Genomic DNA, 57,671 nt, shown 5'->3' on the forward strand with positions numbered 1-57,671 from the left:
GTCAGGAAGCTGGCCACGATCATGCGCACCCGGTTATGCATGTATCCTGTCGCGTTTAACTCCCGCATGCCGGCGTCTACGATCGGATATCCGGTCTTGCCCTGGCACCATTTTTCGAAGTCCGCCTCCTCCTGACGCCAGGGGATCTGGTCGTAGGCGGGCTTGAAGGCCTGATCCACTACTTTCGGGTTATGGGCTAAAATCATCATGTAAAACTCCCGCCAGATCAGCTCGTTCAGGTAGGTGTCATTCAGTTCCTGCGCTCTTTTTGCCAGCTGTCGAATCGAAATCGTCCCGAAGCGAAGGTGGATACCGATCCGCGTCGTCCCCTTTTTGGCCGGAAAATTTCGGACAGCACCGTATTTTTTGACGATGGCCTCATCTACTTCCATGGGAGGTATCCGGATGGAGCTGGGCTTAAAGTCCATGTCCTCCAGGCTGGGAAAAGGCAAGGGTTCGGTCTGAAAAAAGGCATCCTCCTCCAGCTTTTGCGCCTCCAGCTGCAGCTCCTCGAACTTAGCACGCCAGGCCTTGCTGTAAGGGGTGAAGACTTTATAAAACTCCCCAGAACCATTTAGCACCTCTCCCTCTTCGAGGATGACCTGATCCTTAAAAGTACGGAAGGGGATGTCCGCCTCCTCGAGTAGCTCTTCGATTTGGGCATCGCGGCTCCGCGCATAGGGCTCGTAGTCGCGGTTCGTATACACGGCCTCCACCCGGTAGCGCTTCAGCAGTTCGGGAAACACTTTTTCCGGATGGCCATAATGCACCTCCATACTACCGCCTTTGGCCTGGAAGGCCTCCCGCAGCGCCGCTACCTGCTCATGGATAAACTGTACGCGGGCATCGGAGCGCTCTTCCAGCTCGTCCAGGATGTGCCGGTCGAAGATAAAGAGGGGCAAAACATTTTTTTTCTCCCGGCAGGCTGCTGCTAGGCCGGTATTGTCTTCTAGTCGAAGGTCCCTACGGAACCAAAATAGCGTGATATTTTCCATAAACGTGCTCTTGTCATACAAATAGCCCTTAGGGGCAAATTGTTTGCGCCAGCGCAAAAGCTCCTTATCACCAGTCGATTAGTCTTTTGGGCGCGGCAGCTGCTGCAAGTCAATCGGAATCCAGCCTTCCTCCTCCGATCGGAACAGCAGGTCAGCATCAAAGGGGTTTGGGCGCTCCGGAGCAGTGGGGCCATCCTCGGTGATCCGGTTTCGTATCCGATTAAAGAGCTCCCGAAAGCTGTTGAAGGCCAGCGTCTGGGAAAGGGAAACACCATAGGTCGCCACATTTTGCGCCAGCGAAAGCGAGGTGAAGGTATTAAAATTATTCCGGTTATAGATTCGCATGCGGTAGCGCCCGTCCTGGGTGAGCAGGTATTCTGCCTGCCAGTCGCCGGCGATGCTGTTGATGTCGGCATTCCCCTGCAGGTCGGTGAAGCCTCCGTCCCGCGTGACGCGCAGGCGCCCGTCCAAGAACGTGTAGGCCACCCGCAGCTGAAAGGTTTCCAGGGCGGACTGGTCGATGGTGGCTAAGTCAATGTCCACCTCGAGGTTTTGATCCACTTGGGCGATGAAGCTGTTGAGCTGGGAGCTGAGCAGCTGGCTGAGGTTAGAAGAAGCCAAGTTGGTGACGCCGGAAAATTGCCCTTCGGGCGAAAAAGAGCGCATCATAATGACCGAAAACACCTGTCGGTTTTTTTCCTGTTCATCGTTTTGGATGCGGTTTTTAAAGGCGGAGATATAAGTTTGAATATTACCCTCAGGAAATTCGCTAAAGTCGAAATCAAAGTCGATGTCTGGCGAGAGGATATTGCCATTCAGGCGCATGAGCACGCGGAGAGGCCAGCGCCGGCGCAGCTGGGCATCTTCCGACTCTAGACCCTGGGCATTCGCCTGCAGGGAGAGCAGGGAGACACTTTCCTGGTAGAAGGCGCGCAGGTCCATCACCCCCTCATAAGGGTCCCCGAACCAAGAAATACGGCCGCCGGGCTCCACATTAAACTCGCGACGGATGACATTGTAAAGTGAAAAATTGTATTTGGCCTCAGTAATTTCATAGGTACCGTTCATGGTAAAATTCCCCAGGTTGTCGATGCCCAGATCCAGCACCCCACGTCCACGCCCTTGGATGAGCTCGCCCGTTCGTGGGTCAACTTGAATTTCGGCGTAGGCATCCGGGGTGATGTCGAGTGAAAAATTCAGCCGGTAGTTTTTACGTTCTCGGCGCTGATCGGCGGCATTTTCCCGCGAGAGGGTGTCGCCGACATCGAAAATACGAATAAAATCTTCCTGGGCCTGCACATTCGAGCTGCCTAAGGGGATGTATATGGCGGTATTCGGCTCTGATTTCAGCCGTGCATCGAAGACGATATCGCTAAGCGGCCCATCGATTCGAATATTGCCCGTGGCGAAGGCAGTCCCATAAAAGAGCTCATTATCGCGGACATCGGTATTCAGAAGCTGCACATTGCGCAGGTCCGCGTTCAGGTCGAGCTGCAGGTCGCTAAAAAAGCGGTGCCGGATGGCGCCAGTGATGCGGGCGTTCCGCCCAAAGCGATCGCGCAGGGTGAGCCCGCTGAGGTTAATGCTCGAGTCGGTAAAACGAAGGGTGCCATTTAGGGCATAGCGGGTCTGGATATAGTCCAGCAGAAAGCTGCCTTCTTCCAGTCGTGCTTCGCCGCGTACGAGAGGCTGCCCCAGACTGCCGCCCACGAGCAGATCTCCGCTTACAGTCCCGCCGATCTCACGCACATACTCGTCTAAAAAGGGTTCTAAAATATCCAGTCGAGCTCCCTGCAGACGTGCCCGAAGGTTCAAGAAATTTTCCTCCCCGGCGAGTGTGCCATTCAGTGCCAGCACCTCTTCTCCTTCACGGTAGTTTTCCAGCTGCACATTCAAGGTATTTTCAGCAAAGTAGGTCGCCAGCTCCACCTCTCCCAGCAGAAAATCATTGATGGTAATGCTATTCAGGCGCAAGTTGCCATTGATATCGTTTCTACCTTCACTGCGGTTCAGGGAGAAGATGCCATTCGCTGTTCCGGTGAAGGCCTTTAGGCTGAGGGTATTGAAAAAGTCTAGATTAAAGTTTTCGATCTGGAGCTCGAGCACCTCCTCAGAGTCGGAGCGCAGGGCTCCATTTAGGGCGATAAACTGCCGATCCTGCTGAAGCCGCACATTATCAAAGAAGATGCCTTCCGGCTGGATGATGATTTCGTTTTCTTCCTCGAAGCGCCAGACCCGTTCCATTACCTGAAAGGTAGAAGGGGCTAGTCGGAGGGAGCTGTAACGTGGAAAGAGCTGCAGGTCGGCGGAAAGATCGATGTAGCTGGAGGTACTTTCCTGCGCCTGCTGATAGCGGAGGTCGATGGTATCTCCCTGCCAGTCTGCCAGAAAAGCGGCATCTGTGAAGACCAGACCATTCGAGAGACGCTGTTCTTGGGAACGCAGCAGCAGGTGCGCCTCCACACGGTTATCGGCTAAAAGCTTGGTGGTGGTGAACTGTAAGTCGTTTTTAAGCAGTCGGTTTGCGCCATAGCGCAAGGTGTCGATGTCCGTTTTCAACTCAAACTGCCGGCTGCCGGCTTCTTGACGGAAGCGCCCTACGATAGAGGTATTCGGAGAGAGCCCCAGGTCTGGTACGAAGAGCTGCACGAGTGGGTTGATGTCGATTAAATTCACGGAAAGGTCGATGGCATAGGTTTCTGTTTCCCTTTCCTTGGAGAGATTGCGGAGTTTTTCTCGGTCGTTCGTCAGCTGCGCCCAGTAGTTTTGGCCCAGGGCCACCACATCCCGGGTCAGGCTTTCTACTTTAAAATTGCCATTTATGGCTGCCACCAAGAGGTCTGAATTCAGGCTGATGGTCCGTCCCTCTCCTGTGAAAAGAGATTGGAAGAAGAAGTTATCTACCTTGAGTTCGCGTCCCTCATAGCCGAGGCGAATATTTTTAAAGCGCGCGATGCCTTCGATGGCATCTAGGCTAAGTCCCTGCACGTCCACATCCACTTCACCGCTGAGGAAGCTTTCGTATTCGAGAAGATTTAGGCGGTCTAAGCGTGCGGTGTCGATGGTGGCAAATAGGTTCACAGAGTCGCGCCCATCACGGAGGTCGAGGGTGCCGGAAAAGGCAGCTTTCAGGTTTGGGTCATCGACCTGAAGCTCGCCGCTGAACAGGTCCAGGCCATAGGTGGCATTCGTGCGGATATTCGTGTAGGTGTACCCTTTTATGCCGAGCCGCTGAATGTCGGCATCCACGGACAGGAGTGCTTTTTCGATGCTGAGCCCCTCGCCACGTATGCGACCGTTAAAGCTGGTTTTTTGGAGCAGCGGATTTTCGAGAAGGCGCCCTAAGTCCAGGTCACGCACCTGAACACGCCCCTGGTACGTAGGGTCCGCGTCGCCATGGGTGTAACGGATGGAGCCACTGGCCTGCCCGATCCCGGTTCGAAACGTGCCATTCGCCTGAAAGTCTCGCGTATAGCCGCTGAAGAAGGTGTCAAAGCGGATGTCGCGGAGCTTGACCACCTCGGGGTAGGTACTTTCCTGTACGTAGGGGCGCAGGTCGGTACTGTACATGACCGAATTCCGAAGTGCGAGCTCGAAATAGGTCGTGGACAAGCTGGGGAGCCCACGGATGCTAAATTCACCGAATAGGGCACTACGCTCCCCGAAGCGGATAAGCAGCTGCTCGGAGCGTAGGTCTTCGATGGTGCCAGTAATTTCACCACTGAGCACCAGGCGATCTTCTATCGCCGGCAGCTGTTCGCTGAAGTAACCGAGGTCCCTGATGTCTAGGTTCGCTTCGCTGAGCTTCGCAAAAAGCTGCACCTCCCGGGTAAAGGAGGAAAGTGCGGAGAGCTTGGCATACTCGAAGCGCAGGTAGTCCCGAATTTCCGTGCGATTTGAGCGTAGGTACAGGGCATCCAGCTCGATGGCCGTAGGGGTGTAGGTGAAGTGGGTCTGCAGCTGCTGGATCGGAATGCCGGCCGTCGCCTCATGGCCACGGAGGTAGTTCAACTGGAAGCGCAGGGTGGAGCCTTCTAGGGAAATTTTTTCTGCCTCGGTAAGCAGCTCCCGGAAGCGTAGGCGGTTATAGTCGAAGCCGCGGGGCAAAGCATCCGAGGAATAGTTCAGGATGTCAACACTGCCCTCCTCGAAGTGCACCCTGCCGATGTAGAAGCGCTGAGGTTTCTGATCGGTTCGGTCCTTCTTAGGAGCGAAGAGGTCTTGGATGCGGAAGATAAAGTTCGCCAAATTTATGCCCTCCACTCCTGCATGCTGGAGCAGGCGCACCTGTCCGGATTTAAAGCGGATTTCGTCGATGCCGGGCTGCTCGGCGTCGAAGAGCACACGGGGGGAGAAGTCCAGGTAGATTTCGCGCATGTTCACCATCAGGCTATCCTGCGGGTCGTAAATGCTGACGCGCTCCAGTGTCACAGCATCCCACCAGCGGATCTTCACGCGCTCGATTTCTGTGCGGAAGCCAGTACGCGCTGAAAGTAGGGCCGTCAGCCGGTCACTGAGAAAGGTCTGCACCGTAGGTAGCTGCAGAGCCACTAGGACTAAGCTTAAAAATAGCAGCAGGTAGAGCGACCCCTTCAGAAGGAAGCGAAGGAAGGCATACAGGCCGTTCCATATTTTCTTCGTAACTTTCGCTTTATTTTCCAAGGAACTCTATTCAATGGCGATTAACATTCTGGCGATTGAGTCTAGCTGTGATGAAACTTCCGCTGCACTCATTTCTAATGGCAAAGTACTTAATAATATTATCGCGACACAATCTGTGCACGAAAAATATGGGGGAGTGGTGCCGGAGCTGGCTTCTCGGGCCCATCAGCAGCATCTGATTCCGACGGTGCGTGCTGCATTAGAGGGGCAGGGGCTCCGCCCAAAGGACTTGCATGCGATCGCCTTTACCAAGGGGCCGGGACTTCTCGGGAGTCTGCTCGTAGGCGTGTCCTTTGCGAAAGCGATGGCTTATGCGCTGGACCTGCCGCTCATCGAGGTAAACCACATGCAGGCACATATTTTGGCACACTTTATCGATGATCCGCGGCCAGCATTTCCCTTTCTCTGCCTGACCGTTAGTGGTGGTCATACGCAGCTGGTGCATGTGCGGGGCTATTTTGATATGGAGGTGATCGGTGAGACTCAAGATGATGCCGTAGGAGAAGCCTTCGATAAAACGGCCAAGCTGCTGGGCCTGCCCTACCCGGGAGGGCCGCTGATCGACCGGCAGGCTGCTTCTGGCGATCCGCATGCTTATGCCTTTCCGATAACGGAGATGCCGGGATATAATTTTAGCTTCTCGGGCATAAAAACAGCCGTCCTCTATTTTCTTCGGGATCAGATGCAGGCGGATGCTACCTTCATCGACCGGGAGTTAGCGAACATTTGCGCCAGCGTCCAGTATACTTTAGTAGAAATGCTGCTACGCAAAGTCCGCAAGGCAGCAGGCGAGCTGGGCTTGAAGCAAGTGGCCATCGCCGGGGGGGTGAGTGCGAACTCGGGCCTACGCAGGGCCTTAGCCGAGGAGGCAGAGAAGCGCGGCTGGAGCCTGTTTATCCCGAAGTTCGAATACTGTACCGATAATGCGGGAATGATCGCCATGGCAGCCCATTTCAAATACCTAGAAGGGGATTTCTGTGGCCTCGATGTGGTGCCGGAAGCACGCATGAAGTTTTAAATTTGAAGACGAAAAGAAATGATGAAGAAAGCCTCACGATTCGAGAAAATTATCAATATAAAGAATAAAAAAGCTCGCTTCGAATACGAGTTTATCGACACCTATGTGGCTGGCATCACCTTAAAAGGTACCGAAATCAAGTCTATCCGCGAAGGAAAGGTTTCGCTTACCGAGGCCTACTGCTATTTTAGGCGAAATGAATTGTACATCAAGCAGATGCATATCACCCCGTATAGCATGGCGACGGTCTACAACCATGAGGCTACGCGTGAACGAAAACTCTTGCTGAATCGTAAAGAATTAGATAAATTAGAGACCAAATTTGAGGAAAAGGGGCTTTCTATCGTACCGGTGCGCTTATTTGTAAATGATAAGGGGCTCGCTAAGGTAGAAATCGCCCTGGCAAGAGGTAAAAAACTGCATGACAAGCGGCAAGGGATTAAAGAACGTGATGTGAGGCGGGAGATGAGCCGGCTTTCCTACTAAACAAAATCCCAAAATCCCTTGTTTTTATGCTTAGTAAACACGTAAAGTATGGAAAAAAGGGTGCTGATTTTAAACTTAGACCATACGCCGATCGCGGTGGTTTCGGTCCAGAAAGCCCTGGTATTGGTATTTCTCAACAAGGCCACTTCGCTCTCTCACTATGAAGCTTTAGAAATCCGGACGGTAGATCGAAGCTTTCGCTACCCGGCAGTAGTCCGCTTAGATGCGTATAAAAATATCCCCTACAGAGGGGTTTTGCTCACACGCAATAATGTTTTTCGGCGCGATAAAGGGCAGTGTCAGTACTGCGGCTCTGTAAAAAACCTTACGGTAGATCACGTCATTCCACGCTCGAAAGGGGGCAAAACCTCGTGGACCAATCTCATCACTGCGTGTAACCGCTGCAACACCTACAAGGGGGATAAAAAGCCCGAGGATGTGGGGTTTCGCTTGCCTTATGCCCCCTATAAACCGACGCTCTCTCATTTTTTAGCCGACTATGCGGAGCGGCATGCGATGGAGTGGCTTCCCTTTCTAGAAGTCAAGCCGGTAGGCTGAGCTTGGCGAGGTTTTTGTCCTTTGCCAGTAGATAACAATGTGCATGCGCTCCTTTCGAGCCTGTTAATAGGATACATACGATGGCAAAAGATACGCAAAAACGAGAGCGCTTTAAGGTAGGCGCCAAGGTGATCCTAGGTTTTGTTTTGGCACTGATACTCGTGCTGGCGGTGGCCTCGGTGACCTACATCAGCATTCGAAACCTCTTAGATACCGTAGAAGATTTAAGCGAGCCGAACGAGAAGCTGCAGGAGTTAAATGGCCTGCTAGGCGATATTTACCTGATGGATATGTCTCGTCTGAATCGGACCTCGGATAAAGATTCCGTGCTTACGGCGGCCTTAGAAAGCATTAAGGACCGGCATAAACGGCTTATCGAGCAGGCGAATAATCCGGACGAAAAAGAAAAATACGAGCAGATTAATTTAGCTGTTCGCGAACTTTTAGTGGGCTACGCGGGCCTGGAAGAGGTGCGCTTTAACCTGACCAGCCGTAATTTTTCCGAAAAAGCCCTCAGCGACATAGAACGGCGCATTCGGAGACAGCAGGAACGTAAGGAGCTGGAGTTTCTAGGGCGCATCCGGGATAAGTCCAGCCTGGACAGCCTAAAGCGTGGCCGTATTTTTAGCGAAGAATCGAAAGAGCAGGAGGAAGAGTTGAAAAACTTCGTAGAAGAGCTCGAGAAGCTTTCTGCTGAGCAGGAGGGCAACCCCCGTGCTGATGCCGACGCCATATTAGGCAACATTAAAACCCTCATCGAGGATCTTTTTGAAGACGAGCAGAAATTGCGCGAGCAGTTCGTTGACATGGAAATGGATCTTAGCTTAAAAAATCAGGAGCTCTTCGCTACGATCCAGCAGCTGATCGCCAGTTTACAGGCCCAGGTGGTGCTGGAATACAGGGATCAGACGCGCTATGCGTACAATCTTACCAGTAATGTCAGTACGGTGCTGGCCCTACTGGTTTTCCTCGGGGTGATCGGCTCCCTGGGTTTTGTGTACACCATTTTAAAAGAAATACGTCGTGCGAATAAGTACCGCAATACCCTGGAGAGTGCGAAAGAGCGTTCGGACGAGCTGGCGCGCGCCAAGCAGGACTTTCTGGCGAACATGTCCCATGAAATTCGGAATCCGCTGCATGCGATCCAAGGCTACCAGAGTATGCTCGTGCAGGAGTCTTCGCTCAGCCCGGAGAACCGCGAGCAGGTAGAAATGATCGGTTTTGCTTCCGGCATGCTCATGGACATCGTGAATGACATATTAGATTTTTCCAAGTTAGAGGCAGGCAAGCTCCGTCTGGAGGAGGAACCCTTCGACCCAGCTAAGCTTTTCTTACAGATCAAGCATACCTATCGCCTGCGTGCCGATGAGAAGGGCTTGGACTACGCTTGGAAGTTGGATTTGCCCGAAGGGCAATGGCTCCTCGGAGATGAGCTGCGCATCAGTCAGATCGTTTCGAATCTCCTATCCAATGCGGTAAAGTTCACCGCTGAGGGTGCCGTGCGTGTGGAGGTACTTTATCGGGAAGGAAATGTGGAGTTGGAGGTACGCGATTCCGGGATGGGGATGCCCAAGGCGAAGCTGGCGGCACTTTTTGACGAGTTTAGTCAGGCGGATACCTCTATTTCTCGAAAGTATGGTGGTACCGGCTTGGGCTTAGCGATCGTAAAGCGGCTGGTGGATTTACAGGGGGGGACGATCCAGGTTTCCAGCACGGAGGGAGAAGGCACGCAGGTTCGGGTGCTGCTTCCCCTAGCCACATGTCCCGCTCCGGCAGTGGAGGAGACGGTGAACCAGGAGGCGATTTCGCTGCAGGGGCATCGCCTGTTGCTTGTGGATGACGATGCCTCCGGTTTAAAATTGCTGCGCATGTTATTAGAGCGCCGTGGTGCGGAGGTAGTGGCCTTTCCGGGCGGTCAGGCCCTTAGTCAAGAGTTGCCAGAAGAGTCCTTTTCTATGGCATTTTTAGATATTCAGATGCCGGAGGTAAACGGTCTCGAGGCGCGTGAGCTTTTAGCTGAGGCGGCGGAGCGCAGGGGAGAGCCCCTTTTTCCGGTGGTGGCCATGACGGCCAATGTCTTCGCGGAGGAGCAGCACAAGCTGTTGGCTTCGGGTTTTGATGCCTTACTTTTAAAGCCTTTTAAGGAGAAGGCCTTGATGGAAATGATCCAGCGCTATTTGGGCGAAGCCCGTTCGGAGGGCGGTGCGGCCCCTACTTCAGGGCAGAATGATTTGCCGCAGGCCAGCGCAGGAGAGAAGCGCGGTTCATCGGGTGAGGCCGAAGAGCTTGCTACGGAGGATAAAAAGAAAGAACAGGAACTGGATCTGCAGACCTTGCGGGAGTTTTGTATGGGGGATGAAGAGATGCTGGCGGAGACTTTAGCCGATTTCAGTGAAGTAACCGGTACAGATCGTGAGCGTTTGGCGGCGGCCTTTCAGGCCAAAGCCTACGGCAAAGTTCGGGAGATTGCGCATCAGTTGGCCAGTCGTTTCCGTCAGGTAGATTTTTATTTTGGGGAGGAGGCAAAGGCTTTGGAGCTCGCCTTAAAGGCGGGAGCTACGGAGGAAGAAGATGATCGGATAGCGGCCTTGATACGTGCCTGTGGCGAATTTCAGGAAACGGTCGATCGGTATCGGGAGGCGCTGATTTGAATTTTTAGATAAGGGTGCCTGCGCGGGCCGCATTTAGAGAAAAGGCAGCCGTAGGGGCTGCCCTTGCGGCCGCCCTATCGACACATATCCTTCCGAATATCCCCCCCCATAATACCGACCATCCCCATCCAAACATCAAATCAACAAAAAGAAACCAAAACACAGTTTAATAAACCATCCCAATACCCCCGTAGGGGCGGCCCTTGCGGCCGCCCTATCGATATTCCCCTGAGGATGCCCTAATTATTAGGATAGTTTTTAATTTATGATGAAATGTACAAAAGCCGGTTAAGTTTTCTTGGGTTTTAATTGCCAAATGAGCATGAAATCCCGCAGTCGCATCCTTGCAATTGGGAAAGAAGTGGACTTTCATCGAGAAAGCACATAGACGCTTCAAAACCTTGCTAATCTACTCAACACAAAGTCAAGAGGGTTTATAAATTACTTTGGTAAGATGGAAACAAGGAAAATAGAGAAGTTATTCCGATATTTAGACTATCGCATAGCAAAGTGGGCTAAGAAGAAGTTTAAGAAATTACAAAGCTACTAAAAAGCATTCCATTGGTTATGCGATATCAAGTTTAGCTACCCCAGTATGTTTGTACATTGGTCAATTAGTAAAATCTGAGATTGTATGTCAAGAGCCGTGTGAGTCGAGAGGTTCACCACGGTTCTGTGAGAGGCTTTAGCTTAAATGCTCCTGCCTACTTGACCCCGAAACCGTTATGGCCAAAAAAACCTATGAGACGCATTCTACTCTTTATACTATTACTGACTGATAACTTTCTTGTAGCTCAAGATCTGCCAAGGTTTGTTCAAGAAAGAATTGAATTCTGTAATTCTAACTTTTCAGAAAAATTGGAAACTCAACTTCAAATAGAACTTAATGAACTTGAAAAGTACTTTATTGATCAGGGCGTTTTAGTGGATGGGTCAGGAGCAAGCTATCGGGCTGTATACGAAGGAATCGCGAAAGAAAACGATCTGAACTTTACTATAGACAAGAACTTCGAAATTTTGGATACGCTCGATTTTGAATTATCAACAAACTGCTTTTACAAACTTTTGACAAAAGAACAACTTTCCCAGCTTACCTCGAGACACCAGAAAATTGCTGAACATATAAACTCTGCTTATGACGGCAACATATCTCCAGGAGTGGTGGCTCAAAGAATTATAGACAACTTGATTATTGAAGATTTCAACTTAGAATTTTATAGAATTTCATCTTTATTAACATTATATCGTATTTCACACCCTAAATCCAATCTAGATTTTGGTCTTCCTGATTGGGCGACTAATTCCGAAAAGGACTTGGATACTATTGAAATCTTTCTAAACGAAAACAATGAAATTGAAATAAACGGTGAATTATCAACTCTGGAAAAGGCAAAAGACACTATCTATAATTTCATTTACAAGCATCCTCAAAAAAGAGGTGTTGCGTTTTCTTCTTCAAGATTTGCTCTTTATGAATCTTACCTGGTTGTTAATGATATGATAGATTCAACCTATACTCAGCTAAAAGCTGAACTTGGTGAGATTCCCAAGAACATAATATTCAAAGAACCAAAATGAAAAGGCCATAACATCACCTAATAATTGGGGTATCCTCACTTACCGATTATGGCTCGCCTTTGGAAATTATCAAACGGTTTGGAAGCAAATCCAAATACTTGGTTGCAGTAAAAGAATTAGAACAAGAACTTTATAAAACAGGGGCTTGATATGTCGGAGATCATTATCTACTATACAGCCGATGGTAAAGCGAGTGTATCTTTATACGCACGTGATGGCGATGTATGGATGAACCAAAATCAATTAGCAGAACTTTTTGACACCTCTAAACAAAACATTGGTCAGCACATTAAAAATATACTGGAAGAGAAGGAGTTACTAGGGAATTCAGTTGTAAAGAATTACTTTACAACTGCCGCTGATGGCAAAAATTATGAGGTAACTTTTTATTCTCTTGCTATGATTTTAGCGATTGGTTTTCGGGTCAGAAGTAAGCGCGGCACCCAGTTCAGAATCTGGGCTAACCAAAATTTGCGTGAGTACATGATCAAGGGGTTTGTGATGGATGATGAACGTTTGAAAAATCCTGATGGCAGACCGGATTATTTTGATGAGCTCCTAGAACGCATCCGGGATATCAGGGCTTCCGAAAAGCGTTTTTATCAAAAAGTAAGAGATCTCTTTGCGCTAAGCGCTGATTATGACGTATCCGATAAGGCTACTCAAATGTTTTTTGCAGAAACGCAAAATAAACTGCTCTATGCCGTAACGGGTAAAACAGCGGCAGAAATCATTGTCTCTCGTGCCGATGCCAGTCAACCCAATATGGCCTTGATTTCCTGGAAAGGGAGTATCGTGAGAAAAGGGGATATCACCATTGTTAAAAATTACCTTTCGCATGATGAAATTGATACCCTCAATAGATTGATTGTCATATTTTTGGAAACAGCAGAGCTTCGCGCCAAAAATAGGCAACAACTTACCATGAACTTTTGGAAAGAGAATGTCAATCGGATTTTGGAAATGAACGATCAAAACATTCTCCAAGGAACAGGATCCATTAGTAATTAACAAATGGAAAGTCATGTGAAAGGTATTTATGAAGCGTTTGACCAAAAACGTAAACGCTTTGAAGCTGAGCAGACAGATTTGAAAGAACTGGATGAACTTGAAAAAACAATTAAACGCAAAAAGAAATAAATGGCAAACCTAAAAGGAATCATAGATAGCATCCGAAAAATCATGTGGCAAGACACCGGCCTGGACGGTGATGCACAGCGCATTGAACAGTTGGGAAGGGAGACTTGCACGCATGGTTCTGTGGGAAGTTGAGGGTGAAATTCCCTTGCCTGACCCGATTGTGGCACATCTTAAAAGCCCCCATTTAATAAGAAGCAACTTTTTAAAGATAGAAAAATCTTCTATGTTTGTGTCCAAATGAAGACAGGGTATTAAATGTATTTTATTGAGAAGACTGTTGAATTTGACAAATGGCTGAGAAAATTGAAGGATTTGAGAGCAAAGGAAATTTAGCAGAGGATAGAAAAGTAAAAAATGGAAACATCAAAATTTGATATAGCCGATTATTTGGATAGCAAAGAAATGATTGCTGAATATTTGAATTCTATTTTGGAGGAAGGGGATAATGATGATGTTGTTGTTGCACTTGGGCACATTGCAAAAGCAATTGGGATGTCTAAAATAGCGGAAGAAACTGGCATGAGTAGACCAAGTTTGTATAAAGCCTTATCAACAGGTTCAAAGCCTCAATTTGAAACAATAATGAAAGTATTAAAAGCTGTTGGTGGTCAATTAAGAATAAATCCTATATCGACGTAAAAAAACGATACCAGAACATCACCTTGGATACAGCGGGAGGTTCATGGTAAATAGGAAAATTCAGTATCTTTAAGAACTTAGGAGTAGGTTGAAAGAGAACGGCTCCGAATGCCCACCGTCTCTAAACTGAGTCACGCACGTCGGCAGTAAGCATACATAGAATCTCGAACAAAGTATTAATGAATTAAGACAAGAATGAAATCTTATACCTTTCTTTTTATTCTCCTTCTTCTATTTAGTTATTCAAAAGCTCAAAGTCCAGCTTTCGTTTCAGGTTACTATGTAACAAATGCAAATGATACGGTTAAAGCTCAAATAGAGCTTCCCAAATATATTTTTAGTAATAAAGTCTTTCTGTTAAAATTTGCTGGTAAAGTAGAATTAATTGATGCCGATAACAAAAAAAAAGTTTTCAAGGTAAATGATATTAGAGGCTTTGGATTTGTTTATGACGACAATACATACCAATATGTGTCCAAAGATTTTGGAAAAGAAAATGCATTTAGTGCAAGGACAGACAGATTTTATCAAGTAATGGTTCTTGGACAGAAGAGTAACCTTTATCACAGGCTAACAACTGTAGATACAAATGAAAATATTCTTGGAATTATGTATTTTTTAGAAAAGCCAAATAGTGTAAATAAAGCAATTTATTTATATCCACAGACGAAACCAGAGTTTATTAGGGATCTCTTAAAAGAGTTTTATGACGACAATAAAGAGATTCACCAATTAATTGATGATAAATTTCAAAACAAAAACTTTACAGCCTGGCATAATGAAATTATAGAAATAGTACAAGCTTCAAATAAATAATAGAATACCAGCAGTCAACAGCCGATTTGCAAAAGCGAGTTGATACGGGAAGTATGGAACCAACTCAACCACCGCTTGCTTAAGTGGGTCAAATGGGAGAAAGGACTATACAGATGGGTGGCAGTCAGAGGGCTAAAGCAACAATACAAGTCCACCCCAAACCTATTTGTGCATTGGAAATTGGTTAAACCTCGGGTCAATTAGGACCAAAGCGATTTATAAACCTGAAGCGTCCGCCTCGGCGGGTGAGAGTCACGCATGGTTCTGTGGGAAGGTGAGGGTGAAATTCCCTTGCCTGATCCGATTAGCGTTCAGTGTTAAAAGACAGAAACGAACAATGGAACAAACTATAAGCTACGATAAAAAAAATTTTAGACCATTAGCAAATTCTGAAAATGGAGAAACTTCTGATGAGACAGTTTTCAATTATAGACAAGAAGGAAATGTATTAAATGCTACTTACTCAGGTGGTAAAATTAAATTTGGACATTTAATCGGTTTAGTAGATGAGTTTGGAAATATTGATATGCGTTATCATCAAATAAATATCAATAATGAGTTAATGACTGGAATTTGTCAATCAAGACCAGAAGTTTTGCCAAATGGTAAGATTAGATTACACGAGACTTGGCAATGGACGAGTGGAGATAAATCAAAAGGTACATCAATCATTGAAGAGATTTGATTTAAAAAATAAAAAAATGGCAAGCAAGATTATTTTGAGACAAGAAACTGAGGACGACTTTAAAGAAGTTTTTGAACTTAACTATATTGCTTTTGGTCAAGAAAATGAAGCTAAGTTGGTTGATGCACTTAGAAAAAATCAGACAGCATTTATTCCAGAACTTTCAATTGTAGCAATTGACAACAATAAAATAGTTGGGCATATCTTATTTACTAAAATCGGAATAAAAGACGAAGAAGGAAAGCTAAATGAAAGCTTAGGACTTGCCCCTATGGCTGTAAGACCTGAATTTCAAAAAAGTGGCATAGGAGGACAATTAGTCAGTAAAGGATTAGAAGTGGCAAAAGAATTAGGCTTCAATTCTGTAATCGTTTTGGGACACGAACACTATTACCCGAAATTTGGATTTAAGCCAGCCGACAAATGGAAGATAAAAGCACCTTTTGAAGTTCCAGCAAACGTATTTATGGCTATTGAATTAACCCCTGACGGACTTAGAGACGTTTCAGGAACCGTAGTTTATCCGAAAGAATTTGAAACTGTATGACGGAAGAAAGAAAACACCGAACCACTAACAACACCTACCCAAAAGGTGGGGTTTCGTTCTCCGCAGACACATTTATGGTATAGGAAAGTTCAGTTTTCCGAATGAAGTTTAGTGGTAAAAATCCTGCCCTTCGGCTAGCTGCAAAACATGCGTGACTTGAATCAGCTCCTTGGGGCTGCACGCTTTGAAATGGATGGGGGACTATGTGGTAATCAATAGAGAGGCTCTCTGATGGCGGTTTATCGAAACAGCCATCAAACTACCTTAGGCTGCATTTAAGGTAAACCATTATGTAGTGAGCGGTAAAGAAAAATGGGGACTTACATCCCTGTAGGTGAGTACTGGTGGAGTTGAATGCATAGATTACCCCTCGACTCAAGCAGTTGTCAGGGGTCTGCTCATCTACTATCGCACGTTGAGAGGAGAGTCGATACAAAAAGTATGGAACCAACTCAACCACCGCTTACTCAAGTGGGTCAAATGGGAGAAAGGACTATACAGATGGGTGGCAGTCAGAGGGCTAAAGCAACAATACAAGTCCACCCCAAACCTGTTTGAGCATTGGAAATTGGTTAAACCTCGGGTAAATTAGAACCAAAGCGATTTATAAACCTGAAAAGTCCGTCTCGGCGGGTGAGAGTTTCACGCATGGTTCTGTGGGAAGTTGAGGGTGAAATTCCATTGCCTGACCCGATTATCGCTCAGTGTAACAAGCCAGCCGCACATTCAAGCACATTTGGTTTTTGCCGACACGCATAGCCCAAACTAAAAAACCAAAAGAGCTTGAATTTTTTCCAACGCACGGACGAGAGAAACAAAAAGAAATTGTATTTTTGACAAATTAGTCCAAACAAACACGACAAGGTGAATTCTTTTGGAGAATATTTACGAAACAGACGAGAACAACTGGGGCTTCCGTTAAGAAAAGTTGCAGCCGAACTTGACATTGACACTTCAATTTTGAGCAAGATTGAGAGAAGCGAACGAGTGGCGACAAAAGAAATGCTCCCAACTTTAGCAAAGACTCTGGAAATTCAAGACAAAGAAATTCAAATAGAATTTATTCAATCGACAGTTTTAAGTGAACTCGGAGACTTGGAATTTTTGGCTGATGGTCTTAAAAACGTATTGAAGAAAATATGAGTACAAAATTTTTTACCAACGAGGAACAGAATACTCTTCTTAAGAAAATAGAAGGTATTTTCAAACATAAAAACATCCATTTCTTAGATGCATTGGTTGGCTACTTCCGTGCATCAGGTTATTTCCAAATCCGTGAATTTGTTGAAAGTGCTCAAGAAATAAGAATTTTAGTAGGCATTAACATTGACTCTCTCGTTTATCAAGCCAACCAACAAGGTGTTTTATTTGACGGTGATGCTGAAAAGGCACAAGAGGAGTTTTTTCAAGAAATTAAAAAGAACATACAAGAAGCGGAATACGATAAAACTGTTGAAGGTGGTATGATTCAATTGATTAAAGACATCACCACTGGTAAAGTAAAAATTAAGATTCACCCCAAACAAAATATTCACGCTAAGATTTACATTTTTAGAGAAAAGGAAAAACACGACCACGGTTACGGTTCAGTTATTACAGGCTCAAGTAATTTGACAGATGCAGGACTTTCTAAAAATTTTGAATTCAATGTTGAATTAAGGGACAATTCAGACATTGATTTTGCAACCCAAACTTTTGATAAACTATGGGAAGAAGCTGTTCCCGTGGATATGGACAGCATAGAAAAGCTTCAAAAGGAAACTTATCTAAATGACAACTACACACCGTATGAAGTTTATCTCAAATTCTTGATTGAGTATTTTGGTAAGAGCATTGAATTTGACCCCAACTCTATTTCAGATTTACCAAAGGGTTTCAAAAGATTATCTTATCAGGTAGATGCCGTAAATGACGGCTTTTCCAAAATGATGAAACACAATGGTTTCTTCTTGTCGGATGTTGTCGGACTTGGAAAGACAATCGTTTCAACTCTAATTGCTAAGAAATATTTTTATACCAATGGTTTTCCAGAACACCGTTCTAGAACTTTAATTATTGTTCCACCTGCATTAAAGGACAATTGGGTTGAGACCATTGAAAAATTCAACTTAGACAATGTAAAAATCATAACAAATGGAAGTCTACACAAAATCAATGATGCAACCATTTATGATTTAATTATCGTTGATGAAGCCCATAAATTCCGTTCCGATACTGCTGGAATGTATAATGAGTTGCAGAAGATATGTAAAACACCAACAAGACGAGGTTTGCCTGACGGCAAAACCGTTCCTAAGCGTGTAATACTTGTATCTGCGACTCCATTGAACAACAGACCAGAAGACATTGCCAATCAGGTTTACTTGTTTCAAGACAGCAAGGAATCAACCTTGGAAACAGGAAATCTTCAACACTTTTTCAGACAACAAATTGATGCATATAAGAAATTGAAAGATGAGCCTGACATCGCCAAAGTTCAAGCTCGAGTCAAGAAGATTTATGAGAAAATAAGAACAAAGGTTATTGAACCGCTCATTGTGCGTAGAACGAGAACTGACTTGATGGCTCACGACTTATACTCACAAGATTTAGAGAAACAAGGAATTAAATTTCCAATAGTAAGGCAGCCAAAGAAAATTTTATATGTCTTAGAACCACATCTTGAAGATTTATATGACAAAACCATTCATGTTCTAAGTCACGAAACCCAAGGTTTAAAGTACAATCGTTACCGTGCTATCGGATTTTTGAAACCGCATAAAAAAAACAAATACAAACAAGCGGATATGATTTCGGCTCAATTAGCCAAAATTATGAAAACGCTTTTGGTAAAAAGGATTGATAGTAGCTTCTATGCTTTTAAACAGTCGCTTTTCAGATTTATGAAAGCTACTGAAGCAATGGTAACTATGTTTGAAAATGGTAGGATTTTCATAGCTCCAAACTTGCCTGTTTCTGATATGATAAACGAGGGCAAAGAGGAAGAGCTGATGGATTTGGTTATGGAGAAATCTATTGAAGACCCAACAATTGATATTTGTGAACCTGATGATTTTGAATATGATTTCTTGCCCGGGTTACAAAACGATTTAAAACTGCTTAAAGAATTATCGGCAGAATGGGAAAAAGTAAGTGAAGACCCAAAATTGGAAGTGTTTATCGAGTATTTGAAAAATACGCTTTTAAGCAAGTCAATCAATCCTGAATCTAAATTAGTATTGTTCTCTGAAAGCAAGGAAACGACAGAATATTTAGAGAAAGAACTTCCTAAACATATTTCTGCGAGCATTCTCTCTGTGGATAGCAAGTCCAGAAAAGACAGAATGCCAACGGTAAGAAAGAATTTTGATGCCAACTTGCCCAAAGCCGAACAAGAAAATAATTACAGCATCATTCTAACAACAGAAGTATTGGCTGAGGGTATCAACCTGCACCGTTCTAACGTGATTGTGAATTATGACACGCCTTGGAACTCCACTCGGTTGATGCAAAGGATTGGACGTGTGAACAGAATTGGTTCAACAGCTGATGAAGTTCACGTTTTCAACTTCTATCCTACTGCTAAAGTGAACAAAGACATTGAGTTGGAGAAGAAAGCCATTATGAAACTGCAATCTTTTCACGCTGCATTGGGGGAAGACAGCCAAATATATTCGCCTGATGAAGAAACCGAAACTTTTGGACTTTTCGACAAAGAAATGGAGGAAGAAAAGGACGAAAAACTGGCTTATTTGATGATGATTAGAGACATCAAGGAAAAAACACCAGGCGTTTTCAAGCAAATCAAAAATATGCCTTTCCGTGCCAGAGTAGGACGAAAAAACAAAGACTTGAATCAAAGTACCATCTGTTATATCAAAGACAGCAAACGTGATGCTTTCATATTAGTAAAAGAAAATGGAGACCAGTCTGACGAACAGGCAGAAACGGAAGAGCTAACGTTTTTAGAAACAGTAAAGATTTTTGAAGCAGAAGTTTTAGAAAAGGCTATTGCGTTGCACTCGAAACATCACGAACAAGTTCAGGCAGGGATACTCTTGTTTTCAGATTTGCTCGAAAAGGAGAAAGCAAAGGATAAAAAGATAGATACCACCCAAGGTCCGAATGAGAAAAAAGCAAATGCATATTTAGATGCAATGCTTAATCTACCTTTGGTTAATGAAGAAGAAAGAGCCTTGATAATAAAGGCTAAAGAAGCTTTGCGTCAAGGTCGTTTTCAAAATCTGCAAAGAGACATCAACAAGTTTCAACGCACTTTGAAAAAATTCCCTTTGAAGCCTGCAATCATTTTGGAAAAAGTAATCGAAATCCTAAAAGGCTACCCTTTAATGAACGAAGAAGCAGAACAGGAATTCGAGAAAAAAATTGTGAGGGTTAAAACCTTGAATCCTGAAATTATTATCACTGAAAGTTTTAGTCAATGAGTCAACATACCAAAGAACATCAAAATATAGAATGGAAAGAGTCTTGGCACAATGACTACTTCAAATGGATTTGTGGTTTTGCAAATGCTCAAGGTGGAACTTTGTTTATCGGAATTGACGACAAGGGCAACACCAAAAATTTGGATAATGCGAAAAAACTCTTAGAAGACTTGCCTAATCAGGTTAGGGATCTTTTGGGATTAATGGTAGATGTAAACTTACATACAGCAAATGGTGATGATTATTTGGAAATTGTGGTAGAACCCTACCCTTTTCCAATCAGCTTACGTGGCAAGTATTATTATCGGTCTGGAAGTACTTTACAGGAATTAAAAGGTGCTGCCTTGGCAAAATTTCTATTGCAACGACAAGGCAAAAAATGGGATGGTGTGCCTGTTCCCAATATTACCGCAGACGACTTAAAAAATGACACTTTTGATTTCTTTCGAAAGAAAGCCACCAAAAGCAAACGACTAGAACCTGAGGATTTAGACGGAACCAATCAAGAACTTTTGGAAAGTTTACAATTGTATCTGGAAGAAGAAAAAATGCTCAAAAGAGCCGCTATTCTACTTTTTCATCCCAAACCCGAAAAATATGTAACTGGTACTTTTATTAAAATCGGTTTTTTTGAAACTGATGACGACCTGAAATTTCAAGATGAAGTAAAAGGCAATTTGCTTGAACAAGCAGAAAAGGCATTGGATTTACTCAAAACAAAATATACACAAGCAATCATTTCTTACCAAGATGGTAGCAGAGAAGAAACATTTACTTTTCCTGAAGACGCAGTAAGAGAAGCTTTGTATAATGCTATTGCACACAAAGATTATAGTAGTGGTATTCCAATTCAAATCAGCGTTTACCCAAACAAAATGATTTTTTGGAATGAAGGACAATTGCCAGAAAACTGGACTGTTGAGAAACTGACTCAAAAACATCCGTCCAAACCACATAATCCTGATATTGCCAACACTTTTTTCAGAGCTGGGTATATTGAATCTTGGGGTCGTGGCACTATCAAAATGATTAATGCCTGCAAAGCACACAAAATAGCTCCGCCTGTATTTTCAAATATTCCACCCGACTTTCAAGTGGAGCTCATTAAATATACCGACAAAGGGCTCACCGAACTTGGCTTGAAAGAAGAATTGAGAAAAATCATCCTGCATATTCAGGAAAACGGAAGCATTTCCAATTCGGAAGTACAAACAGTTTGCAAAGTCAGTAAAGCTACTGCTACAAGGTATTTGGGCGAATTAGAAGCGGACTGGATTGATAAAGTTGGTTCAACAGGCGTTGGAACAATGTACGTTTTTAAAGGGCTCACTAAGGGCTAAAAAATGGATTAAGCAATGGACTCACTAAGGGCTCAAATAGAACAAATAATGCTTGCCGAAAAGACAGGAACCATTGTTTATCAATGGGTTGCAACTTTTAAAAAGGGCTCAATATGGGCTCATTGTACGAGTATTAAAGGGCTCAAAGAATTTTAGACAATGAAGGAAAAAGACTTAAAGCATAGATTACAGCAAACATTCGACTTCTCCATCTGGAAGGAGATTTTGCCTTTGTTTTTCAAAAAGATTGACTATTTCAGTCATCCTGAAAATGTGTTTCCAAATGATGAAAAAGTCATTGACGGAAAACAAATTGGTACGGTAAAACTGGATGACGGAAAGCAATTAGCCATTTTCACAGTTGAAGTGGCTGACAGCATCAGCATTGTTCGCAACCGCCAAGGCTTGCGTGAAATTGCTGCCAAACACATTGACCAAAACATCATTCACGGTGCGTTGGCATTCTTCTTCAATAAAAACCAAGTGGATTACCGCTTTTCTTTCATTGCCAAAGAACCTAGTTTGGATTTCGAAACAGGCGAACTCATTAAAGGTGAAACCAAACCCAAACGCTACACTTACTTATTAGGAAGAAACGAAGTGCTTGTGGTATTTACTTAAGAAAGCGTATTGAAGAACTTTTAAAAAATTTACTCCCAACAAAATATCGGAAAGAGCCATCAAAAGAAGATCCCAATGTGCAGGTAGATAGGAATTTAAACGACTTAATTAATGCTCTAAAACCCTATTGCATAGAAGAAAATATTGATTACACAGACTTAGCGGAACTCAAAACTTACAAGGATGCTATATTAAATCCATTAGCACACAATGACCTAGACGCTCCATTTTACAGAAGAGAATTAAAAATCCTTATCGTAGTTCTCGAAAAACTGGAAAAAATAAAAAGAGGTCAAGTCATTCATCATCCTAATCGAAATATGAATTTCACCTTAATCAAACCAGATGGAACTTTTTTTTCGGTTAGAATGAAAACAAAAGAAAGCGTTGTTTTAATTGAAGAAGACAGTAAACCATTGCGTATTTCAGTTTTTTCAAAATGCAAGGTATCCAGTAAATCAAACAATGGAGCAATTGATGAAAATGAAGAAAACTTTGATACACTGAAAGAAGTCTATGAGGAAATGTGCAACAGGTTTGGAATAGCTCCAGTTCAAGACATTTCAAGATGTTTTGATTATCAAGGAGAGACATTTGACCAAAAAATAAATGCACTATGAAAATGCCAACGCTTCACAGCCACACACATTACCAAGTCGCACCAGCCAACGCTACAACCCAAGCTTGTGAAGGCTTCCCCAAAAAAGGGGAAGCCTTTATACCTATTCCCCCGATAGGGGCGTCAGAGAGAGACGCCCCTACGGGGTTTTTGATAGGAATTGGATAATTCGAATGAAAATAGGCGCCTGTGCCTAACGCAAGCAAAGGAACACATGCGCAGCCGCAAAAGCTAGCCTGCCACGTGCCCCTCAAGCGCCTTTCTCCCGCATTAGCCCTGCAAAGCAGCCAGTGCCGAACGATTCGCCTCGCCGATCTGCTGGATGTGCGCATCGGTAAGCGCTGTGGATAAAAACAAGCTTTCAAACTGCGAGGGGGCCAAGTAAACGCCTCGCTGAAGCATCTCCTGAAAATAACGACCAAAGAGCGCCGTATCCGATTTTTTCGCACTTTCAAAATCATACACCTCCTCAGTAGTAAAGAACAGGCTATACATGCTCCCGATATGGTTAATCGTGTATCGCAAGTTCAAAGCGTCCAGCCCTTTGCGGATCTCCCGCACCACACCTGCGCCTACTTCCTCCAGTCGCGTATACACACTCGGATTTTCATGTAAATGGCGCAGCATGGTCAAGCCCGCAGCCATCGCTATCGGATTTCCCGAAAGTGTGCCGGCCTGATATACAGGGCCTGCCGGTGAAACGTGGTCCATGATCTCCTTACGTCCCCCATAAGCGCCCACAGGCATGCCGCCCCCGATAATCTTACCCAGCGTACACATATCCGGAGTCACCCCGAAGCGCTCTTGTGCGCCCCCCGGAGCTAAGCGAAAACCGGTCATCACCTCATCGAAAATAAGGACAATACCTTCTCGGTCACAAATGGCCCGAAGCCCTTCCAAATAACCCTCTCGAGGTAAAGTTAGCCCCATATTGCCCGGAACGGGCTCCAAAATCAAAGCCGCTATCTCTCCTTTATTCGCCTCCACCAACTGCTCGATGGCCTCCAAATCGTTATAAGGTGCCAACAGCGTGTCCTTCGCCGTGCCCTTCGTCACACCGGGCGAATCTGGATTGCCCATCGTAATGGCCCCAGAGCCGGCAGCGATCAAAAAGGAGTCCCCATGCCCATGGTAATGCCCTTCCATCTTGATAAATTTATCACGACCTGTAAACCCACGGGCCACCCGAATGGCCGACATCGTCGCCTCCGTTCCTGAATTTACCATGCGCACCTTCTCCACAGAAGGAACCATCGCGATGATCAGCTCCGCGATCTCCACCTCCCGGGCAGTAGGAGCCCCGAAAGAGGTCCCGTTTTCCATCGCCCGAATAACCGCCTCCCGGATCAGGGGATGGTTGTGCCCAAGCAGCATCGGCCCCCAGGAATTAATCAACTCGATGTACGCATTGTCATCTTCATCGTAAATGAAGGCACCATCGGCACGCTTGATAAAGATGGGATTGCCCCCGACAGCGCGGAAGGCACGAACCGGAGAATTTACCCCTCCCGGAATGCTGTGCTGGGCCTGCTCAAACAAGGCCTTACTTTTCGTAATCTGCATGAATGCTATAGCTATTATTGAATGACGAGTTCACCTCTCACCAGCCGCACCATCGGCACAAAAGCGTTACTGCGGCTGCCCTGCTGAAAGTCTAATCCCAGGCTAATGCCGTTTTGGAAAAGCCCCTGCTTGCTGAGATTTTGATGCAAATCTAACCCTTTCGAAGGGCTTAAAGTTTCGGAAAGCCACAGGATCATCTCGTAGCCCAGCTGTGCATGCACACTCGGATAGGCCTGATACCGCTCGAAAAACTGCTCCCGGAAATGACGCAACTTCCTGCCCGTCTGCGGAATGGTGTTGTTGCCGAAAAATAAAAATTGACTCTCCGCCTTCATTTCATAGTTGGCAAAAGGGAAAAACAACCAGCTATCCGGTACGATGATGGGCGTCTCGAAGTCGATCGCTTCTACCTGCGCCAGTGTCGGCTGCGCTATGCTGGGATTATCACTTAAAACGAGTATCGCATCCACCTGCACCTCTCGGGACTCGATGCCCAGCCGCTCCAGGAAATTACGCATCCCATTCCCCCGGATTTCCTCCTCCTGGGTCACCCGAATCCCCTTTCTGGCCGCCTGCTGCTTGATCGCCTCCGCTAACTGTTGATCACGACTCGAAGGGCTGTAGGCCAGTGCGATACGCTTGGCCTGTAGCGGGCCACTGAGGTGCTCCACAATTTTGGCAGCGATCGTCCCCACTGCTGGGCGAAAGAGGTACGCCTGCGGATTGTCCTGCACCAGATCATCGAGATTGGATAGGGGATTAATAAAAGGAAGGGCGCGCTGCCGCGCAAAGTCCCCAATCAACTGTGTTTCTTCTGGATAAAGCGGCCCTATCATCACATCTGCCGTCCGCAAATAAGGCTCCTGTAAAATACTGAGTACCTTAGCCGGGTCGCGCTCTGTATCGAAACTCTGCATATTTAGCTTACGCCCACGCTTGCGCTGCTCTTCCACGGCCAGCTGCATGCCCTGCTGCAGCTCAAAAAGAAAATTGTTTCCCGATAAGGCGGCCTTGCCCTTTTCTTCTCCGAAGCTAAAGGGGAGCACCAGGGCGATGTCCAGCTGCTCCCGGTTTAGGGTGGGTTTCACGGGTCCTCCACCCACATTTCCCGCCGCATTCGCTTGTATCTGGCTGAGGGCCTGCGCTTCCTCCGTGCTCATCACCGCTTTTTCTTGTAGCAGCCGGGAAGTGGCAGCCAAGAAGCCTTTATTGCGCTGAAAAGCGCGCATGTTCCCCACCAAACTACTCAGCGGCGCCTGCTGTAAATAGGTAAAAGTGGCCTCTTCGGCGCGAGCATACACCTGCTCGTCGCGGATCAGCTCCACCGCCGTCAAGCCTCCGATGTAGTCCTTCTGCTGGAATTTAAGTAAAGCCTGCAGGTAATGCCACTCGCTCTCCCTTCCGGAAGGGGGTTGTCCAAGTGCTTGTAAGGTGCTGGTAGCCAGACTGTACTGTTCGTTTCGAAAGGCGGCTAGCGCAAAGTGCATGTGCGCATAGGCACTCAGTTGCCCATAAGTGGAGCGATCCAAGTAGGGGCGTAAGCCGTCCATGCCTGCTTTAAAATCTTCATCCAAAATGGCCTGCTTGGCCTCCCGATAGCCCTTTAAGGCATCTTGGGCCCAAGCAAGACTGGGAACCCACAAGCAAAGCAGCAGCACGAGGTGTTTCATACGGTTTATTTTTTTCGAGGTAGGGCAAAAAGCATACCGTTCAAATGGCCCCCGAAGTTACTAAATTTCGATGGATTAGGAAATTTTAAACACATTCCCCCGCTCTGCAGGCCCTGAAACCGGTTTTTTCCACCACCGCCTTGGTATTCTCGCTGCTTCTGGCTTTCTTCGTCTACGCTGCAGGCCTGTTCTTTTAACTCCTTTTAAGGGCTGGCAGCGGAAACCATCTGCTCTTTTCTATCCTACTACTCCTACCTTTACCCTATGGCCGTCCTTAACCGTATTTTCTCTCCTTTTCAGCTCTTGCTGGCCTCCACTTTTTCCCTCCGCCTCCCAGGCATACGCTTGGGGATGGGCCTACTTGCTGCTGTAGCCCTTTTCATCACCTTTGGGGCCTCGGCCCAAAGGCTAACCGAAAAGCGCGTCGCCCGACTGATCGAGGGCTCCGAGCTCCTGCAAGAACATTTTGTCGGCTTCCTGCTGCAGGATGAAAAAGGACGTGTCCTGTATGCCCAAAACCGTCATCGGCACTTTATTCCCGCCAGCAATACCAAGTTGTTCACCCTCTACACGAGTAAGGCCGTATTAGGGGACAGCATCCCCGGAATCGATTACCAGGTGCGCGGCGACAGCCTACTGTTTTGGGGCACAGGAGACCCGAGCTTGTTGCATCCCGAGCTGGATAATGGCCGCGTTTTCCGCTTTTTGCAAGAAAGCCCCTACACGCTCGTTTATGCCCATGCGCCTTTCGAAGGGCTGGAGCCGAGTCCCTGGCGGGCGGACCTAAGTCCCTTTCCGCTCTACGGGCAGCTGGCGGAGGTAGCCTTTCGGGAGGGGCGCCTACAGGTTTTTCCACGTCCTTTAGCCTCCTATCTGGAGCCGGACAGCACCTATTTTCCGCCGGAGTTTCGATTACGCCGTTCTTTAGACGGACGCCGTCTCCTGCTGCCCGCTGCGGGCGAGCCGCAAGGTGAGTTCCGCCAGCGCCTGCCTTTTCCCGATAGCCCGGCATTCACGGCGCAGCTGCTGGCCGACACCCTAGGACGCTCCGTGGGCCTGGTGCAGGAGGCCCGACCTGCGGAGCGAAAGACCTTGTACAGTATCCCTAGCGACAGTTTATTTCGGGCCATGATGCTGCCGAGTGATAATTTTTTAGCCGAGCAGCTGCTGCTGTTAGTGGCCCATGGCATAGGGGAGGAGCTTCGGCAACAGCATGCGCTGGACTTCGGCTTGCAGCACCATTATGCAGGATTTCCGAACCCCCCGCTCTGGGTAGACGGCTCGGGCTTGTCTCGCTTTAACCTGATGACGCCGGAAAGCATCCTTCGCGTTCTAGAACAGCTGGAAAATAGCGTCGGGGGCTGGGAGGCTCTAAAAGTATTCCTTCCGGCCGGGGGCCAAAGCGGCACCTTGAAAAATGCCTATACCCTAGATGAGGGAGAGGTCTTTGTGTGGGCCAAGACGGGGACTTTGCGCCACGCGCACCTCCAAAGCGGCCTGCTAGAAACCCGGAAAGGAAGAAAACTGCGCTTTGTCTTTATGCATAATAATTTTACACGGGAGACAGCAGAGGTGCGGGAGGAAATGGTGCGCCTGATCACGGAGCTGCGCCGCCGCTACTAAAGGGCTGGTGAGAAGCCGGGCGAAAAGCCAAGAGGCCATGCACCAATCCCGGAAATATTATGTTACCTTTGTGCCTGAAACGCATCATTCCCCCTCGTCAACATGAGTGACCAAATCAAACATGAGTGTGGTATCGCCATGCTCCGCTTAAGAAAACCGCTCCAGTATTACATCGACAAGTATGGCTCGCCCTTATATGCCCCCAATCGACTCTATGTGCTGATGCAGAAGCAGTTGAATCGCGGTCAAGATGGTGCGGGTGTGGCCAACATCAAGATTAACACCACTCCGGGAACCCGTTACATCAGCCGCTATCGCTCTGTAGAGCCGAATGCGGTGAATTATATTTTCGATAAAATCCATAAAAAGTACAAAAAAGCCAAAAAGCATGGTGGAAACCGGGCCCTGATGGATGCCGAATACCTGAAGGAGCAGATCGCTTTTTCGGGGGAAGTTTGGCTGGGGCACCTGCGGTATGGCACCCATGGCGAGAATAGCATCGAGACCTGCCATCCTTTTTTAAAGCAGAACAACTGGCGAAGCCGGAATTTGGTGATGGCGGGCAACTTTAACATGACCAATGTGGAGGAGCTTTTCAGCAAGCTGGTGCAGCTGGGCCAGCATCCGAAGGAAAAGACGGACACGGTGACAGTGATGGAGAAGATCGGCCATTTTTTAGATGAGGAAAACCAACGGATTTTCGATAAGTACAAGCATCAGTACACCAATGAGCAGATTACAGGCGTGATCGAGGATGAGTTGGACGTGGCCCGCATTTTACGGCGCTCTTGTCGGGATTTCGATGGGGGCTATGCCATGGCAGGCTTGATCGGGAATGGAGCTTCTTTCGTGGTGCGAGATCCCTCGGGCATCCGTCCGGCGTACTATTATGCGGACGAGGAGATCGTGGTGGTCGCCTCCGAAAAACCCGCTATCAAGACTGCTTTTAATATAGACTATAAGGCCATCCGGGAAATTCAGCCCGGGCATGCCTTGATTATCAATAAGGACGGCTCCTATGGGGAGCATAGCATTTTACCTGCTCGGGAGCGCAAATCATGCAGTTTCGAGCGGATTTATTTTTCCAGGGGCACAGATCCGGACATTTACCGAGAGCGCAAGCAGCTAGGGAGAGCTCTAATCCCACAAATTTTAGAGGCCATCGACTTTGATTTGAAAAACACTGTTTTTTCCTATATCCCGAACACTGCGGAGACGGCATTTTTGGGGATGATCGAGGGTCTAGAGGACTATTTGAGCGCGAAGCGCAAAGAGGTTCTCTTAGAGGGGAAGCCGCACCTAGAGGACTTGGAGGATCTCCTGCACTTCCGCCCGCGGGTGGAGAAGCTTGTGAGCAAGGACGTGAAGCTGAGGACGTTTATCACCAACGATTCAGATCGAGATGTGATGGTGGCGAATGTGTACGATACCACCTACGAGGTGGTCCGTTCGCATGTGGACACCTTAGTGGTGATCGATGATTCCATCGTGCGCGGTACCACCTTGGAGAAGAGTATTTTGACGACACTAGACAAGTTAGAGCCAAGGCGGATCATCATCGTTTCTTCTGCGCCGCAGATTCGTTTTCCCGATTGTTACGGCATAGACATGTCTAAGATGCGGGAGTTTATCGCTTTCCGTGCTACGGTAGCCTTACTTAAGGAGCGGGGCATGACCTCGCTGATGGATGAGGTGTATGAGAAATGCATTGCACATCCTGCACCGACGCAGAATTATGTCAAAGCGCTATATGCGCCCTTTACCGATCAGGAGATCTCGGATAAAATCGCCGAAATTATTACCTCCACATCTATTCAGGCGGAGGTAAAGGTCATTTATCAGACGGTGGAAAACTTAAACCGTGCCTGTCCGGAGCATTTGGGGGATTGGTACTTTACGGGGGATTTCCCCACGACGGGGGGTATGCGTGTGGTGAATAGGGCCTTTGCCAATTATATGGAGGGCAAAGCGATCCGCGCTTACTAGGAGCTGTTCCAGTTCTTTCGGTATTTCGGTGGAAAGTTTATCTCCTAGTCTGATAAAATACGACTGAAAAAAATCGAGTTGTCTAAGAGTCAAAATCCACTTGACCCGCTTCGGGTCCTTGGATACCAACTGGAGCCTGCTTGTTTTTTTGCTGCATCTACTAAAAAAAGGGATGCCCTATTCGGAGGGCATCCCTTTTTAGTAGGATGTTGCGCGCTTTACTCTTTTGCGGGAAGTAGTTCACTGCTTACCTCTCCGAACCCAACGCGTATGCCCTCTTTTTGGGCGAAGCCCTTCAGGATCACGGTATCATGGTCGGCGAGAAACTTACGCTCTCCGCCTTCTTTTAGCTGTACCGGCTTGGTGCCTTTCCAGGACAACTCCAACATGGAGCCATAGCTGTCGGGTGTAGGTCCGGAAATGGTGCCGGAGGCGTACATATCGCCCACATTAATGTTACAGCCATTTACGGTGTGATGCGCCAGCTGCTGGGCGATATTCCAGTACATGTATTTGAAGTTAGAGCTGCACACCTTCGTCGCGGCAGCGTCTTGTGGTCTAATGTAAACTTCCAGCTGAATATCAAAACCATGGGCTGTCTCACACTGCAGGTAGGGCAATACGGGAGGATCCTGAACCGGGCCGGCTACGCGGAAGGGCTCGAGCGCTTCCAGTGTCACTACCCAAGGGCTGATGCTGGAACCGAAATTTTTGCCCAAAAAGGGCCCTAGCGGCACATATTCCCATGCCTGAATATCACGTGCGGACCAGTCGTTAAACAGCACAAAGCCAAAAATATGGTCTTCCGCTTCTGCCGTGCTCACACTATCCCCTAGCTTGGTGGCTTTCCCGGTGATAAAGGCAAGTTCCAGCTCAAAATCCATCCTTCTGCTCGGGCCAAACTCCGGTTTTTCCATCGAAGGGTCTTTGTATTGGCCCTTCGGGCGGTGGATCGGTGTGCCAGAAGGTACGATGGAGGAAGCCCGTCCATGGTAGCCGACGGGGAGGTGGCGCCAGTTGGGCAGTAAAGCATTCTCCGGGTCCCGAAACATGGCCCCGACATTCGTGGCATGCTCGATACTGGAATAAAAGTCGGTGTAATCTTGGATACGGACGGGAAGAAGCATGGTCGCCTCTTTTCTGCTGACCATCGCCTTTCCACGAATTTGATGGTCGCGCAGCGCCTCGTTATCTGCTAAAAGCAGGTCTTGCACCTTTTCCCGTACGCGACGGGTGACGGGCTTGCCCAGCGCGATAAAGGCATTTAGACTGTCTTGCTCAAAAATAGCTTCGGGCAGCTGGCTCAGATCAGAAAAAAAGCCCGCATCGTGTAGCACGGCTAAATCTACGATCTTGTCCCCGATCGCGATACCGATGCGTGGGGACAGGCGCTTGTTTTTAAAAACCCCAAAGGGCAGGTTGTAAATCGTAAAATCAGAGCTTTTAGGGATTTCTACCCAGCTTGTTAATGGGTTTATAGTTGATTCAGTCATGAAGAATAGCTTTTAACAGCAAATTTAAGAAAATCCTTGGATTCCGGGCATTGGTTTTGGCCGAAGGCCAAAGCGCTCCTGCCGGAGTCAAGCGCTGTATAGGGGTGTAATTTCTTCTCCGGATCGCTTTCCTAAGGAAAAGGCTCCTGAAAGTACACATAAAATGGTTAATTCCCTTAATTTTGCGCTTTGAAAATAGGTTTTATACGAGAGAATCATGGCTTTAGATACGAAATACCAACCGGAAGCAACGGAGAACAAGTGGTACGCCTACTGGCAGGAAAAGGGGTTTTTTCGCTCCACGGTAGATCCTGAGCGAGAACCTTACACCGTCGTCATCCCACCTCCTAATGTGACCGGAGTGCTCCACATGGGGCATATGCTGAACAATACGCTGCAGGATGTGCTGGTCCGAAAGGCGCGCATGGAGGGCAAAAATGCCTGCTGGGTGCCGGGGACGGATCATGCCTCCATCGCTACGGAGGCGAAAGTAGTGGCCATGTTAAAAGAGCGCGGTATCGAAAAGAGTAGCCTGAGCCGGGAAGAATTTTTACGTTACGCCTGGGAATGGAAGGAGAAGTATGGCGGCATTATCCTGGAACAGCTAAAAAAACTGGGGGCCTCCTGCGACTGGGAGCGGACCAAGTTTACCATGGATGAGGACCTCAGCGAGGCGGTAATCGACGTGTTTATCGACCTTTACAGAAAAGGTAAAATTTACCGTGGTATCCGGATGGTCAACTGGGACCCGGCGGGCAAAACGGCACTTTCTGATGACGAGGTGATCATGAAGGAGGTGGCCTCTAACCTGTACCATATTCGGTATCAGCTGGTGGATAGCGAAGAGTTTCTAACCATCGCGACGACCCGTCCCGAAACGATCATGGCCGATACAGCGATCTGTGTGCATCCCGAAGATGCCCGTTTCCAGCATCTGCACGGCCGGGAGGTCTATATCCCTTTAATCAAGCGCCGCATCCCTGTCATCACGGACAGCTACGTGGATAGGGAGTTCGGCACAGGATGTTTAAAGGTTACGCCTGCGCATGACTTAAATGATTATGAAATCGGTCTGCGGCATAAATTGCCTGTCATCGATATTTTGGCCGAAGACGGCCGCCTGAATGCACAAGCGGAAATCCTCGTTGGGGAAGATCGCTTCGTGGCGCGTAAAAAAATCGCCAAAATGCTGAAGGCCGAGGGGCATCTTTTGCAGGTGGAGCCTTACACCTCTAATGTGGGGCACTCTGAGCGCACAGATGCCGTGGTGGAGCCGCGCCTCTCCTTGCAGTGGTTCCTGAAAATGGAGGAAATCACTCAGCCAGCCTTCCGAAACGTGATGGAAGATGTGATTCAGCTGCATCCCCCCAAATTTAAAAACATGTACCGCGCCTGGATGGAAAATGTACGCGACTGGTGTATTTCCCGTCAGCTGTGGTGGGGGCATCGTATTCCGGCCTACTACCTCCCGAATGGGGAATTTGTGGTGGCGAAAACCTTGGAGGAGGCGCTCCGCATCGCAGAGGAGACCTTCGGTGAGTCTTTTGCACCCGAAGACCTACGGCAGGATGAAGACGTCTTGGATACTTGGTTTAGCTCTTGGCTCTGGCCGCTCTCGGTTTTCGACTCGAAAGTGTTTGGGGGCGGAGCCCCAAATGAGGAGCTCAAGTATTATTACCCCACCAATGACCTGGTGACAGCTCCAGAGATTTTGTTTTTCTGGGTGGCGCGCATGATCATGGCCGGCTATGAATACACAGGAGAGAAGCCGTTTAAAAACGTTTACCTAACGGGTATCGTCCGCGATAAGCAGGGCCGAAAGATGTCTAAGTCCCTCGGTAACTCTCCGGATCCTCTGGCGCTCATTCGGGATTACGGCGCGGATGGGGTGCGTACGGGCATGCTATTCAGCAGCCCTGCGGGCAATGATCTGCCTTTCGACGAAAAACTGGTGGAACAAGGGCGGAATTTTGCAAATAAAATATGGAATGCCTTCCGCCTGGTAAAGGGATGGGAGGTTCGTGAGACCGCAGAGGTGCAGACTCCTGCCGCAGGTATCTGGTTTGAAAATCGCTTCCAGGCGGCTCTAGCTGAAATCGAAGATCATTTTGAGAAATTCCGCATTTCTGACGCCTTGATGGCCACCTACAAGTTAGTATGGGATGATTTCTGCTCTTGGTACCTGGAGATGGTGAAGCCAGCCTACCAGCAGCCGATCGATCCGGCCACCTATGAGCAGACGGTCGGCTTCTTCGAGCGGGTCTTAAAACTCTTACATCCGTTTATGCCCTTTATCACAGAGGAGCTATGGCATGCACTGCGCGACCGAGCGGAGGGAGATGCCCTGATCGTGGCCTCCTGGCCGGAAAAGGCGGCTTTCGATGCAGCGATTTTGCAGGATGCTGCCCAGATTTTCGATGTGGTTACGCAGGTACGGAACGTCCGGAGTGCGAAAGGAATCTCTCCGAAGGAGGCCTTTGTGCTGACGATCAACACGCAACAAGAAGCGCGTTATACGGCATACAAAGCGATTTTGATGAAATTGGCTAATCTGACTGATGTTCAATTCGGTTCTGAGGTGGCAGGCGCACTGAGTTTCGTGGTGAAGGCGGATGAGTGCTTTTTGCCTTTAGGCGAACAGCTCGACCTGGAAAAGGAGCGTGAGCATCTGGAAAAGGAATTGGCTTACGCCAAAGGTTTCTTGGCCTCGGTTCAGAAAAAACTTGGCAATGCCCGTTTCGTCGCAGGGGCTCCGGAGCAGGTGGTGGCCAATGAACGGCAGAAGCAGGCCGACGCTGAAGCTAAGATCAAAGTCCTGGAGGAAAGCTTACAGAAACTTTCTTGACCGGAGTTCAGGTTGTTTAACCGTTTCCAATAAGTAAAAAAGAGGGCTACAAAAGCCCTCTTTTTTTTTCATCCCTTTCCGAGTAGACGGGCATTTAGTGCTCCCAGTGGTAGGTATGTAGCTGCTCCAAGCAGGCCACTAGGAGGTTTACGCTACCTACGATGTCTGCCTTATGCGCACTTTCGATCACCTGATGCAGGTGGCGTGTTGGGATGGAGATGGCTCCGGCGATGGCGCCCTGCTTGCCCATCCGCTGTACCCCTGCGGTATCGGTTCCTCCAGCAGTAAGAATTTCCAGTTGGTACGGAATTTCCTGCTTTTGGGCTACCTGCTTCATGAAATTGACCATACGGTAGTCACAGATGCTCATGGCATCCATTACTTTAATCGCCGTACCTTTACCCAGCGCCGTAATTTGTTCATGCGGCTGAGCACCAGGAACATCGAAGGCGATGGTCGTGTCCAGTGCGATTCCGAAGTCTGGATTAATATGGTGCGCGGCCACCATCGCTCCCCGGATGCCCACTTCCTCCTGCACGGTAAACACGGCATAGACATCATGGGAAGGATTTTTTAGCTGGCGCAAAGCTTCCAGCTGCACATAAACAGCCACGCGATTGTCGATAGACTTACAGTTGACACAGTGCCCCATTTCGATGAGAGAGCGCTCGCGGGTGATGGGATCGCCTACTTGGATACAGGCTTCCACCTCTTCTTTAGATAGGCCTAGGTCGATAAAATAATCACTCGTTTTCGGAAGCTTGGCGCGTTCTTCGGGGCTCATCACGTGGATCGGCTTGGAACCCATGACGCCGATAAGAGGTTTTTTGCCGTGGATGATAACCCGCTGTGCGGTGAGTGTTTTGGGGTCGAATCCCCCCAAGGTGTGGAAGCGAACGAATCCCTGCTCGTCGATGTGGGTGACGATAAAGCCGATTTCGTCCATGTGGGCGGCGAGCATCACCTTTTTGCCTGAAGGATTTTGCGCAGCGCGCTTGATGGCCACCACAGATCCCAGGTTATCGACGAACACCTCGTCCGCTAAGCCTTCTAATTCTTTTAGGATCAAGTCACGGATCGGTTTTTCAAATCCGGGAGCTCCCGGCGTTTCACATAATTGGCCCAGTAGGGCGACATTTACTTCATGTAAGGCCATACAGTTCTTTATTTTTAGATGAAGATAAGCAGGAATAAGGAGTGAAATTGAAATTTGGCATGCTATTTTCTTTTAAACGTTTAAGAATTTGTTTAAAACAAGAAAATGTATGATCCAACTCCTATTCGTGCTCTTGGGGGCATTTGTTGTTTTTATATTAAGTACCTTAACAGGAGGTGGGGCCAGCTTGTTACTGATGCCGCTGGTGGCGGTGGTCGTGGGCGTGAAGGCTGTGGCGCCGGTGATGGCGATCAGCATCGGGATGAGCTCCACATCGAAGGTTTTATTTTTCTGGCGCGACATTGACTGGAAGCTTTTCGCCTGGTTATTTCCATCTACCATCATAGGGTCGATTTTGGGGGCTAGCTTGTTTGCAAGTTTATCGGCAGATTTCTTGCAGGTGCTCATTGGTTTACTGCTCATCTCTACCGTTTTCCAGTTTAACCAGAAAGAAAAAAAGCCTCGGTTTCAGATAAAGGCTTGGCATTTTGCTCCCATGGGGCTGGTGGTGTCCTTTCTGTCCGGCTTGATCGGAGGGGTGGGGCCGCTGATGAATTCTGCCTACCTGAATTATGGCATTAGCAAAGAGAGTCTACTGGGTACGCGAAGCGCAAATGCCATCGTACTCCATATTACGAAAATAATAAGTTACGCCTATTTTGGCTATGTAACGGGCGAGGTGATCACCTATGGTTTGATGATCGGGGTATCGTCCATCCTAGCCGTTTATGTGGGCAAAAAGATTTTAGCGCGCATGTCGGATTTGTTTTTCCGTAAGATAGTAGTCGCCAGCATGGTGCTCAGTGGGGTGCTGATGCTGTGGAAGAACAGGGACTATGTGGTAGCCTTTATAGAAAATTTACAAGCATAAAGCGATTTAAAGATGAAATTAAGTATTTCGAATCATGTGCACCTGGTGGAACAGGGTGATTTCGAGGCGACGGATCACTGGTATCCGCGTGTTTTGAACTCGAATATCCATCCGCTGGTGGCCTATTTTCTCAATTTGACACACGAGCAGATGGTGGAGCGTTACCATCGCATCCATCCGCAGACAGATAAGGAAGCGCTTCTTGAGTTGTTTCGCTATCAGCCGACCTATTTCCGCTGGGCGGGAACGGATATGATGCACGTCATTAACCATGAAGGCAATCGGAAATTGACGCTGATCGAGACGAACTCTTGCCCTTCGGGCCAAAAGTCCATGCCGCTGCTGGATTTAAATGTAGAACAGGGTGGCTACCGTAGGCTGATTGAAAAGACGTTCAAGCCTATGATCGATGCGCATCAGGAGACAGGTAAGCTAGCCGTACTCTATGATAAAAATCCGATGGAAAACTTGGGCTATGCGGCTACTATAGCAGATGTGATGGGCGAGGATGTGTTAATCGCTAAGTTTGACAAGGCGGATCAAGATCCACCAGCTAAATTTATCGACGGGAAGCTCCACATCCGAGGGGAAAAAGAGCAGTGGGAAGAAGTTCGGGCCGCTTTTCGGTATGTTACCCAGGAGCCTTGGACACGTATTCCCGAGCAGGCAAAAACCTTGCTCTTAAATCCGATAGAAGCTTGTCTGGCAGGTGGTCGGAATAAAAAAGTAGCGAGTGAGGCCTATGATGCTTTTAATGAGGCCTTCGCTGAGAAAGGGTTAAGTATCTTTACGCCGCAGACTGTACGTGATGTCCCCTATGAAGACATAGAAAAGCATTTTCATGCCCTAGGTGGTGCCATGGTGATCAAGGTCCCGGATTCGAACGCCGGTCAAGGGGTGTTTACAGTAGTTTCGGAGGAGGAGTTAGCACGCGCCTTAAAAGCGATTAACAAAGAAGACCGTTTTCTGGTACAGCAGTTGATCCAAAGCAATTATGTTCCCGGTCAGGATACATCGAATGCCTGGTACCATGTGGGCACGATTCCCGATTCCAAGGGCAGGAGCTTTGCTTTTGACTTGCGTTTAATGATGCATGCTACTTCGGAGGGCGTACGTCCTTTGGCTGTTTACAGCCGTAGGTCCCGGTTTCCATTAAATCAGGCCTTACCGGAAGGGATGGACTCTTGGGAGGTGTATGGCACGAACCTGTCCGTGAAGGGAGAGGACGGTTGGACCTATGCCGATGAGCGGTTGATGCTCTTCGATATTCGCAACTTCGGTCAGCTGGGCTTGGGAGTGGATGAATTAATTAAAGGTTTTGTGCAGTCCGTCATGGCCGTGTATGCGATCGACCAGCATGCGATCCGCACCTTTGGAGAAAAGAATAGGAATCACTAAATTAACCAAAAAAGGAATCAAATGAGTGCGAAGATATTAATTGTTGAAGATGACGTCGTGTTCTGCAAGATGCTGACACGTTTTTTGTCCAAGCAGGGCTATGAGGTGCGCGATGCGCAAAACGGGAAAGATGCGAAGGAGCTGATCGCATTAAATACCTTTGATTTGGCGATTTTAGATTATCGGCTGCCCGATATGAATGGGATTGAGATTTTACAGCACATGCGTGCGGAAGAGGCTACGGCAAAGGTGATCTTGATTACGCGTTATGGAGATGATGAAATCGCCTCTAAGGCGATAGAGGAGGGGGCAGCGGCTTTTGTTTCTAAGCCGATAAATCCTAAGGAGCTTACTGAAGTCATTCATCAGGTGCTGTAAGGCACCTTTTTTTATGGCACTACCTGAAGGAGGCTTTTGTGATGAGTAGTGTGTTTTTCGAGATGAAAAATAATTTACTGTCAATAAATCATAAGTATTTTGCTACCGATTAGTGCGCAGGAGTCTGCTTACTTTTACACTATCAGCACAAAGAAAAAGGATTCGCGATTTTTTTGTCTGATGGCGGAAAGTCGGATTTTTTTCACTTTATTTTTTTGTGGCCCATGTTGCGACATGTTACGCATTTTTTAGGAACCCGACACGGCTGGAAGCAAAAAAGTGCCCCCTACACCGAGCGGTATAGGGGGCCTTTCCATTTCGTTTTGGTTGGTTTTGCGCGAAGCGCCTGCACGGAACACCCGTGGTGTCTAAAATAGTGTATTCCTAGCAGCGGAAACTGCACCCACTTCGGGGATTTAGCGCCCTGTCCAACAGGATTAGGGCTGCAGCCTGCGGGTTTTAATCCGTGTGCCATCATGGTACACGCTGTGAAGTGCTGGGATAAAGTCGGTATCTTCCGCTTGGAAAATATTCTCTACGTAGCGCTGGGGATTGCGGTCGATGAGTGGAAACCAGGTGCTTTGGATTTGGATCTGGATTTTATGCCCTTTTTTAAAGGTATGAAAAACGTCCTGAAGTAGGAGGGGCACTTCTGTGGGGATATTGGCCTGGAAAGGTTTCGGTTTGCTAAAGTCCTCACGGTAGCGACCTCGGATCACTTCAGAGCGTACCATCATGTGGTAATTACTCAGGTGCACACCTGCTTGCACATGCGGATGATCGGGGGTGTCAGCGGGGAAGACATCAACGAGTTTCACGATCCAATCGGCATCTCCTGCATCGGTGCTCACGAGAAGTTCCGCGAGGATCTCACCGACCAGTGTGATATCCTCTTCGAGGACTTCGGTTTCGAAGACAAGCACATCTGGCCGCCTGGCGGCAAAGCGCTGGTCATCGGCCATGTATTTTCGCGGGGTGAAATTAAATTTGATGTCCTGGCTGTAAGGCACTGGCTTGGCAGGATCTGAGAGGAAGCTGCTTTTCGTGTCCTTTGCCGCAGGCGAAGTGCTCAGGCGTCCATTCGCATGTGTGTAAAAGCTAATTTCCGCGCTATTTTTCGGAGGCCACTCCTCGAAAGAAGACCAACCATGCTTGCCGGTATCGAACACATAAGCTTCGGGGAGACCGGTTTTCCCATCGCCCTCCTCTTTTAGGAAGTGACGGAAGAAGTTGGCCTCGATTTCACGCTGATAGTGGGTGCTCAGGCTATCGCCAAAGTAAATGTTAGATACCTGTTGGCGGCCGCGCTCTCTAGCCCAGTCCCCATGTGACCAAGGTCCCATGACTAAGGTATTATAGGTGCCGGGATTATGCTCCTCGATCGTTTTATAAATCGTAAGTGGCCCATAGAGATCTTCAGCATCGAACCAGCCGCCAACAGTCATTACCGCAGGGCGGATATTTTCTTTCAGGTGCGGGATGATGCTCCGCTCTTGCCAAAAGCTATTGTAGTCTGGGTTTTCTTTCAGCTGTGTCCAAAAAAAGTTATCTGGGCCATAGTACTGATCGGCATTTTTTAGGGAGCCCATGTCCATAAAAAACTGGTAGGCATCTTTGGTGCCGGTATTGACCATTTGGTACCAGGGCTTGTCGGTAGGGCCATCGTGTTGGTAGCCAAAAACTGCGGTGGCCACCCAGTAGCTTAGAAAATAGGCACCGTTATGGTGGAAGTCGTCGAAATAAAAATCACCGATGGGAGCTTGCGGGGAGACTGCTTTCAGGGCGGGGTGGGCATAGGGGAGGGAAGCTGCCGAGTAGAAGCCCGGATAAGAGATACCCCACTGTCCGAAGCGTCCATTACTTTCTTCGCCGAGCGCATCCAGTAAAAATTCGATCGTGTCGTAGGTGTCGGTGCTTTCGTCGATGACGGTATTTGAACTACGGTCAGCTTGAGTAGGTCGCATATTGTCATAAGTGCCTTCCGACATCCATCGGCCGCGGACATCTTGGTAGGCGAAGATGTAGCATTCTTTCATCATGGTTTCGGAGGGGCCGAGGCTGGTTTTCATAGCTTCACCATAGGGGCCTGCACTGTAGGGGGTGCGCTGCATGACGACAGGGTAGGCGCGGCTTTTGTCTTTCGGTAGATAGACCTCAGTGTGGAGGTGCACCCCGTCCCGCATGGGGATTTTAAAGGTCTTTTTCGTGTAGTGCGTAGGGACGTAGTTTTTTTCTGTGGTTTCTTGCTGCGCAAAACCTATTTCTAGGCCTACGAACATGACCAGCAGTAGAAGATAAAGTGGCTTCATAATAGTGTTTTTTTATAAAACTACACGTTTTCTTTCAGGACTGTATCCTTTTTTCCATAAAAGTGGCCTGTTAAGGGCTTAATGGCCACTTTTGCTGCGCTAGCAGCTACCAGGTATGCACTTTTATTCGGTAAATATAGAAATAGATTTATTAAAATTAGGTACTTATGATTTGGAATTCCTAAATATTTTTTGTAAATTCCAATTCACAATCTAAATAAGATGTCTTATGGTCAAGAGCTTTCAAGGAGTACGTATGGTTGAAACCAAGAAAAACGAGGCAGCCCTTACGGTGGGAGCCTGTATGAGTACGAAGTTGATTACTTTTCGGCCGGAGGATCCGGTACTAAAGGTCGTGGAGGTCTTCGCCCAAAAGAAAATCTCGGGTGCTCCGGTCGTGGATGATGCGGGGAAATTAATCGGAATGATTTCAGAGGGGGATTGTTTACAGGAAGTGATTCGGGGCAAGTATTCGAATACGCCTCAGTATCCAAAGACGGTAGAAAACTACATGACACGCGAGGTGCGCACCTTACAGCAAGACATGTCACTTTTCGACGCGGCACAAGCTTTCCGTATGGAAAAGGTGCGGCGTTTTCCGGTGTTAAGTGCTTCGGGACAACTTGTGGGCCAAATTAGTATCAGTGATGTCATACGTGTATTTGCCCGTTTACAAGCGACTACCTGGTAGAAGTAAATGATGCAGGAGATAGCTGTGTACTGCATGCAAGTCGGCTGTGGGAAACGTGCTGTATGGCTAAAAGATGCTCAGATTTTCCAAGTGAAGAGGGAGGCATCGGAAGACCCTATGCATTTGGTTTTTAAGCCATTCTTTTCGGTTTACTGAACGATGAGGGCCACCGTGTCAGCCTGCGTGCGCACTTTCAGCCATTCTTGGAAGCGTGCCAGCTCGGCCTGACTGGGACGTTTTTGGAAACCGGCATAAGCCATGAGTAAGGTATCTACTTTTCCTTCTGCATTGGCCAGAAGTACTTGGTTGAGGGTAAAGCGCTGCAGGTCTTTATGGTGTACGCGTGCCTCTCGCAGGAAAAGAGGAGCTTGTCCAGCAGTGGCCACATATCCTTCCAGCTCTCTTTCCAAGAGGGCTATTTTTTTGTCTTTATCCTCTAGCGTCGCCATATTGCGATCGTAGAGATCTTTTAGAATATCGGAGCGCAACACATTCATGTCAGCCGCGGGATCCCCGCTTTGCTTGATACTTACATAGGTATTTTTAAGACCGAAGGTCTCCGTTTTCTTTTTTATGGCTGAAAGTTGATCCTCGGTCAATTTATCTCCGATCAGCACCACTTCGATATGGCTGCTGTCTGCAGCGTAGAAAAGTTTCGTATTGATGACCTGCGTCCGTTCGAAGTCGAATTCTGTAGCGATGAAGGTGTTGGCACCCTTCTCCCAAAAGGTTCGGGTCACGATGTTATAGGCGAGATAAACACTTGGAATGATGGTGGCTAGCGCAAAGAAGGTGATGTACTGTCGGACCTGTTTTTCTCTCCGGGGATCCAGAAATTCCTTTTTTGGAAAGTGCATAAAGCGCACGATCAGATAAGTGGAGATACTGATGAATACGGAGTTGATGAAAAACAAGTAAAACGCCCCGAAGAAGTAATACATATTTCCGGTGGCCAGGCCAAATCCTGCGGTACACAGTGGCGGCATAAGCGCCGTGGCGATAGCTACGCCAGGGATGGCATTGCTTTTTTCTTTTCGAGATCCTGCTACGATGCCTGCTAGCCCTCCGAAGAAGGCGATGAGCACGTCCCAGATCGTCGGTTCTGTCCGGGCGAGGAGCTCGGATTGCGCGTCATCGAGTGGGGTAAAACTGAAATAAAGGGTGGAGGTCAGGATACTGATCAGTACAGCGATGCTCAAGTTTTTAAAGGACTTTTTTACGAGCTCGAAATCATTTATACCTGCTGCTAGTCCGATTCCCATGATAGGCCCCATGAGGGGGGAGATTAACATGGCGCCGATGATGACCGCGGTGGAATTGACATTTAAGCCTACCGAAGCGACGAGTATAGCGAAAATGAGAATCCAGAGATTGGCGCCTCGGAATTCCACATTTTTGCGGATATAGTCGATGGTCTCGGCCTCTTCTTCTTTGCCTTCATGCAAGTCAAAGCGTTCCCGAATAAAGAACCAAATGTCTTGAAGCTTATCTGTCCAACGGGCTTTGGTAGGGGACTTCTGCATATACTGTCGCTCTTAAAGATCCGAAAATACACTTTTTTTTTGAATCCCTTTACAGGAAAGAGGAGGGGAGAGCCATTTCGGGCCGCCTTCTGCTTAAATAAGGAAGAGCTGAAACACGACGTTAACGCTTGTTTTTGGCAGCTGGCTGCCCAATAACCTTTGTTTACAGCCTACTTTATCCCCAAGAAGATAACCCTATACGTAACATGAATAGATAATGCATAAGTAATTGATAAAAAGTGCATTAAGTAAATTTTAGACACGTCTAATTTAGAATTAGCTAAATAAGTTAGGATTGGCTAAATCAAAAAAATAGCTGTTTCCGATCCGAAAGGCGTTTGAAAAAGTTAACTTTGTGAAAAGGGTTAAAAAGAATTCAGCGCGTAGATGTCAGCAGTACATGCTTTGGAATGTTATTTGCGGTTAAAGCAGCTAGTTTCTACAACAATCCTTTACCTGCTCATCCTGTAAGAAGGTGGCGGGTGACATTTTTATAAAAGCTTTAGAGAATGAATTATTATGGGGCAGATGCCAGCTACTAAGGGGCCTGTAATCAGTAAAAAGATCGATCGTTTTTTTATTGGTTTAGCAAGCGCCTTTTTATTTGTCAAGCGATTCTTTCAGGAGGTTTGGAAGCCACCGTATGAGTTTAAGGAGATCGCGCGGCAGTGTTATGAAATCGGATACCGCAGTTTACCACTGATCTCGCTAACGGGGTTTATCGTAGGGGTGGTGTTCACAAATCAGTCTCGCCCTTCCTTATCTGAATTTGGGGCGACGTCTTGGCTACCTGCCTTAATATCGATCGCCATCATCCGCGCGATGGGTCCTTTGGTGACCGCACTCATAGCGGCGGGAAAGGTCGGATCTAGTATTGGGGCGGAAATTGGCTCCATGAAAGTGACCGAGCAGATCGATGCGATGGAGGTCTCTGCCATTAATCCCTTCAAGTATTTAGTAGTCACTCGGACTTTAGCGGCCACGTTTATGATACCTGTATTGGTTATGTACACCGACTTTGTGGCCTTAATGGGTGCCTTCTTAAATGTAAATGCAAACGAGATGGTCTCCTTGTCTACTTTCTTCGTACAGGTATTTGAGGCCGTCTCCTTTTTAGACATCTTTTCTTCTATATTAAAATCCTTAGTCTTCGGCTTCACGATTGGAATAGTAGGCTGCTACAAGGGATATAATTCCTCTAAAGGAACAGAAGGTGTAGGAAAAGCAGCCAATGCTGCGGTGGTCATGGCCATGTTTCTCATCTTTATCGAGGAACTGCTGGCGCTTCAAATTGTAAACGCCATACGTGCAATGTAATATGGAAAAGGTTGTTGAAATTCGCGACTTGTACAAATCATTCGGCGACAATCACGTCCTCCGAGGTGTGGATTTGGACCTATTTAAAGGAGAAAACCTTGTCGTTTTAGGAAAATCGGGCACAGGGAAATCGGTCTTGATTAAAATCATGGTGGGTTTACTGACGATCGACTCCGGAGACATTACCATCTTCGGGCAATCGATTAAAGGCTTGAAGCTTAGTGCTCTCAATAAATTACGCTTGCGCATCGGATTCGCCTTTCAGCATTCTGCACTTTACGATAGTATGACCGTGCGCGAAAATATGGAGTTTCCGCTGACACGTAATGTGAAAGGGCTCAGCCGTAAAGAAATCGATTATCGGATAGACCGCTTGCTAAACTCAGTAGGCCTACCGCAAACGGCCAACCAGATGCCTTCGGAATTGTCCGGTGGTCAAAAAAAGCGTATTGGGGTAGCTAGAACCTTGGTTTTAGAACCAGAGATCATGTTGTACGATGAACCCACAGCAGGTTTGGACCCGATCACCTGTATGGAGATCAACCACTTGATCAACCAGGTACGAGAGGAGTTTAACACCTCTTCCATCGTCATCACCCACGATCTTACGTGTGCGAAAGAAACAGGAGATCGAATGGCCGTCTTACTCGACGGACAGTTTGGTGCGGTGGGCACCTTTGAAGAGGTATTTCATGCCGAAGCAGATCCTCGTATTAAGTCTTTCTACGATTATAACTTCATTCAATAATGAGAAACGATAATAAAAAGAATGTCATAGTAGGTATTTTCGTTTTTATCGGAATTGCCATCCTTGTTGCCGGCGTACTTACGCTTGGCGGACAGCAAAAAAAGTTTGTCAAAAGTATCCGCCTAAAAGCGGTCTTTGATGATGTGGCTGGTTTGCAGCCTGGAAATAATGTGTGGTTCTCCGGGGTGAAAATTGGGAATGTCCGACGTATTAATTTCTACGGTGATTCTCAAGTGGAAATCGAAATGAATATCGAATCGAAAACCAAAGACTTTATTCGTAAAGATTCTAAGGCCACCATCAGCTCTGATGGACTTATCGGAAATAAAATCATCGTTCTCTACGGCGGAACCTCCGCCGCTGGCGTGGTTGAAGATGGAGATCGCCTACTCACCGAAATGCCCTTGGATACAGAGCAGATGATGGTTACCCTTCAAGAGAATAACCAAAACTTGGTCTCCATCACCAATGATCTGAAAACGCTTACAGGAAAAATCGCCGCGGGGGAAGGAATCATCGGTTCCACACTGATGGATACGACCATAGCCGAAAGCTTTAAAACCATGCTCTTGAATTTTGAATCAAGTTCAAGGACGGCGAATCAAATGCTTGTGGAGCTCAATCGCTTTTCGAGGGAGCTCAACAAAGAAGGAAACCTGATCCATGATCTTACTACAGACGATGCCCTTTATGCAGGACTTAAGGAAACCATGGCCTCTTTTCAGTCGACTGCTGGTCAATTAGAGCGGATGACGGAAAGCTTAAACGCGATCACAGATAAACTACAGCAGTCGGATAATACAGCCGGTCTCCTGTTAAATGACGAGGAGACGGCGGCTACCATGAAAAGTTTGGTCAACAAGCTAGACGAATCGGCTACTTCCTTAAATGCAGGCTTGGATGCCCTTGAATACACATGGCCCTTTCGAAGAGGTTTTAAACGTAAAGCCAAAGCGGAAGAGGCAGCTTCCCGATAGTTCTGCTAGATAAGGAGTAAATCATTTCACTTTACGAAAAAGAAAAGTCTTTTGACTATGGGTCAAAAGACTTTTTTTTAATAATTTGTTTTTAACTAGGCTTCTATTGGTGTGCTTCCACCATAGGTATTGATGCCCACTACACCAGACTGTCCACCACCAGGACTTTCTTTAAACGACGTATAGGCCTCCTGTAAAGCGCACCATGCTTTTTTGGTTAAGCTTCCCAAACTGTGAAAAATGGAGCCTCCCAGGATTGCGGCGGAGTCCGCAGAAGATAGCGGCTTTAGCATAACATTTTCTTGATTTTTCATAAAAAAATAAAATTAAAATTTTGTTTAGCTACTTAGCTGGACCACCAATAAGCAAGCATAAGTAGCAATAAAAGTAAGACGTGAAAGACGACACGATGCAGCACTGCCGGCCAAAAGCCATGACGAAGATGCGTTATACCTGTACATAGTCCAGAGCTAAACAGTTGGATAGCTAAGAGGCATGTAACGCTCAAGGGCATAGGTAGCTCCTCAGAAAATAGAAACATGCGCATACCGGCATAAAAGAGCGCACTTCCTATCAGGCAATAGAGGGCTTTATCGTAGAGTCGTTTTGAAGCTGCCAGAGACCCTATGAAAAGCAGTAGTCCGGCAGCGAGTAGCTGCTGCTGTAGTTCTGCCTTTAGTAAGAGCGTAGCAACAAAAAAGAGGGCAGCCGCAGCACCTGAATACCACAGGAATTTGCGTGCATGAAAATAAGCACGTAGCAGAAATTCGTCCAGCGGAATCCACAGCAAGGTGAAAAAGGAGATGATAAAATAGGTGTTATCCCAAATTTCGGACCTATCTAACGTGCTTTCTACGGAATCGGCTTCTCCCGTTAGCAGTAGGATGCTGATGATAGCTGCCGTGATGAGCAAGTGAATCCCAATAATTTGGAAAAAACGACTATCTAACCGCTGTTTATTCCTCTGATAATTAGAAGTTAAGGAAGAGGATTCGCGCCAGGATTTAATAATTTCTGCTACCATGTTTACTTAGTTTTCGTTTATTTCCTCACAAGCACAAGGGGTTTCATGAAAGCCATCCGCAAAATCATTAATGGCCTGTCGAATCCCTTCTGCCTTAAATACAAAATCGAAAAATCGGACTACACTCCATATAGTGCCGCCACGAATGCTGTAGATTTCCTCAGCATTTAGTTTTTCTACACACTTCATAATTGAAAAATTTAAAAATCACCACGTTTAAAGGAACGTCGTAAATACTTTGGGAATAAGTGTCAATGCCCGCTAGCAAGGCGAATGGCCTCACTTCCTTGATTCAAAGAAAGCCTCCTTCCGTGCTAAATCATGGACGAAGGAAAAAAAGGTCAAAAAGCAGGGGGGGACTAGCCAGTCCCTGATCTCCCTTTGTCCCGCAGGGACGTAAGTGCCAGCCCTTTTACAGACGCCAGCCCTCCTTCTTCGCAAGAAATGCCCTTTTCTGCCCCAGAAAAGAAAAGGATTAGGAGAAAAGGAATGATTTTTGGCCTTAAATCGTTAATTTGAAAGACTTTTAGACGCGGATACGAAGCAGAGGGGGAGAGGGGAGTCTACGGTAACGAACAACCTTAAACCATAACATCATGAAGCAAGATCCTTTTAAGAGTAAGCGTGAACTGAGTACCTCAAAAGGGCCCCTTACCTACTGGAGTCTGCAGGCCCTGCAGGAAGCCGGCTACCCGATTGAGACATTGCCTTTTTCCATTCGTATCCTGCTGGAGAATGCCCTTCGAAACTACGATGACTTCGGGGTGACTGAGGAACATATTAAGACGCTGGCCAACTGGTCGCCGGAAGCCTCCGATAAAGACATCCCTTTTAAGCCTGCACGCGTGCTGATGCAGGATTTTACAGGCGTCCCAGCTGTTGTAGACATCGCCTCCCTACGCGCTGAAGCAGTGCGGAAAGGTAAAAATGCCGATAAAATTAATCCGCTGATTCCAGTAGACTTGGTTATCGATCATTCCGTGCAGGTAGATTATTTTGGTACGCACTACAGTTATAAAAAGAATGTGGATGTCGAATACGAACGAAATGGAGAGCGCTATCAATTCTTAAAATGGGCACAAAAGGCTTTTGATAACTTTTCGGTGGTGCCGCCCGGCATGGGGATCTGCCATCAGGTAAATTTAGAATACCTCGCACAGGGAGTGATCGCTCGAGAAGGAGCTGTTTTTCCGGATACCTTAGTTGGAACCGACTCGCATACCCCGATGGTGAATGGGATCGGTGTAGTCGCCTGGGGTGTGGGCGGTATCGAGGCAGAGGCAGCGATTTTAGGGCAACCCATTTATTTTATTATGCCTGAGGTCGTGGGCCTCAAGTTAAGTGGCAGCTTACCCCTGGGGACCACTGCCACAGATATGGTTTTGACCATCACGCAGCTTTTACGTGCTTACGGTGTGGTCGGGAAGTTCGTAGAGGTTTTTGGCCCTGGCCTGGACAGCCTGAGTGTGCCCGACCGTGCCACCATCTCTAATATGAGTCCTGAATTCGGTTGTACGGTGACTTTTTTCCCGATCGATACTCGGACGCTCGATTACATGGAAAAGACAAACCGCAGTGCTGAACAGATCGAGCTCGTGGAAGCGTACTGTAAGGCCAACATGCTCTGGCGTGAAAATGAGGAAAAAATCCGGTACAGCACGGTGGTTTCCTTAAACTTAGACGATGTGGTCCCTACCGTGTCCGGGCCGAAACGTCCTCAGGATAAGATTCTCGTCAGCGAGTTTAAAGATAAGTTTCAGGAGCTGCTGCTCGAAAACTATGGCAGAACCTATATCCCCATCGACGACCGCGATAAGGCGGAGGGGCGCTGGCTGGATGAAGGGGGCTCCCAAACCCCTGCTTCTAGCAGTCAGGCTCCTGCGGCTGTGGAATACGAAACGAAGGTGAAGGATGGTCTTAAGACAGTTGTCGTCAAGCTGCATAATGAGAAATTCGCGCTTTACGATGGCTCCGTGGTTATCGCAGCGATTACCTCGTGTACGAATACCTCTAATCCTTCCGTGATGTTAGGCGCCGGCCTGGTGGCCAAAAAGGCCCGGGAGCATGGCCTAGACGTAAAACCGTGGGTGAAAACCTCCCTGGCACCTGGTTCCAAGGTGGTGACCGATTACTTAGAAAAGTCGGGCTTATTAGATGATTTAGAGGCACTTCGCTTTCATGTAGTGGGCTACGGCTGCACGTCCTGCATCGGAAACTCAGGGCCACTTCCCGTGCATATCGCTAAGGCAGTGGAGGAAAACGATCTCGTGGTGAGCTCGGTGCTTTCTGGCAATAGGAATTTCGAGGCGCGCGTGCACCCGCAAGTAAAAATGAACTACCTGATGTCCCCGATGCTGGTGGTCGCTTATGCGCTGGCAGGCCGCGTGGATCTTGACTTGAACGAAGAGCCCATCGGCTATGATCCCAACTTGCAGCCCGTTTATTTAAAGGATATTTGGCCGTCGAATGAGGAAATTCATGAGCAAATGCGCAAAGTCCTCAGCCCGGAGGATTATGCCCGAAGTTATGGGGAAATTTTCGAAGGAAACGAGCAGTGGAAAGCGCTAGAAGCACCCAAAGACGCTGTTTATCAGTGGGATGAGGCAAGTACGTACATCAAGGAAGCCCCTTTTTTCGATGGTATTTCTCAGGAGCCGGCTACGCCAAAGGACATCGAAGGGGCACGGGTTTTACTTAAACTGGGGGATTCTATCACCACCGACCACATTTCTCCGGCAGGCTCTTTTAAGCCGGACAGTCCAGCAGGTCGCTACTTACAGGAGCGAGGTGTCGATCCGAAAGACTTTAACAGTTACGGTTCTCGAAGAGGGAATGATGAGGTCATGACCCGTGGAACCTTTGCGAATGTGCGGATAAAAAATGCCCTTGCCAAACAGGAGGGGGGCTACACGCGCCTCTTGCCAGATGGGGAGGAGATGCCAGTTTATGATGCCGCCATGCAGTACCGAGAGCAAGGCACTCCGCTGCTGGTGTTAGCAGGTAAAGAATATGGTTCCGGTTCCTCCCGGGACTGGGCAGCTAAGGGGACGAATTTACTTGGCATACGGATGGTACTCGCCGAATCCTACGAGCGTATCCATCGTAGTAATTTGGTGGGCATGGGCGTGCTTCCCGCACAATATAGGGAGGGCGAAAATGCCGAACAGTTAGGCTTGACAGGCGAAGAAACCTTTACCGTGACCGGTATAGCCGAGGGGCTATCGCCCCAAAAGATGTTGGACGTGAAGGCTGTAGCTGCCGATGGTTCCAGTAAAACTTTCCAAGTACACTGCCGCTTGGATTCCCAAATAGAAGTAGCCTACTACACGCATGGCGGGATTTTGCATTATGTGCTCCGACAGTTCCTGAATCAAAAGGAGGACTAAGGAATACGTTAGGTTCCGTCCAGCGGCACCTTATGGCTAGGTACTATAGGTAAAGATGTCCGTTTTGGGTTTTTGACCTGAAACGGACATTTTTTATGGACCAACCTGCTTCAGGTAAAGAAAGCGGTCTTTCCAAATCGTCAGGTACAAGATAAGGTAGCCGATAATCAGCGTGGTGGGCAGTAAAAAAAGCGGATTTTTGGTTTTATAGGTCAAGTAAAGGCCGATCAGGGTGAAAACCAGTAAGGCTGTGCGAATTAAATTGCGCAGCACCGTATGTATCTCGTAGGTAGCACCATCCTCTAGCTTATCAAATGCGTAAACCGGGCTGCTACACCAGTCTTGGTGGACGCGAAGCGACTCTCCCGCATGAAGGGAAATTTCTTGACGCATGCGATCGAAGGACAGGCGCCTACTGCCTTTACTCAGCTGTAATTCACGGACATTCTCTAAGGCTTTGGCACGTACTAGGGTGATGGTTTTTTCTTGCATACCTGCTGGATGAAAAGAGTAAAATCGAAGATACCCAATTTTACCCGAGTGCGCCACATATTTTTATGCAGAAAAAGGGGATTTACGAAATTATTTTATACTTTCAAGTCTGTAAAACCCCCAGCATGAATTCCACAATCTTAACCCTTTTAGCCCTTCCCTGGCTTTTTTTCGTCTTTTTATACCCAATCATGCAGGGCGTTTATCGGTTGCGGAAAAGTCATTTTGACCGAAGGTCAAATTTTCAAAACCTTCGATCTCAAGCCGACACAGCGATCGTGGTCAGTACAGCCTCCTCGCCTAGTATCGCTTGCGTCATCACTGCCTATAAAGAAGGGCATGTAGCGCTTCCGCTCATCGACTCCCTGCGCAAGCAGCGCTATGGAGCTCAAAATTTCCATATCTATCTCGTGGCCGATCGCTGTGCACCAGCAGATTTACCTCCCTCTGATGCACAGCTAACGGTCATCGTCCCAGAAGAACCACTGGATTCGAAGCTCAAGTCGCTCTATGCAGCGAGTCAAGCCTTTCACGCTGAGCATAGCGCCGTTTTGGTGCTAGATCCTGATAATTTACTGCACCCACAGGCCTTAGAGGCTTTAGCGGAGGCCTTTGCTGCAGGATTCGAGGCCGTTCAGGGAAATCGTGTGGCTAAGAACATGGACACCAAAATAGCAGCTTTAGATGCTTTAGGAGAGCTCTATTATACCTATCATCAGCGATTCCTTCCTTATCAACTGGGCAGCTCCGCGACGATCGCAGGCTCGGGGATGCTCATCGCCCGCAACTTTTTTCAGGACTATCTGGATCGCCTCTTGTCCACTGAAGGTGTGGTGCTAGCAGAGGATAAGTTGCTGCAGATGCAGCTGGTCGGCAGTGGTAGGCGCATCGCTTTTCAAGAGCGGGCTCTGATCTTCGATGAAAAAAGCACCAGCGGTGCGCAAGTGCAGCGGCAGCGGACACGCTGGTTAAAGTCGTACTTCGACCATGTAGGTGATGTTTACCATTTGGGACGCGCCTGTTGGCGCAAAGGTGACCGCGGAGGCGCCTTTTTCGCACTCATGATCGCTACACCTCCATTTGTGTTTTTAGTTGGAGGTTTGGGCCTATGGACCTGCTTGGCGCTGCTGCTGGCTCCTGGCCTACTGCCTTTGTTTGGGCTAGCGTGGATGGCCTTTTTAGTCGGCTGGGTGATCGCACTTCAGGGCCTGCGTGCCCCCAAAATCCTCTGGGAAGCCCTTCCCTGGATCCCCTTCTTTGCCGGGAGGCAAATCCTCTCGCTCCTAGGCTTCAAGCAGGCCAAGACAGACTTTATGGCCACTTCTCATGATCGAGTATGGTCTATAGAGGAGGTCTGGGAAAAGCGTAAAGCCGATTTTGATCATTTAAATTTGGATGTATGATGTCGCTTGAACAACTTCGACAGCTTCCCATCGTCATGCTATCCATGTCTCGCTGGGATAGCCCGATCTCTTCCGCTTCTTGGTCGCTGGCGCAGGAATTTGCCAAGCAACAGCCCGTTTACTATGTGGATTATCCGTATACTTTTCGGGATTATCAGCGAGAAAAAGAGCGCCCAGATTTAGCGCATAGACAGGCGGCCCTAAGTCGTGGGGAGCAGGTGCTCCGTGAAGTAGGTGGAGCGGAATTAGCGGGACGCTTACAGGCACTGACGCCACCGCTGATGTGGCCGGTCAACTGGCTTCCGCCGGGGCCGCTTTACCGATTAGCGCAAAGGAGAAATGATCGGGTGCTTGCTAATTCTATTCAAGCTGCACTTGCGTCAGAAGGGCATAAGTCCTTCATTTTATGGAATTCATTTAATCCGATTTACTTATCCACATTTAAAGAATTTCTGCAGCCTGCGCTCAGTGTGTACCACTCACGTGATGCCATCGGTGCCATTAATGCCTATACCCGAAAGCATGGAGTGGCGGCTGAGTTGACGGCCATCCGAGGTGATTATTCCATCAGTCTAGCCTCTTCCGGCGCCCTCGCTCAGGACCTTTCAGCGCGGGCAGGTCGAGAGGTACATGTCTTTGCGAACGGAGGAAATACGGAGCTCTTCGCGCGGGCATGGCGGGAGGAGCTACCCTGTCCGTCTGCACTTGCTGGCCTTCCCCGACCGATTATCGGTTACACCGGGAATGTCTGCCAGCGCCAAGATTACGCCCTCCTCGAGAAAATAGCACAACGCTTCCCGGATGCGTCTCTGGTCTTTGTGGGCCCACGTGAGGACCATCTGCATACTTCCATTCGTTTAGGCGATTACACGAATGTCCACTTTGTAGGGCCTCGTAAGCTGGCCGAGCTACCCGCCTATCTCCGGCAAATGGACTGTGCTCTGATACCTTTTGAGAAGACCCCATTAACGGCAGGCATTTACCCCTTAAAGATCAATGAATACCTGGCGGCTGGCAAGGCTGTGGTGAGCACAAATTTCTCTCTGGACATCGCAGGATTTGCGGACGCCATCTACCTGGCTGAAGACCATGAAGCGTTTTTGGAGGCTTTGCCGAAGGCCATCGCAGCCCAGTCGCCCGATGCCATTCGAGCACGCTATACCCGAGCCTCTCAAAACTCCTGGACGGCACGTGTCGCGCATTTCTGGTCCCTTATAGACAGTATTTTATACCGCTAACCTTACGCTTATGGAATTTCTTTTCTTTTTTTCTCTTGCTATTTTAGTCTACACCTATTTGGGTTATGGGCTGCTGATCACGGTATTGGCGAAAATGAAGGTCCAGCCTGCCGAGCCCCCCTTGCCAGAACCGCTGCCCTTTGTAAGCGTGATCGTACCCTGCTTTAATGAAGGCCCTGACCTTCGGTCAAAAGTCCACAACACGCTAGCACTCGACTACCCGGATGACAGACGAGAGTTGATTTTCATCTGTGATGGTAGCGATGATGGTTCGGAGGCCATTCCGGCTTCATTTTCCGAGGTAAAAACCTTGTTTTCCCCTGAGCGTAGGGGCAAGTTGGCAGCGATGAAGCGTGCGGTTGAGCATGCCCAAGGGGAGATTTTAGTCTTTTGCGATGCGAATACGGTGTTAAATCCGGAGGCCATCCAGGCGCTGGTCCGGCCTTACGCGGATCCTCAGGTGGGTGCTGTGACGGGTGAGAAATACATCTTAGTAGATGAAGGCGATGCAGCCAGCAGCAAAGGGGAAGGGGTGTACTGGAAGTATGAGTCCTTTTTGAAGCGGATGGATGCGCGGTGGAATACTTTAGTAGGAGGGGCGGGAGAGCTGATGTCCTACCGCCGTTCCTGCTTCGAGTTTTTACCGGATGATACGATCCTAGATGATTTTATGCTCACCATGAAAATCGCTGAGAAGGGGAATCGGGTGCTTTATGTTCCAGAAGCACGTGCATCCGAGTATGCGAGTGCGAATGTGGAGGAGGAGCTTAAGCGTAAAATTCGTATTGCGGCGGGAGGCTGGCAAAGCATCAGCCGTTTGCCGCTGGCGGCAAATCCATTCCATGACTTTAAACTATGGTTTCAGTATGTTTCCCATCGGGTGCTCCGTTGGACGCTGGCTCCATTTTTACTGCCTGTCCTCTTCCTTACGAATGCGCTATTGGTACTTCAGGGTGCTGCATGGGGGTATACACTGTTTTTTATTGGGCAGCTGACTTTTTATGCGCTGGCTTTTTTCGGTTATCGGCTACGCAATGCACCGGTCACGATCAAGGGCTTTTTCGTGCCTTATTATTTTTACATCATGAATTATGCAGCCATCTTAGGCTTCTTCCGCTGGCTGAAAAAAGCTCAGCCCGCCACTTGGGAACGGGCTAGGCGGGCAGGGGGAGGCTGAAATCAGCCTTCCAAGAGGCGTGTGAGATCAGTTGCTCTTCGATAGGCAACAGAAATTTCCTCCCCACTAACGAGTTTGAGGTAATGTTCTTGTTTGTCCCAGCTGACGATTTTGTTGATATTCACCACAAATTTCGCATGAATGCGTACAAAATCCTTGCTTGAAAGTCGTTCGCTGAGGCTTTTCAAGTTTTTCGAGACCATAAGAGGGTCTTTATTTTCCCGATGGATTTCTGTGTAACTTCCATCCGCCTTTAAATACAAAATTTCATGCGTATGGATGAAGTGAATTTGATTTTCCATCGCTACGTGCAGAATATGTTCATTTCTGATTTTTACCTCCTGCTTAGGGGGGCAAAAATCATAAAATTTGTCTAAGCAGGCTGCAAATTCCTTGCTATTAATGGGTTTCACCAAATAGTCAAAAGGACGGACCTTAATCGCGTTATAGGCGTACTCTTTGTACGCAGTTGTAAAAATGACGCTAAATTCGGGATCTGTAAAGGTATCGAAAAGCTCGAAACCTGTTTTTCCGGGCATTTGAACATCCAAAAATACGAGATCGGGTTTTTTCTTCTTGATGACAGGTATTGCTTCATCCACAGAACCACAGGAGCCGACAAGTTCAAACTTATCCCCACCATAGGTTTCCAGCAGATGGGCCAATAATTGTTGGGCGTGGACCTCATCATCCACAATCAATGTTTTAATCATTTTCTAAAATAGAAAAAAAACTATTTATTCAACAGCCTTTTTCGGTCAAAGTAGAAAAATCTGTTTGAAGGCGTATTCCGTTTACGCGTTTTTACCACACAACAGGTACTTTGACGTCATTTTTTCAACTGTGTATCTGGGACATTCGGTGAAGAGCGATGCATGTGGAGCCCATACCATCCAGGCAGCCCGTTTACCCGAGAAGCCTGCATAGAAATGACGAATGGCTCTGGTATCCAAGTAAGTTTGGAGGGTGGACCGCGGGAAAGTGACTAAATACGGCAATGTCTCTAGACTATTGATTTTTACCTCTTATGTAATTCAGTCCACATCAAGCATTCAGATAGGGCAGAATTATTTATTTTTCAGAAAAACACCATCACCATGAAACTTAATAGAAGATCATTTGTCAAATGGGCATCCCTTACGCCAGCCTTGGCCATGCCTGCTTTTGCCTGTTCTACTTCCGAAGATAAAGCCTCTTCTTCAGCGGGCAGTAGCAGTATGCAACATTTGAATTTGGCGATTCAGCCCATCAGTAAAGAGGAGCGCTTGTCCCGAATAGCCAAGGCGCAGCAATTGATGGAAGAGCAAAAAATCGATGCGCTGTTTTTGGAGCCGGGGACTAGTATGAAGTATTTCCTGGATTTTGATTTTTTCCTATCTGAGCGCATGGTGGCAGCGGTTATCCCCGCTAAAGGAGATGTCTCTTACATCTGCCCGGCTTTCGAGCGGGATAAAGTGGAGGAGTTGGTGAAGTTTGGGAATCAAGTATTGACTTGGGAAGAGCATGAAAGTCCCTATGCGCTGACTGCGAAATTAGTAAAGGATTTGGGTACCCCTAACCAAAAAATTGCCATCGAAGAACGCTGCCGTTTTTTCTTGTATGAAGGCATCAAAAATGAAACTGCCCGACTCAACTTTGTCAATGGAGAGGGCGTCACTGCGGGTTGTAGGATGTACAAGTCTGCTGCTGAAATTGCTTTGATGCAGGCAGCCAATACGGCGACTATTGAAGCCTATAAAATTCTGTTTGACTCCTTGGAAGAGGGGATGAGTCAATATGATTTCCGGGACATTGCTGCTGCTGCTCATAAGAAATTAGGCTTTACTGGCTCTATTGGTGCTAATTTTGGGGAATGGTCGGCCTTTCCTCACGGAAGCAGCAAAACCCAAACCTTAAAGCCTGGCGATATTATTTTGGCTGATGGTGGCTGTACGGTGGAAGGGTACAAGTCTGATATCAGCAGAACGATTGTTTTTGGGGATTATACCGATAGGCAAAAGCACGTGTGGGACGTAGTAAAAGAAGCGCAATCAGCCGCCTTCGAAGTAGCTAACCGATCGGATGCCACCTGCGAACAGTTGGATGCAGCGGCTAGAGCAGTCATAGACCAAGCAGGTTTTGGGCCTGACTATAAGTACTTCTCCCATCGTCTGGGACATGGTATCGGAATGGATGGACACGAATGGACCAATCTAGTGAGAGGAAATACCGCCCCTTTAAAAGCGGGCATGTGTTTCAGCAACGAACCTGGTATTTATATTATGGGGGAATTTGGAGTAAGGCTAGAAGATTGCTTCTATATGGCTGAAAATGGTCCTCAGTATTTTTCTCAACCCAGTCCTAGTATTGATCAACCATTTGCATAGCTATTTTTTAGGATTTAAAACCATGAATGAACGAAGGTATAAAAAGTGATAAAACGTAGTGCCTTCGTTCCTTTATGGAATTCCTCTTGGTATTAGCCTTCTTTTTAAAATCGCTACATTTGTGAAAAATAAATCCCTTCATGAATTTTTCAGACCTCGGTTTATCGCCTGCCCTCCTTCAAGCCCTCCTACAAGCTAATTACGAGGCCCCTTATTCTATCCAGATAGCAACGATACCTGCTATACTTCAAAAAAGAGATGTGCTTGGTTTGGCTCAAACAGGTTCAGGTAAAACAGCAGCCTATATACTCCCCATTTTAGAAGATTTGCAAGCGGTCGAGGTCCATAGAAGCCGATCTATTCCTATTTTGGTCATCGTTCCAACGAGGGAATTGGCTGCTCAGGTAGAGGAGATTATTCAATTGTTCGGGAAGTATCTTCCCAGGAAAGTCAAAAGCATGGCAGTGTATGGAGGGGTATCGATCAATCCGCAGATGATGAACGTAAATGGAACGGATATTTTGGTGGCTACTCCCGGGCGTCTCTTGGATCTGCTAGCAAAAAATGCCATCACTATCGACCGTTTAAGAACCTTAGTACTGGATGAAGCGGATAAGGTATTGAGTTTGGGTTTCAAGCTAGAGCTAGATGAGATTCTTTCCCGCTTACCGAAAAAGCGACAAAACATCCTTTTTTCAGCGACTATGGACGAGACAGTGGAAGCCTTGATCGGGAAGTTGTTGAAAAATCCACTGAAAATTGAGATAGAGTCTGAAGAGATCACACCGGATTTGATTAATCAAACGGCTTATTGGGTCACACAAGAGAAAAAGGGACCCCTATTAAGGCATTTAATTGCAGAGGGAAATTGGCAACAAGTACTGGTGTTTGCTTCTTCCATTCGCACTGCAAATAATCTGACGACCAAGCTCAACAAACACGGTATCCAAGCTATGGCTTTCCATGGAGATAAGAGTCAGGGAGCACGTATGGAAGCACTAAAGCAATTCAAGGGAGGCAAGGTGCGTGTGCTGGTTGCGACTGATTTGGCAGCGAGAGGAATCGATATTCAGGCCTTGCCTTATGTGGTCAACTATGAGTTACCTCGATCTCCCAAAGACTACATCCATAGAATCGGTCGAACGGGTCGGGCAGGGATGGAAGGGAAAGCCATTTCGCTGATTACCGAAGAAGATCAGCAGCATTGGAAAGTGATTCAGAAAAAAATGAAGCGCTGGGTTGAAATGGTGGATGGGAT

46 protein-coding genes and 1 pseudogene (2 of these 47 running past the window's edge) are annotated in these 57,671 nt (G+C 47.4%); 34 read left to right on the top strand and 13 right to left on the bottom strand.

The window, feature by feature from the left end; all coding sequences use genetic code 11:
• A protein-coding gene (locus tag ACXIT9_RS10950; protein ID WP_458056270.1) for a cryptochrome/photolyase family protein crosses the window boundary here: on the bottom strand, nucleotides 1-995 show its 5' portion. Its footprint begins 298 nt before the window's first position; the window shows 995 of its 1,293 coding nt (coding positions 1-995); it begins with the start codon at nucleotides 993-995; its stop codon lies beyond the left edge, outside the window.
• A gap of 78 nt (nucleotides 996-1,073) precedes the next feature.
• Nucleotides 1,074-5,657, bottom strand: coding sequence for a translocation/assembly module TamB domain-containing protein (locus ACXIT9_RS10955; protein WP_458056271.1), 4,584 nt, complete (start codon nucleotides 5,655-5,657; stop codon nucleotides 1,074-1,076).
• Nucleotides 5,658-5,670: 13 nt separating this feature from the next.
• On the opposite strand from ACXIT9_RS10955, the gene tsaD reads away from it, so the two are divergent.
• The 18 genes and pseudogenes from tsaD (at nucleotide 5,671) to ACXIT9_RS11045 (ending at nucleotide 22,780) form a co-directional block, all read left to right on the top strand.
• Nucleotides 5,671-6,675 (top strand): tRNA (adenosine(37)-N6)-threonylcarbamoyltransferase complex transferase subunit TsaD, encoded by a 1,005-nt coding sequence (tsaD, locus tag ACXIT9_RS10960; protein ID WP_458056272.1) that lies wholly within the window; start codon nucleotides 5,671-5,673, stop codon nucleotides 6,673-6,675.
• 21 nt (nucleotides 6,676-6,696) lie between these two features.
• Entirely contained in the window at nucleotides 6,697-7,161 is a 465-nt protein-coding gene (smpB, locus tag ACXIT9_RS10965) for an SsrA-binding protein SmpB (protein WP_458056502.1), read from the top strand.
• 48 nt (nucleotides 7,162-7,209) lie between these two features.
• Nucleotides 7,210-7,719 (top strand): HNH endonuclease, encoded by a 510-nt coding sequence (locus ACXIT9_RS10970; RefSeq protein WP_458056273.1) that lies wholly within the window; start codon nucleotides 7,210-7,212, stop codon nucleotides 7,717-7,719.
• Nucleotides 7,720-7,799: 80 nt separating this feature from the next.
• A complete protein-coding gene (locus ACXIT9_RS10975) occupies nucleotides 7,800-10,370 on the top strand; it encodes an ATP-binding protein (protein ID WP_458056274.1) in 2,571 nt (856 codons plus the stop codon).
• Nucleotides 10,371-10,773: 403 nt separating this feature from the next.
• Nucleotides 10,774-10,920 (top strand): annotated as a pseudogene (locus tag ACXIT9_RS10980) (group II intron maturase-specific domain-containing protein); the annotation flags it as partial.
• 191 nt (nucleotides 10,921-11,111) lie between these two features.
• Nucleotides 11,112-11,948, top strand: a complete 837-nt coding sequence (locus tag ACXIT9_RS10985; protein ID WP_458056275.1) for a hypothetical protein — start codon at nucleotides 11,112-11,114, stop codon at nucleotides 11,946-11,948.
• A gap of 150 nt (nucleotides 11,949-12,098) precedes the next feature.
• On the top strand, nucleotides 12,099-12,959 hold the full coding sequence (locus tag ACXIT9_RS10990; RefSeq protein ID WP_458056276.1) for a virulence RhuM family protein: 861 nt from the start codon (nucleotides 12,099-12,101) through the stop codon (nucleotides 12,957-12,959).
• Nucleotides 12,960-12,962: 3 nt separating this feature from the next.
• A complete protein-coding gene (locus ACXIT9_RS10995; RefSeq protein WP_458056277.1) occupies nucleotides 12,963-13,088 on the top strand; it encodes a hypothetical protein in 126 nt (41 codons plus the stop codon).
• Nucleotides 13,089-13,220: a hypothetical protein gene (locus ACXIT9_RS11000; protein WP_458056278.1), complete on the top strand. Its 132-nt coding sequence runs from the start codon at nucleotides 13,089-13,091 to the stop codon at nucleotides 13,218-13,220.
• A 222-nt stretch (nucleotides 13,221-13,442) separates the two neighbouring features.
• Nucleotides 13,443-13,727, top strand: a complete 285-nt coding sequence (locus tag ACXIT9_RS11005) for an addiction module antidote protein (RefSeq protein ID WP_458056279.1) — start codon at nucleotides 13,443-13,445, stop codon at nucleotides 13,725-13,727.
• Nucleotides 13,728-13,922: 195 nt separating this feature from the next.
• A complete protein-coding gene (locus ACXIT9_RS11010) occupies nucleotides 13,923-14,543 on the top strand; it encodes a hypothetical protein (protein ID WP_458056280.1) in 621 nt (206 codons plus the stop codon).
• 337 nt (nucleotides 14,544-14,880) lie between these two features.
• Nucleotides 14,881-15,228 carry a n-acetylglutamate synthase gene (locus ACXIT9_RS11015; RefSeq protein ID WP_458056281.1) on the top strand — a complete coding sequence of 116 codons (348 nt, stop codon included), beginning with the start codon at nucleotides 14,881-14,883 and terminating at the stop codon, nucleotides 15,226-15,228.
• A 16-nt stretch (nucleotides 15,229-15,244) separates the two neighbouring features.
• Complete coding sequence (locus ACXIT9_RS11020) at nucleotides 15,245-15,775, top strand: GNAT family N-acetyltransferase (RefSeq protein WP_458056282.1); 531 nt, start codon at nucleotides 15,245-15,247, stop codon at nucleotides 15,773-15,775.
• Nucleotides 15,776-16,639: 864 nt separating this feature from the next.
• A complete protein-coding gene (locus ACXIT9_RS11025) occupies nucleotides 16,640-16,918 on the top strand; it encodes a helix-turn-helix domain-containing protein (RefSeq protein ID WP_458056283.1) in 279 nt (92 codons plus the stop codon).
• On the top strand, nucleotides 16,915-20,199 hold the full coding sequence (locus tag ACXIT9_RS11030) for a helicase-related protein (RefSeq protein ID WP_458056284.1): 3,285 nt from the start codon (nucleotides 16,915-16,917) through the stop codon (nucleotides 20,197-20,199). Before ACXIT9_RS11025 ends, ACXIT9_RS11030 begins: the two co-directional genes overlap by 4 nt.
• Nucleotides 20,196-21,539 (top strand): ATP-binding protein, encoded by a 1,344-nt coding sequence (locus tag ACXIT9_RS11035; protein WP_458056285.1) that lies wholly within the window; start codon nucleotides 20,196-20,198, stop codon nucleotides 21,537-21,539. Before ACXIT9_RS11030 ends, ACXIT9_RS11035 begins: the two co-directional genes overlap by 4 nt.
• Before the next feature lie 159 nt (nucleotides 21,540-21,698).
• A complete protein-coding gene (locus tag ACXIT9_RS11040; RefSeq protein ID WP_458056286.1) occupies nucleotides 21,699-22,160 on the top strand; it encodes a hypothetical protein in 462 nt (153 codons plus the stop codon).
• Nucleotides 22,161-22,237: 77 nt separating this feature from the next.
• Nucleotides 22,238-22,780: a hypothetical protein gene (locus tag ACXIT9_RS11045; protein WP_458056287.1), complete on the top strand. Its 543-nt coding sequence runs from the start codon at nucleotides 22,238-22,240 to the stop codon at nucleotides 22,778-22,780.
• Between the two features lie 269 nt (nucleotides 22,781-23,049).
• Here the strand turns inward: ACXIT9_RS11045 and hemL are convergent, their stop codons facing one another.
• Both hemL and ACXIT9_RS11055 read right to left on the bottom strand, forming a co-directional pair.
• Entirely contained in the window at nucleotides 23,050-24,342 is a 1,293-nt protein-coding gene (gene hemL / locus ACXIT9_RS11050) for a glutamate-1-semialdehyde 2,1-aminomutase (RefSeq protein WP_458056288.1), read from the bottom strand.
• 14 nt (nucleotides 24,343-24,356) lie between these two features.
• Nucleotides 24,357-26,012 carry an ABC transporter substrate-binding protein gene (locus ACXIT9_RS11055; RefSeq protein ID WP_458056289.1) on the bottom strand — a complete coding sequence of 552 codons (1,656 nt, stop codon included), beginning with the start codon at nucleotides 26,010-26,012 and terminating at the stop codon, nucleotides 24,357-24,359.
• 264 nt (nucleotides 26,013-26,276) lie between these two features.
• On the opposite strand from ACXIT9_RS11055, the gene ACXIT9_RS11060 reads away from it, so the two are divergent.
• Nucleotides 26,277-27,635 carry a D-alanyl-D-alanine carboxypeptidase gene (locus tag ACXIT9_RS11060; RefSeq protein ID WP_458056290.1) on the top strand — a complete coding sequence of 453 codons (1,359 nt, stop codon included), beginning with the start codon at nucleotides 26,277-26,279 and terminating at the stop codon, nucleotides 27,633-27,635.
• Between the two features lie 102 nt (nucleotides 27,636-27,737).
• On the top strand, nucleotides 27,738-29,621 hold the full coding sequence (locus ACXIT9_RS11065; protein ID WP_458056291.1) for an amidophosphoribosyltransferase: 1,884 nt from the start codon (nucleotides 27,738-27,740) through the stop codon (nucleotides 29,619-29,621).
• Nucleotides 29,622-29,839: 218 nt separating this feature from the next.
• On the opposite strand, the gene fahA is transcribed toward ACXIT9_RS11065, so the two are convergent.
• Complete coding sequence (fahA, locus tag ACXIT9_RS11070; protein ID WP_458056292.1) at nucleotides 29,840-31,114, bottom strand: fumarylacetoacetase; 1,275 nt, start codon at nucleotides 31,112-31,114, stop codon at nucleotides 29,840-29,842.
• 217 nt (nucleotides 31,115-31,331) lie between these two features.
• On the opposite strand from fahA, the gene ACXIT9_RS11075 reads away from it, so the two are divergent.
• Nucleotides 31,332-33,959, top strand: a complete 2,628-nt coding sequence (locus ACXIT9_RS11075; RefSeq protein ID WP_458056293.1) for a valine--tRNA ligase — start codon at nucleotides 31,332-31,334, stop codon at nucleotides 33,957-33,959.
• A 94-nt stretch (nucleotides 33,960-34,053) separates the two neighbouring features.
• Here ACXIT9_RS11075 and ACXIT9_RS11080 read toward each other — a convergent pair whose 3' ends face one another.
• Nucleotides 34,054-35,115, bottom strand: a complete 1,062-nt coding sequence (locus ACXIT9_RS11080; RefSeq protein ID WP_458056294.1) for a M42 family metallopeptidase — start codon at nucleotides 35,113-35,115, stop codon at nucleotides 34,054-34,056.
• A gap of 109 nt (nucleotides 35,116-35,224) precedes the next feature.
• Between ACXIT9_RS11080 and ACXIT9_RS11085 the strand changes: the two genes are divergently transcribed.
• From ACXIT9_RS11085 to ACXIT9_RS11095, 3 genes are read left to right on the top strand one after another with little or no spacing between them, the layout of a single operon-like run.
• On the top strand, nucleotides 35,225-35,986 hold the full coding sequence (locus tag ACXIT9_RS11085; RefSeq protein ID WP_458056295.1) for a sulfite exporter TauE/SafE family protein: 762 nt from the start codon (nucleotides 35,225-35,227) through the stop codon (nucleotides 35,984-35,986).
• A 12-nt stretch (nucleotides 35,987-35,998) separates the two neighbouring features.
• Nucleotides 35,999-37,384: a hypothetical protein gene (locus tag ACXIT9_RS11090; RefSeq protein WP_458056296.1), complete on the top strand. Its 1,386-nt coding sequence runs from the start codon at nucleotides 35,999-36,001 to the stop codon at nucleotides 37,382-37,384.
• Between the two features lie 21 nt (nucleotides 37,385-37,405).
• Nucleotides 37,406-37,762, top strand: coding sequence for a response regulator (locus ACXIT9_RS11095; RefSeq protein ID WP_458056297.1), 357 nt, complete (start codon nucleotides 37,406-37,408; stop codon nucleotides 37,760-37,762).
• Nucleotides 37,763-38,199: 437 nt separating this feature from the next.
• On the opposite strand, the gene ACXIT9_RS11100 is transcribed toward ACXIT9_RS11095, so the two are convergent.
• Nucleotides 38,200-40,071 (bottom strand): CocE/NonD family hydrolase, encoded by a 1,872-nt coding sequence (locus ACXIT9_RS11100; RefSeq protein ID WP_458056298.1) that lies wholly within the window; start codon nucleotides 40,069-40,071, stop codon nucleotides 38,200-38,202.
• Between the two features lie 229 nt (nucleotides 40,072-40,300).
• Here ACXIT9_RS11100 and ACXIT9_RS11105 point away from each other — a divergent pair, with 229 nt between their 5' ends.
• The gene (locus tag ACXIT9_RS11105; RefSeq protein WP_458056299.1) at nucleotides 40,301-40,762 is read left to right on the top strand and encodes a CBS domain-containing protein; all 462 of its coding nucleotides are present in this window, start codon (nucleotides 40,301-40,303) and stop codon (nucleotides 40,760-40,762) included.
• Nucleotides 40,763-40,911: 149 nt separating this feature from the next.
• Here ACXIT9_RS11105 and ACXIT9_RS11110 read toward each other — a convergent pair whose 3' ends face one another.
• On the bottom strand, nucleotides 40,912-42,285 hold the full coding sequence (locus ACXIT9_RS11110; protein ID WP_458056300.1) for a TIGR00341 family protein: 1,374 nt from the start codon (nucleotides 42,283-42,285) through the stop codon (nucleotides 40,912-40,914).
• Between the two features lie 519 nt (nucleotides 42,286-42,804).
• Here ACXIT9_RS11110 and ACXIT9_RS11115 point away from each other — a divergent pair.
• Genes ACXIT9_RS11115 through ACXIT9_RS11125 form a run of 3 tightly spaced genes read left to right on the top strand, consistent with a single transcriptional unit; the run spans nucleotide 42,805 to nucleotide 45,327 of the window.
• A complete protein-coding gene (locus tag ACXIT9_RS11115; protein WP_458056301.1) occupies nucleotides 42,805-43,602 on the top strand; it encodes an MlaE family ABC transporter permease in 798 nt (265 codons plus the stop codon).
• Nucleotide 43,603: 1 nt separating this feature from the next.
• Entirely contained in the window at nucleotides 43,604-44,350 is a 747-nt protein-coding gene (locus ACXIT9_RS11120) for an ABC transporter ATP-binding protein (RefSeq protein WP_458056302.1), read from the top strand.
• The gene (locus ACXIT9_RS11125) at nucleotides 44,350-45,327 is read left to right on the top strand and encodes an MlaD family protein (protein ID WP_458056303.1); all 978 of its coding nucleotides are present in this window, start codon (nucleotides 44,350-44,352) and stop codon (nucleotides 45,325-45,327) included. The genes ACXIT9_RS11120 and ACXIT9_RS11125 overlap by 1 nt, the downstream gene beginning before the upstream one ends.
• A gap of 95 nt (nucleotides 45,328-45,422) precedes the next feature.
• On the opposite strand, the gene ACXIT9_RS11130 is transcribed toward ACXIT9_RS11125, so the two are convergent.
• Genes ACXIT9_RS11130 through ACXIT9_RS11140 form a run of 3 tightly spaced genes read right to left on the bottom strand, consistent with a single transcriptional unit; the run spans nucleotide 45,423 to nucleotide 46,540 of the window.
• Complete coding sequence (locus tag ACXIT9_RS11130) at nucleotides 45,423-45,641, bottom strand: hypothetical protein (RefSeq protein ID WP_458056304.1); 219 nt, start codon at nucleotides 45,639-45,641, stop codon at nucleotides 45,423-45,425.
• Nucleotides 45,642-45,673: 32 nt separating this feature from the next.
• A complete protein-coding gene (locus ACXIT9_RS11135; RefSeq protein WP_458056305.1) occupies nucleotides 45,674-46,351 on the bottom strand; it encodes a hypothetical protein in 678 nt (225 codons plus the stop codon).
• A 6-nt stretch (nucleotides 46,352-46,357) separates the two neighbouring features.
• Complete coding sequence (locus ACXIT9_RS11140; RefSeq protein WP_458056306.1) at nucleotides 46,358-46,540, bottom strand: hypothetical protein; 183 nt, start codon at nucleotides 46,538-46,540, stop codon at nucleotides 46,358-46,360.
• Nucleotides 46,541-46,947: 407 nt separating this feature from the next.
• Here ACXIT9_RS11140 and acnA point away from each other — a divergent pair, with 407 nt between their 5' ends.
• Nucleotides 46,948-49,737: an aconitate hydratase AcnA gene (acnA, locus tag ACXIT9_RS11145; RefSeq protein ID WP_458056307.1), complete on the top strand. Its 2,790-nt coding sequence runs from the start codon at nucleotides 46,948-46,950 to the stop codon at nucleotides 49,735-49,737.
• Nucleotides 49,738-49,830: 93 nt separating this feature from the next.
• On the opposite strand, the gene ACXIT9_RS11150 is transcribed toward acnA, so the two are convergent.
• Entirely contained in the window at nucleotides 49,831-50,229 is a 399-nt protein-coding gene (locus ACXIT9_RS11150; RefSeq protein ID WP_458056308.1) for a hypothetical protein, read from the bottom strand.
• A gap of 125 nt (nucleotides 50,230-50,354) precedes the next feature.
• Here ACXIT9_RS11150 and ACXIT9_RS11155 point away from each other — a divergent pair, with 125 nt between their 5' ends.
• From ACXIT9_RS11155 to ACXIT9_RS11165, 3 genes are read left to right on the top strand one after another with little or no spacing between them, the layout of a single operon-like run.
• Nucleotides 50,355-51,632 (top strand): glycosyltransferase, encoded by a 1,278-nt coding sequence (locus tag ACXIT9_RS11155; protein ID WP_458056309.1) that lies wholly within the window; start codon nucleotides 50,355-50,357, stop codon nucleotides 51,630-51,632.
• A complete protein-coding gene (locus ACXIT9_RS11160; RefSeq protein ID WP_458056310.1) occupies nucleotides 51,629-52,870 on the top strand; it encodes a glycosyltransferase in 1,242 nt (413 codons plus the stop codon). The genes ACXIT9_RS11155 and ACXIT9_RS11160 overlap by 4 nt, the downstream gene beginning before the upstream one ends.
• Before the next feature lie 10 nt (nucleotides 52,871-52,880).
• Nucleotides 52,881-54,047, top strand: coding sequence for a glycosyltransferase family 2 protein (locus ACXIT9_RS11165; protein WP_458056311.1), 1,167 nt, complete (start codon nucleotides 52,881-52,883; stop codon nucleotides 54,045-54,047).
• Between the two features lie 2 nt (nucleotides 54,048-54,049).
• Here ACXIT9_RS11165 and ACXIT9_RS11170 read toward each other — a convergent pair whose 3' ends face one another.
• Nucleotides 54,050-54,760 (bottom strand): LytR/AlgR family response regulator transcription factor, encoded by a 711-nt coding sequence (locus tag ACXIT9_RS11170; RefSeq protein ID WP_458056312.1) that lies wholly within the window; start codon nucleotides 54,758-54,760, stop codon nucleotides 54,050-54,052.
• Nucleotides 54,761-55,144: 384 nt separating this feature from the next.
• On the opposite strand from ACXIT9_RS11170, the gene ACXIT9_RS11175 reads away from it, so the two are divergent.
• Nucleotides 55,145-56,413, top strand: coding sequence for a M24 family metallopeptidase (locus ACXIT9_RS11175; protein ID WP_458056313.1), 1,269 nt, complete (start codon nucleotides 55,145-55,147; stop codon nucleotides 56,411-56,413).
• Nucleotides 56,414-56,553: 140 nt separating this feature from the next.
• Nucleotides 56,554-57,671, top strand: the 5' portion of a protein-coding gene (locus ACXIT9_RS11180) for a DEAD/DEAH box helicase (RefSeq protein WP_458056314.1). Its footprint extends 16 nt past the window's final position; 1,118 of the gene's 1,134 nt are visible here — the first part of the coding sequence; the start codon lies at nucleotides 56,554-56,556; its stop codon lies beyond the right edge, outside the window.

This window comes from Nitritalea sp. (assembly GCF_054166705.1).

Excerpts from the sequence above, each read along its gene's own strand:
- tsaD (WP_458056272.1), top strand. The coding sequence starts at position 5,671 with ATGGCGATTAACATTCTGGCGATTGAGTCTAGCTGTGATGAAACTTCC.
- smpB (WP_458056502.1), top strand. The coding sequence starts at position 6,697 with ATGAAGAAAGCCTCACGATTCGAGAAAATTATCAATATAAAGAATAAA.
- ACXIT9_RS10970 (WP_458056273.1), top strand. The coding sequence starts at position 7,210 with ATGGAAAAAAGGGTGCTGATTTTAAACTTAGACCATACGCCGATCGCG.
- ACXIT9_RS10975 (WP_458056274.1), top strand. The coding sequence starts at position 7,800 with ATGGCAAAAGATACGCAAAAACGAGAGCGCTTTAAGGTAGGCGCCAAG.
- ACXIT9_RS10985 (WP_458056275.1), top strand. The coding sequence starts at position 11,112 with ATGAGACGCATTCTACTCTTTATACTATTACTGACTGATAACTTTCTT.
- ACXIT9_RS10990 (WP_458056276.1), top strand. The coding sequence starts at position 12,099 with ATGTCGGAGATCATTATCTACTATACAGCCGATGGTAAAGCGAGTGTA.
- ACXIT9_RS10995 (WP_458056277.1), top strand. The coding sequence starts at position 12,963 with ATGGAAAGTCATGTGAAAGGTATTTATGAAGCGTTTGACCAAAAACGT.
- ACXIT9_RS11000 (WP_458056278.1), top strand. The coding sequence starts at position 13,089 with ATGGCAAACCTAAAAGGAATCATAGATAGCATCCGAAAAATCATGTGG.
- ACXIT9_RS11005 (WP_458056279.1), top strand. The coding sequence starts at position 13,443 with ATGGAAACATCAAAATTTGATATAGCCGATTATTTGGATAGCAAAGAA.
- ACXIT9_RS11010 (WP_458056280.1), top strand. The coding sequence starts at position 13,923 with ATGAAATCTTATACCTTTCTTTTTATTCTCCTTCTTCTATTTAGTTAT.
- ACXIT9_RS11015 (WP_458056281.1), top strand. The coding sequence starts at position 14,881 with ATGGAACAAACTATAAGCTACGATAAAAAAAATTTTAGACCATTAGCA.
- ACXIT9_RS11020 (WP_458056282.1), top strand. The coding sequence starts at position 15,245 with ATGGCAAGCAAGATTATTTTGAGACAAGAAACTGAGGACGACTTTAAA.
- ACXIT9_RS11030 (WP_458056284.1), top strand. The coding sequence starts at position 16,915 with ATGAGTACAAAATTTTTTACCAACGAGGAACAGAATACTCTTCTTAAG.
- ACXIT9_RS11035 (WP_458056285.1), top strand. The coding sequence starts at position 20,196 with ATGAGTCAACATACCAAAGAACATCAAAATATAGAATGGAAAGAGTCT.
- ACXIT9_RS11040 (WP_458056286.1), top strand. The coding sequence starts at position 21,699 with ATGAAGGAAAAAGACTTAAAGCATAGATTACAGCAAACATTCGACTTC.
- hemL (WP_458056288.1), bottom strand. The coding sequence starts at position 24,342 with ATGCAGATTACGAAAAGTAAGGCCTTGTTTGAGCAGGCCCAGCACAGC.
- ACXIT9_RS11055 (WP_458056289.1), bottom strand. The coding sequence starts at position 26,012 with ATGAAACACCTCGTGCTGCTGCTTTGCTTGTGGGTTCCCAGTCTTGCT.
- ACXIT9_RS11060 (WP_458056290.1), top strand. The coding sequence starts at position 26,277 with ATGGCCGTCCTTAACCGTATTTTCTCTCCTTTTCAGCTCTTGCTGGCC.
- ACXIT9_RS11065 (WP_458056291.1), top strand. The coding sequence starts at position 27,738 with ATGAGTGACCAAATCAAACATGAGTGTGGTATCGCCATGCTCCGCTTA.
- fahA (WP_458056292.1), bottom strand. The coding sequence starts at position 31,114 with ATGACTGAATCAACTATAAACCCATTAACAAGCTGGGTAGAAATCCCT.
- ACXIT9_RS11075 (WP_458056293.1), top strand. The coding sequence starts at position 31,332 with ATGGCTTTAGATACGAAATACCAACCGGAAGCAACGGAGAACAAGTGG.
- ACXIT9_RS11080 (WP_458056294.1), bottom strand. The coding sequence starts at position 35,115 with ATGGCCTTACATGAAGTAAATGTCGCCCTACTGGGCCAATTATGTGAA.
- ACXIT9_RS11085 (WP_458056295.1), top strand. The coding sequence starts at position 35,225 with ATGATCCAACTCCTATTCGTGCTCTTGGGGGCATTTGTTGTTTTTATA.
- ACXIT9_RS11090 (WP_458056296.1), top strand. The coding sequence starts at position 35,999 with ATGAAATTAAGTATTTCGAATCATGTGCACCTGGTGGAACAGGGTGAT.
- ACXIT9_RS11095 (WP_458056297.1), top strand. The coding sequence starts at position 37,406 with ATGAGTGCGAAGATATTAATTGTTGAAGATGACGTCGTGTTCTGCAAG.
- ACXIT9_RS11100 (WP_458056298.1), bottom strand. The coding sequence starts at position 40,071 with ATGAAGCCACTTTATCTTCTACTGCTGGTCATGTTCGTAGGCCTAGAA.
- ACXIT9_RS11105 (WP_458056299.1), top strand. The coding sequence starts at position 40,301 with ATGGTCAAGAGCTTTCAAGGAGTACGTATGGTTGAAACCAAGAAAAAC.
- ACXIT9_RS11110 (WP_458056300.1), bottom strand. The coding sequence starts at position 42,285 with ATGCAGAAGTCCCCTACCAAAGCCCGTTGGACAGATAAGCTTCAAGAC.
- ACXIT9_RS11115 (WP_458056301.1), top strand. The coding sequence starts at position 42,805 with ATGGGGCAGATGCCAGCTACTAAGGGGCCTGTAATCAGTAAAAAGATC.
- ACXIT9_RS11120 (WP_458056302.1), top strand. The coding sequence starts at position 43,604 with ATGGAAAAGGTTGTTGAAATTCGCGACTTGTACAAATCATTCGGCGAC.
- ACXIT9_RS11125 (WP_458056303.1), top strand. The coding sequence starts at position 44,350 with ATGAGAAACGATAATAAAAAGAATGTCATAGTAGGTATTTTCGTTTTT.
- ACXIT9_RS11130 (WP_458056304.1), bottom strand. The coding sequence starts at position 45,641 with ATGAAAAATCAAGAAAATGTTATGCTAAAGCCGCTATCTTCTGCGGAC.
- ACXIT9_RS11135 (WP_458056305.1), bottom strand. The coding sequence starts at position 46,351 with ATGGTAGCAGAAATTATTAAATCCTGGCGCGAATCCTCTTCCTTAACT.
- ACXIT9_RS11140 (WP_458056306.1), bottom strand. The coding sequence starts at position 46,540 with ATGAAGTGTGTAGAAAAACTAAATGCTGAGGAAATCTACAGCATTCGT.
- acnA (WP_458056307.1), top strand. The coding sequence starts at position 46,948 with ATGAAGCAAGATCCTTTTAAGAGTAAGCGTGAACTGAGTACCTCAAAA.
- ACXIT9_RS11150 (WP_458056308.1), bottom strand. The coding sequence starts at position 50,229 with ATGCAAGAAAAAACCATCACCCTAGTACGTGCCAAAGCCTTAGAGAAT.
- ACXIT9_RS11155 (WP_458056309.1), top strand. The coding sequence starts at position 50,355 with ATGAATTCCACAATCTTAACCCTTTTAGCCCTTCCCTGGCTTTTTTTC.
- ACXIT9_RS11160 (WP_458056310.1), top strand. The coding sequence starts at position 51,629 with ATGATGTCGCTTGAACAACTTCGACAGCTTCCCATCGTCATGCTATCC.
- ACXIT9_RS11165 (WP_458056311.1), top strand. The coding sequence starts at position 52,881 with ATGGAATTTCTTTTCTTTTTTTCTCTTGCTATTTTAGTCTACACCTAT.
- ACXIT9_RS11170 (WP_458056312.1), bottom strand. The coding sequence starts at position 54,760 with ATGATTAAAACATTGATTGTGGATGATGAGGTCCACGCCCAACAATTA.
- ACXIT9_RS11175 (WP_458056313.1), top strand. The coding sequence starts at position 55,145 with ATGAAACTTAATAGAAGATCATTTGTCAAATGGGCATCCCTTACGCCA.